Below are 55,580 nucleotides of genomic sequence, written 5' to 3' on the forward strand. Positions count from 1 at the left end.
TCGGCCATGGCTTGCGCCTGTTGCTGCAGCAGCGCCTGTACCGCCTCGGGATCGAACGGTTCCGCGCGCAAGGCTGCCTCAAGCGCGGCAAAGTCCTGCGACCGCATCTTCGCCCCCTTGGTATGCCGCTCAGACAACTCACCGCGCAACGCTTTCCGTTCTTCTTTGGGCAGCGCCCGGTACAACGTTGGGGCAAATCCGGGCGGACCCTTGCCGTGATGCCCGCCTTTGACCCTGTAAACAGTGCCCAAAGCGACCCCGACAACCAAAAGGTTCAGCGCCAGCGATACGGTCAAAAGAACCGTCACCCACCGTCTTTTGGGTTTGGCATTATCGCTCATTCGGCGTCCTCCAGAAAAGTTGTGTCCAGGCCAAGGTCAGCGACCACAAAGCTGGTGTCCTGCGGAAAAATAATCGTTGCCGGGTCAGGTAAAAAGTCGGGCGCGGCAAATCCGATCCAAACCCCTGCGGCACTGGCCGCGACCAAACCACCCATGCTCTGCCAGCCTCCGATCCCGTCCAGCAGCCGCGCCCAGACAGAACGCGGTGGATCTGCAGGTTTCATCCGGTCAAGACGCACCGTTTCGGCGTCCGTCAGAATGCGAACCGCCAGATCATCGGGCAGTTCCGGCCGGGCTTGCCGTGCCTGAGCAAACAACTGGTCCAATTTCATGTCATCTTCAGCCATCTTCGTACCCCAGTTCATCTTGCCGTCCTGCCAGTATTGCCGCCAAGGCACGCTTTCCACGCGCGGTCAGGCTTTCTACCGCTTCAGTCGAAATGCCCATGATCCCGGCGATTTCAGGGTTGGGCAGTTCTTCGATATGCCGCAAAATCACCGCTTGCCGTTGGCGGTCTGGCAATTGCGACAACGCTGATTGCAGCGCATCCTTACGCGCCGCTTCTTGTAGCCGCTCGGTAGCGCTCAGGTCTTCATCCTCGGGCTCGGGCACATCGTCCAGACGGTCCGGCCTTTTCTTGCGCTGCACATCCACACACAGGTTCAGCGTAACGCGATAGAGCCAGGTGGACACCTTGGCCTGCCCCGGCACCCATTTGGGGGCCATCTGCCACAGCCGCATCATGGCGTCCTGCGTTACGTCTTCGGCCTCGGCGCGGTTGCCCAGCATTCGCATCGCGACTGAAAAACAACGCGGCCCCAACCGGTCAGTCAACTGACGGGCAGCCGCCGCGTCGCCGCCCGCGAACTGCCGCAGCAACGCATCATCTGTCGTATCCGCGGCACATTCTGCGCCGCGGACATCTTGAAATGGAGAGGTCAGATCCTCCATCCTTCATCAGCTGTCGTCAGAGTCCGCCTTGCCGTGTTTCTTGTGCTTGCGACCCATCCGCTCTTTCGCATCGGCGTATTCCTGTTCCGAGATCGTTCCGCTGTTATCCGCGTCGATACGGTCAAACATCTTGCCAGCGCGGCGCGGTTTGGGCAACTCGTCTTCACTCAGAAAGCCGTCCTGATTGGCGTCGTGTTTTTCGAACATCTTGGTCACGCGGTCATTGGCGCGTTTTTGGCCAGCGGCCTGCATTTCTTCGACGCTCAGTTTGCCGTCGCCGTCAGCGTCAGCGTTCGAGAATCGCTGCGTGCGGTGGGCCTCCAATTCTTCCTGCGTCAGTTGACCGTCACCATTGGCATCCAGTTCTTGAAAGCTTGCAGGTTCACGATCCTTTGGTCCGGCCGCCAATACGGACGTGCCTGTGATTGCAATAGCCGAGATAAGGATGGCCGGAATGAATTTGGCGCTTTTCATGTCGTTTTCCCTTTGTTTGGCGGCCCCATCGCCGCTGCTCACATAAGTTCAAACGCAGGGCTGGATGCTTTCCGTCGCAAAAATCCAAAAAACTTTGCAGGCCTTTACCAAAACCCCACGCCACAAAGCGACGCACCCCTCTTTTTTTCAGGGCAAAACAAGCGCATTATCCGGCTCAAACGAACGCGCGAGTTTTACAATGACAGATCAAACGATCGACACCACGACTGAGAATGACCGCCCCACTTGGCCTGCTTTGGTCAAAGGCTTCCGCTGCCGCTGCCCCAAATGCGGCGAGGGCAAGGTTCTGAAAGGCTATCTGAAGGTCAAGGACAGCTGCGACTCTTGTGGGCAAGAGCTGTTTCACCATCGGGCAGATGACGGTCCGGCGTACCTGACCATTCTGCTGGTCGGACACCTGATGGCACCGGCCCTTCACGTGTCTTATGTAGAGTTTCGCCCGGAACCGATGACCATGTTCCTGATCTTTGCCATCGGTTGTACGGCCCTGTCCTTGTTCCTGCTGCCTCGGCTGAAGGGTGCGGTTGTCGCGTACCAATGGGCACGTCGCATGCACGGATTCGAAAAAGCGCAATGACCTCGCTCATCGGCTCGCACAGAACATGACAGTCGACAAATCAGCGATACGGGACGCGGCAACGGTCATCGTTCTTCGAGATCGTATGATCGAGCCGTCCATCCTGATGGGGCAACGCGGTGCAAAGGCCGTATTCATGCCCAATAAGTTCGTGTTTCCCGGCGGTGCCGTCGATGCCGAGGACAGCTCGGTACCTTTGGCCACGCCCCTGCCCGCGTTGTGCAGCGATAGGCTGGACGAAAAGTCCGAACCGGGATTGCAAAACGCACTGGCCGCAGCCGCAATTCGTGAATTGTGGGAAGAAACCGGGCTGATCCTGGGGGATCCCGGCGGGTGGAGCGGCACAGTTCCGGAGGATTGGCAGGGCTTTGCCGACTTGGGTTACCGCCCATCGGCCAGCGCGCTGCAATTTGTGTTCCGTGCTGTGACCCCTCCGGGGCGCCCACGCCGTTTCGACGCACGGTTCTTTCTGGTCGATGCCAACGCCGTTCAGGGGGATCTGGATGATTTCAGCCGCGCGTCGGATGAGCTGTCCCATTTGCAATGGGTCCCGCTGGACCGCGCGCGCGAACTGGACCTGCCCTTCATTACCGAGGTCGTTCTTGCGGAAATAGCGGCCCGGGCTACAAATCCCGAACCACCCGCCACCGTGCCGCTATATCTGCATACCGAAGAGCAAAGCCTGTTCTTGCAGCTCAAGGGTTATCCCATGCCCGACGCGGACTAGGCGTCACCTCATCCGGCTGATAACCGTCGTCACCTCGGGCTTTTTACCGATTTCTGACTTGGCGGTCTGGCGCACGATGCGGCGCAAAGCTTCCTCCAGCTTGTCATCGTCGCGCAACGTCTTGGCATCGGCCCGCATCAGGAATTGGTTCAGGTCCTCTTCCAACACTTCAATCAGCGCCGCCCGCGACGTCCCGATTTCAGGCAAGCCCATCGTGTCGCACCACGGCTCACCCAGCGGCTCGTCCTCTTCGTCCAAAATGACCGTCACGGTCACGTGCCCGTTCAAAGCCATGCGAATACGGTCACGCACGATCCCGTCCAGAGCCCCGACCTTGACGGTGCCGTCCAGATAGGTGCGGCCGGTTTCAATATAATCCACCACCTGCGGCGCATTGCCTGTCAGGTCAACCATCGTTCCGTTGACGGCCAGAATGCCCGTACGCCCACCGGCCTCGGCCAGTTTAGTGTGTTCACGCAAATGCCGATGCTCGCCGTGCATCGGGATCACCATCTGCGGGTCGATCAGGGCGTGAACTCTTTCAAGATCCGGTCGGTTGGCATGGCCGGACACGTGGTACAGACCTGAACTGTCATCCACCACATCCACACCCTTTTCGCTGAGCTGGTTCATGATGAAAATCACGCCGCGCTCATTTCCGGGGATGGTTTTGGATGAGAACAGGAACAGATCACCCTCTTTCAGCTCCAGCCCGCGGTATTTGCCCCGCGCCAGTTGGGCACTGGCGGCGCGGCGTTCGCCCTGGCTGCCGGTCACGATCAGCATCAGGTTCTGGCGCGGCATGTCCACGGCCTCTTCGGCACTGACAACCTTGGGAAAATCCGTGAGGATTCCAGTTTCAGTCGCGGCTTCGATCATCCGTCGCATGGCACGACCCAGCAACACAACCGAACGCCCGGCGCGCTGGCCCGCTTCGGCCAGTGTTTTCACCCGTGCAACGTTCGATGCAAAGGTGGTCGCAACCACCATACCTTCGGCGCTTTCAACCAGTTTGGTGATCTCGGGGCCGACCTCGGATTCCGAACGACCTGCATGTCCAGAAAAAACATTGGTGCTGTCACAGACCAGCGCCTTAACACCGGATTTCGCGACCTCGGCCCACAGATCGGGATCAAAGGGCTCACCCACCACGGGGTTTTCATCCAGCTTGAAGTCACCAGTATGCACAATCCGCCCCTTGGGCGTGTCGATCACCAGCGCAGCACTTTCGGGGATCGAATGCGACACAGGCAGGAAGCCAATCGTGAAGGGACCGACCGAGACCTGCTCGGGCCAGGCCGATACCGTGCGGACCGCGTCCTCGGGGTGGCCATGTTCCTCCATCTTGCGACGGGCAATGTTGGCGGTGAATGCGCGTGCATAGACAGGTGCGCCCAGTGCCTCATAGCAATGGGCCACGGCGCCGACGTGGTCTTCGTGCGCGTGGGTGACGAATACGGCCTCAAGCCGGTCCGCCCTTTCGCGCAGCCACGAGATATCGGCATGGATCAGATCAACGCCCGGCGTCGTGTCCATATCCGGAAAGGTCACGCCAAGATCCACCAGGATCAGACGCTCTTTCCCGGGCTTTCCATAGCCATAGACATACGCATTCATGCCAATTTCGCCGGCACCACCCAGCGGCAAATAGATCAGTCGTTCACTGCTCATGTCGAGCCATTATCCTTGTTATAGCGATGGATCACGGTCAGCCCGTGCATCGTCAGATCTTCTTCGATCGCATCAAACCCGACATCCGCCTGATCGAACAAAGGCGCAAGCCCACCGGTGCCGACCACTTTCATCGGCATGCCGTATTCTGCCTTGATCCGGGCAATCAGCCCCTCGATCAAGCCGGAATAGCCCCAATACACGCCGGACTGGATACATCCAACCGTATTCGTACCAATCACCTTTTCCGGGCGGGTAATGTCGATATGCGGCAATGCAGCCGCGCCTTGGTGGAGTGCCTCAAGGCTGAGGTTCACACCCGGTGCAATGATGCCGCCAACATAGGCACCGTCGTGGGCCACTACATCGAAATTCGTGGCCGTCCCGAAATCGACCACAACAACATCGCCGCCATGGCGGTCAAACGCGCCCACGGCATTGGCCAACCGGTCCGGGCCGGGGATTGTTCCTTCGTCAATGCGCGGTGCCACGGGCAACAGGCATTCAGGCTTGCCCACAACCAGCGGCCGACACCCAAAGAAGCGATCAGCAAAAATACGCAGGTTAAAGACCACACGCGGCACGGTCGAGGCGATCACCACGTCAGTGATCTCCGCTTCGATCCCGTAATGTTTCACCAGCGTCGAATACCAAGTGAAATAGGCATCCGCCGTACGCGAATGATGGGTCGAGGTGCGCAGGGTACACAGGAACTTTTCGCCGTCCCAGATCGAGAAAACGGTATTGGTGTTGCCGCAGTCGATAGCCAGAAGCATCTGAGCCCCCTTTAGAAGTACACGTCCGCCGCAGGAATGCTGACACGGCCTTTTGCGGTCTTTAGGACAAGGTTGCCGCCCGAGTCCACGGTTTCAAAGGTTCCAACCGTTTCAGATGTCGAGGTTCGCGCTGTGATCACTTCACCCAAGCGAGCGGCACGAGACAGCCAGGCAGTGCGGATCGGCTCGAACCCGTAGGTCACGAACTGAGTTTCATATTGTGCATAAGCCGCGGCCAATTCGGTCAGAAAATCCTCGGGCAGCACTGCGGCACCGGTTTCCGACAACAGAGAGACTGGCCGCACCGCGCTTTGTTCCACCGCATAGGCTGGGGGCGCCTGGGAAAGATTTACACCGATGCCAATCGACAGATACGACACGCCCCCGCCCTTTCCGGTGCTTTCCAGCAAGATGCCCGCCAGCTTGCCCCCGTTCAGCAGCACGTCGTTGGGCCACTTCAATGACAGCCCGTCGGCGCGACCGGTGACCGCGACACAGGCGTCGAACAGCGCCAAGGCCGCCACAAAGCTGCGCAAGGCCGCTTGTTCCGGATTACCCTGCGGTCGCATTAACAAGGTCGCCGCCAGGTTGCCCTTGGGGTTGGCCCACGCCCTACCCCGTCGTCCCCGCGCCGCCGTCTGGTGATGCGCCATGATCCACACAGGGCCCGGCGCCGTAGGGGCAAGCCGGGCAGCCTCATTCAATGTACTGTCGACTTCCTGCACGATGTGCAGTCCGTATCCTTGCGGCCAATCAGTCACGTCAAAAAGGCCCGGCCTTTTGACCGAGCCCCCTGAAATTGGATGTTAAACACGTCAGTTGACAAGCGTCGCTGCCGCAGCTGCAGCCGCGCCTTCGATGCCGAACTGATAGAAAACGCCCACCAGCATCAGCGCCGCCGACCCCATCAGCGCGACCCACAGAACCGGGGTCGAGTGGGTTTCGATCGGATCCTCGTTCTCGGCCCCGAAATACATGTAGAACACGATCCGCAGGTAATAGAACGCACCGATCACAGAAGCGATGGCCGACACGATCACCAACCCGGTCAGACCCGCGCTGATACCAGCCTGCCAGACGCCGAACTTGGCGAAAAAGCCCAACATTGGCGGAACGCCAGCAAGGCTGAACATTAGGATCAGAACAGCCAGGGCCTTACCCGGATCGCGTTTGGAAAACTGGCGAAGCGCATCGATATCAGTGACGGGTTTGCCATCGCGCTCCATCATCAGGATGAAGGCAAAGGTGCCGATATTCATGGTCACGTAAATTGCCAGATACATCAGCATCGCTTTGATGCCCATTTCCGTACCCGCTGCCAGACCGATCAGCGCATAACCCATATGGGCAATCGATGAAAACGCCATCAGCCGCTTGATATTGCGCTGACCAATCGCGGCAACCGCACCCAGCAGCATCGACAGAACCGAAAGCAGTACGATCACCTGCTGCCAGTCTTTCACTACGCCACCAAAGGCGTCATGCATCAAGCGGGCAAACAGCGCCATCGCCGCCACTTTTGGTGCGGTAGCAAAGAAGGCGGTGATCGGCGTGGGCGATCCTTCGTACACGTCCGGCGTCCACATATGGAAGGGCACAGCCGAAACCTTGAAGGCAAGGCCCGAGATCAGGAAGATCAGGCCGAACAGCAGACCAACCGAGATGTCGTCATGGTGGACCGTTTGGATGATGCCCGAAAACAGCGTCGTGCCAGTAAAGCCATAAACAAGCGATGCACCATACAGCAGCAGCCCCGAACTGAGCGCACCCAGTACGAAGTACTTCAGACCGGCCTCAGTTGATTTGGCGCTGTCACGACGCAACGCAGCCACGACGTACAGCGACAGGGATTGCAGCTCCAGCCCCATATACAAGGACATCAGATCGCCTGCGCTGACCATCATCATCATACCGACAGCAGCCAGTGCCACCAGCAACGGGTATTCGAACCGCAACAGATCGCGGCGGGTCATATATTCCTGGCTCATCACCAGAACAGCCGCAGCCGACAGCAGGATCGCGACCTTGGCAAACCGCGAGAACCCGTCATCGACGAACATCCCGTTGAACGCCACGTTGGTGCCATCGCCATTGGTTGCAATCCAGAAGGACAGCAGCGCCATTAGCCCCGCCGTCGTCCACACCAGAATTGGCGCCAGCGCGTCTTTCGTCGTGTAAACTGCCCCGATCAGGGCGACCATCGCATACACGGCCAGAACGATTTCCGGCAGGATTATTGTCAGATCAGCCTGGATCATGTCTCCAAAGCTCCCTTAATGCGAGGCGGCCGTCTGGGTCGCGGCCTCAGCCGCGGCCAGAGCCGAGTCATAGTTCGAAATCAGCGCGGCGGTCGAATTGCCGATCACATCGGTTACCAGCGACGGGTAAACGCCCAACAGGATGGTCATCACAATCAGCGGTGCAAAGATCAGCCGCTCGCGCGAGCTCATGTCCGTCATTGCCTTGAGGCTTTCCTTGATCAGATCGCCAAACACGACCCGGCGATACAGCCACAGCGCATAGGCAGCCGAGAAGATCACGCCAGATGCAGCCACAGCCGTCACCCAGGTATTGACCTGGAACGCGCCCATCAGCGTCAGGAATTCACCGATGAACCCGGATGTACCCGGCAGGCCGACATTGGCCATTGTGAACAGCATGAAGACCAGCGCGTATGCGGGCATGCGGATCACCAGACCGCCATAAGCGTCGATGTCACGCGTGTGCATCCGGTCATAGATGACACCGACACACAGGAAGAGCGCGGCCGAGATAAACCCGTGGCTGAGCATCTGGAAGATCGCGCCGTCAATACCCTGCTGGTTCGCAGCAAAGATACCCATAGTCACAAAGCCCATATGAGCAACCGAGGAATAAGCGATCAGCTTTTTCATATCCTCCTGCACCAGCGCCACCAGCGAGGTGTAGACTACTGCGATGGCCGACATCCACAGGACCAGATCGGTCATCACCGCTGACCCGACTGGGAACATCGGCAGACTGAACCGCAGGAAGCCATAGCCGCCCATCTTCAGCAGGATCGCCGCCAGCACAACCGAGCCTGCAGTCGGCGCCTGAACGTGTGCGTCAGGTAGCCAGGTATGAACCGGCCACATCGGCATTTTCACCGCAAACGAGGCAAAGAAGGCCAGGAACATCAACGTCTGCATACCGCCGACGATATAAACGCCCAGCACGCTGAACCCTTCGGACGAGAAATGGTGGCTCATCAAGGCTTCGATATCGGTGGTGCCTGCATCGGAATACATCGCAACCATCGCCACCAGCATCAGCACCGAGCCGAGGAAGGTATAGAGGAAGAACTTGAAGCTTGCGTAAATCCGGTTCGCCCCACCCCAGATGCCGATGATCAGGAACATCGGGATCAGGCCGGCCTCGAAGAACAGATAGAACAGGACCAGATCCAGCGCCATGAATACGCCCAGCATCAGCGTTTCCAGCAGCAGGAAGGCGATCATGTATTCTTTGACGCGGTCGGTGACCTGCCAGCTGGCCAGAATGGTCAGCGGCATGATGAAAGTGGTCAGCAGTACGAACAGAACGCTGATACCGTCTACACCCATCTTGTATTTCAGACCCAGCAGCCACTCGGCCTCTTCCACCATCTGAAAGCCGGTATTGGACGGATCAAACCCTGTGTAGATACCGATCGAGACAAGGAAGGTCACCGTGGTCGCCACCAGTGCAACCCATTTCGCGTTGCGCTGCGCAGCCGCGTCCTCACCATGCAGGAACAGGGCCAGGATGCCTGCCGCCACTGCCGGAATAAAAGTGACGATCGAGAGGATATTATCCATTAGTGTGCGCCTCCGCCGATCGACATCCAGGTGACCAGGGCAGCGATACCCAGAACCATCCAGAAGGCATAAGTAAAGATGTAGCCCGTCTGTGCCTTGCCTGCGAGGCGGGTAAAGAAGGGAATAACGCCCATCGAAACTCCGTTCAGGAAGCCGTCGATGGTATTGCCATCACCGCGTTTCCACAGGAACCGACCAAGCGCAACGGTGGGTTTGACAAAGATCGCATCGTAGATCTCGTCAAAGTACCACTTGTTCAGCAGGAACAGGTAAAGAGGACGCTGGTTCTGTGCCAGACGCCCCGGCAGGGACGGGTTCACGATATAGAACCAATAGGCCATGACAAAACCCAGCGCCATCGCGACAAAGGGTGAGACCTTGACCCATTTCGGGGCGGCATGCGCATCGTCCAGAATATGGTTGTCCGGCGCGATATAGATCGCGCCCTCGCCCGGCTCACCCGCGAAGACATAGTGGTGATCACCGCCATGCGCATCCTTCTCGCCGTGCCCATCATCGGCATGAGTATCTTCTGCGTGCCCCTCATCAGCGTGTGCATCATCCGCATGTGAATCCGCAGTGCCATGATCGCCCGCCTCGGCATGCTCCGACGCCTCGGCCACCGGAATGCCATAGAACTTGCCGACCTTGTCCGCATGACCAAAGAAGTTGCCATACCAGATCATCCCGGCAAAGACCGCGCCCAAGGACAGCACGCCCAAAGGAATCAACATGGTCATCGGGCTTTCATGCGCATGCTCATGCGTATGCTGATCACCACGCGGCTCGCCATAGAAAGTCAGGAAGATCAGGCGCCAGCTATAGAACGAAGTGAACGCAGCCGCGATCACAAGCAGCCAGAAGCCATAGGCCGACCCACCAGCATAGGCACTCTCGATGATGGCATCCTTGGACAGGAACCCGGCGAACCCGATGGTGGTCAGCGGAATACCAACGCCGGTAATAGCCAGTGTCCCGATCATCATCGCCCAGAAGGTATAAGGGATTTTCTTACGCAGACCGCCGTATTCGGTCATTTCCTGCTCGTGATGCATCGCGTTGATCACCGACCCTGCACCAAGGAACAGCAGCGCCTTGAAGAACGCGTGCGTAAACAGGTGGAACATCGCCGCCGAATACATGCCCACACCAGCGGCCACGAACATGTAGCCCAGCTGCGAACATGTCGAATAGGCGATGACGCGCTTGATATCGGTCTGAACCAGACCCACGGTCGCCGCAAAGAACGCGGTCGAGGCGCCCAGTACGGTGATGAACCCGGTCGCACCCGGTGCGAACTCCATAAGCGGCGACATGCGGCAGACAAGGAAGACACCTGCAGTCACCATGGTCGCAGCGTGGATCAGTGCCGACACCGGTGTCGGGCCTTCCATCGCATCCGGCAACCAGGTGTGCAGGATCAGCTGCGCCGATTTACCCATCGCACCGATGAACAGCAGCACACAGATCACCTCGATGGCGTTCCACTCACCCCACAGGAAGTGCAGTTGCGTTTCCGCTAGTTCAGGGGCCGACGCGAAAATGTCGGAAAAATTGATGCTGTCCGTCAGGAAGAACAGCGCAAAAATTCCCAGCGCAAAGCCAAAGTCGCCCACCCGGTTGACAATGAACGCTTTCATCGCCGCCGCGTTGGCCGATGGCTTGCGGTAGTAGAATCCGATCAGCAGGTAAGACGCGACACCCACACCTTCCCAGCCAAAGAACATCTGAACCAGATTATCCGCTGTCACTAGCATCAGCATGGCAAAGGTGAAGAAGGACAAATAGGCAAAGAAGCGCGGCTTATAACTCTCGCCTTCGCGCCATTGCGGATCATGGGCCATATAGCCAAAGGAATACAGGTGCACGAGCGCCGATACGGTCGTCACCACGATCAGCATGATCGCGGTCAGCCGGTCCAAACGCACGGCCCAGCTTGTCGAGAGCGAGCCGCTCTCGATCCAGCGCATGATCTCGACCTGCTGGGTCACCCCGTCAAAGGTGAAAAACACGATCCACGACAGCAAACAGGCCAGAAACAGCAGGCCGGTGGCGGTCCACATCGCGGCCTTTTCGCCAATGAATCGCCAGCCGAACCCGCAAAGCAGCGCGCCCACCAGCGGGGCAAAGAGGATGGTAGTTTCCATGTTCTCTTACCCCTTCATCATATTGACGTCTTCAACCGCGATGGTGCCGCGGTTGCGGAAGAAGCAGACCAGAATGGCCAGACCAATCGCCGCCTCGGCCGCTGCAACGGTCAGCACGAACAGCGTAAACACCTGCCCGACCAGATCGCCGAGGAAACTGGAAAACGCCACAAGGTTGATATTCACTGCCAGCAGCATCAGTTCGATGCTCATCAGCAGGATGATGACGTTCTTGCGGTTCAGGAAGAGACCGAAGATGCCGATGACGAACAGTGTCGCCGCGACCGTAAGATAGTGTTCAAGTCCGATCATCGTCTCAAAGTCCCTGCCCCGGTTTCACGTCCTTCAACTCCATCGCCTTGGCCGGGTCGCGCATCATCTGGCCGATGATGTCCTGACGCTTGATGTCCTGACGGTGGCGCAGCGTCAGAACAATGGCGCCGATCATGGCCACCAGCAGGATCAGGCCCGCCAGCTGGAACAGAAGGAAGTATTGATCATAAAGGATGACACCCAGCGCCTCGGTGTTATGGCGATCCACAGGCACCGGCTGAGCCAGATTGGCCGCCGCACCCTGCGCGCTGTCCCATGCGCCAAAGGCCATGACAAACTGCATCAGGATGACCAGACCGATCAGCAGGGCCAGCGGCATATAGCGCGCCATCTCGGCCTTCAGCTCGGCAAAGTCCACGTCCAGCATCATCACCACGAACAGAAACAGCACCGCGACCGCGCCGACATAGACGATGATCAGCAGCATTGCCACGAACTCGGCCCCCAGCAGCACGAACAACCCGGCCGAGGAGAGGAAGGAGAGGATCAGCCACAGCACCGAATGCACTGGCTGGCGGCTGATCACCGTGAACAGCCCGCCGGTGATGGCACTGATGGCAAACAGGTAGAAGGCAAAGACGGTCATTGATCCTCATCCTCGTTGTCGCCCATGACCTCTTGCGCCAGATCCAGCGCGCGGGTCATGGCCGGGATGCCGGCAAAGACCGACATCTGGCCGATCGTTTCCACGATCTCTTGTTTCTTTGCGCCCGCTTCCAGCGCGTGACGCACGGTCTGACGCACCGCTGAATCCGCCTGCGCGCCCTGACAGGTCAGCCCGGCCAGCGTCAGCAGCAGGCGGGTCTTGGCGTCCAATCCGTCCTTGTTGACGGTGTTGCCGAACATCATCTCCATGACCTCTTTGGGCATGGTCGGCCACAGCGCTTCGAACCCCTTGGGCGAGAAATTCTCGAGCCCCGGGTTCATCGCCTTGGCCATGTCCTGTGCCTGTTTGAGCATTTGCTCGAATGGGTTTGTGGGCTTGTCACTCATCTGTACGGCGCATCCATTTCCAGGTTGCGGGCAATCTCGGCTTCCCAGCGTTCGCCGTTATCCAGCAGTTTTTGCTTGTCGTAGAACAGCTCTTCGCGGGTTTCGGTGGCGAACTCGAAATTCGGGCCTTCGACGATTGCATCGACCGGGCAGGCCTCCTGACAGAAGCCGCAATAGATGCACTTGGTCATGTCGATGTCATAGCGCGTGGTTCGACGGCTGCCGTCCTCGCGCGGTTCGGCGTCGATGGTGATGGCCTGCGCTGGGCAAATCGCCTCGCAGAGTTTGCAGGCGATGCAACGTTCCTCGCCGTTCGGGTAACGGCGCAAGGCGTGCTCGCCCCGGAACCGCGGGGAAAGCGGACCCTTCTCGTGCGGGTAGTTGATGGTAGCCTTGGGAGAGAAGAAATACTTCAACCCCAGCTTCATACCGACCCAGAAGTCCTGCAGCAAAAAGTACTTGGCAGCGCGAGTGTAGTCGATTTGGGTCATATCAGCCTCCTACGCTCCAACGGGCAAACGCGCCCCAGAACCAGTCGAATTTTGCCGCAAAGGCGACGAATACTACCCAAGCCAAAGAGAATGGCAGGAACACTTTCCAGCCCAGCCGCATCAATTGGTCATAGCGGTAGCGCGGCGTGATCGCTTTGACCATTGCGAAGAGGAAGAAGAAGAACGCCATCTTGGCGACCATCCACAGTACGCCGTCCGGCAAGCCCGGGATCGGTGATAGCCAGCCGCCAAAGAACAGCAGCGTGGTCAGGGCGCACATCAGGAAGATGGCGATGTATTCACCAGCCATAAAAAGCAAGAAGGGCGTGGCCGAGTATTCGACCTGATATCCGGCGACCAGTTCCGATTCCGCCTCGGGCAGATCGAACGGCGGGCGGTTGGTTTCCGCCAGTGCCGAGATGAAAAACAGGAAGACCATCGGGAAGTGCGGCAACCAGTACCAGCTGAAGAAGCCGAAGCGGCCATCCTGAGCGTGTACAATTTCGCCGAAATTCATTGAACCGGTCGAGATAATGACGCCAATGATGATCAGACCGATGGAAACTTCGTACGAAATCATCTGCGCCGCAGATCGCAGTGAACCAAGGAAAGGGTACTTTGAGTTCGACGCCCAACCGCCCATAATCACGCCATAAACTTCCAACGAGGATACGGCGAAGACATACAGGATGGCGACATTGATATCCGACAGAACCCAGCCATCGTTGAACGGGATTACCGCCCAGGCGATCATCGCCAGAACAAAGCTGGTCAGCGGTGCCAGAATGAAAACCGTGCGGTCGGCCCCGGCGGGGATGACCACCTCTTTCACCACATATTTCAGCGCATCTGCCACCGATTGCAGCAGGCCATAGACGCCCACCACGTTGGGACCGCGGCGCATCTGTACCGCCGCCCAAATCTTGCGGTCGCCATAAACGAGGAACAACAGCGAGATCATCACAAAGGCGACAACGGCAAGCACTTGCGCCAGAATGATGATGGCTATTCCGCCTGGGGTGTTAAAGAAATCAGCCATTGGTCCTCACACCGTGGGTATTCCGTTTTCCGCGTAAATTGCGAAGGCCATTTGCCTGCGCAAACTGCGGCTGGGTCGGCGCGTTGGTGTAAACAGCATCCGCCGCACTTACGCCACCCTTATTGTTGCGTCTCACGCGCATTTTCACAGCCACCGTATTGCAGGCGCCCAAAAGCGATATGAAACAGGTCTGTTTCATTCCGCCGCGATCTTCCCGGTCTTGCGTGCCTGTGCCTGCGCCGACAACTCAGCCATCAGTTGCGAGGCGCGGGCGATTGGATTGGTCAGGTAAAAGTCCTTGATCGCATTGCGGAAAGTGGCTGTACCTAGGGGGCCAGCCTCCATCAATTGCACTTCGTTTTCGATCACCTCGTCGATGCGCGTCAGATGCGGCACTGCTTCGATCAGCGCACTGCGCAATTGCGCCAGCGAGTCGTAAGGCAGCGTCGCGCCCAATTCGGCCGACAAGGCCCGCAGGATCGCCCAGTTTTCCTTGGCCTCACCCGGCGCAAAGCCTGCGCGCATGGCCAGCTGAGGACGGCCTTCGGTGTTAACGAACAGGCCGTTTTCCTCAGTATAGGCGGCACCTGGCAGGATCACATCGGCGCGGTGTGCGCCCCGGTCGCCATGGCTGCCCTGATAGATGACGAACGCGCCCTCACCGATCTCAACCTCGTCCGCGCCAAGGTTGTAGATTACGTCCGCCGCGCTGATCGCGTCCATACCACCTTCGTTTGTCGCATCCACGTCCATCGCGCCCACGCGCGACGCTGCTGTATGCAGAACGATCAGACCGCTTTCTGTATTTGCAGCAATGGCTTGCGCAGTGGCCAAAACAGCGGCACCGTCAGCCTCTTGCAGCGCACCCTGCCCCACAACAACCAGAGAGGCCTTGCCTTTGATCACATCATCGCCGCCCATATCAACGACTTTTTGCAGTGCTGCGCGGTCATCACCCATGTGGTGATACTTATAGGTCAGATCGACAGCCGGACCGACCAGAGCAACCTCGGCCCCGTGCGCCCATGCCTTGCGGATACGCGCGTTCAAAACCGGAGCTTCCTCACGCGGGTTGGTGCCGATCAGCAGAATACGCTCGGCTCTGTCGATATCCTCGATCGCAGCAGTCCCGGCATAAGCCCCACGGTTGCCCGCAGGCAGTCGGGCACCGTCGGTGCGACACTCGACGACACCGCCCAGGCTTTCGATCATCTGTTTGAGCGCAAAGGCCGCTTCGACTGGCGCCAGATCACCCACGATACCCGCCGGTTTCTCGGCACCTTTCAGCGCCTCAGACGCTTTGGTCAGCGCCTCGGGCCACGAGGCCGGGCGCAGCTTGCCGTTTTCGCGAATATATGGGCGGTCCAAACGCTGACGCCGCAGACCGTCCCACACAAAGCGGGTTTTGTCGCTGATCCACTCTTCGTTCACACCGTCATGGTTGCGCGGCAGGAAGCGCATGACCTCACGCCCCTTGGTATCCACCCGGACGTTCGAGCCCAAAGCATCCATCACGTCGATGCTCTCGGTCTTGGTCAATTCCCACGGACGAGCCGTAAAGGCGTAAGGTTTCGAGGTCAGCGCCCCCACCGGACACAGGTCGATGATGTTGCCCTGCAGGTTCGAATCCAGCGTCTGGTTCAGATACGAGGTGATCTCGGCATCTTCTCCGCGCCCCGTCTGACCCATCTGAGTGATCCCGGCAACCTCGGTCGTGAACCGCACACAACGGGTGCAGCTGATGCAGCGCGTCATCGCTGTGCCAACCAGCGGTCCCAGATCCAGATCGTCCACCGCGCGCTTGGCTTCCTTGAAGCGGCTGCCCGACAGACCATAAGCCATCGCCTGATCCTGCAAGTCACACTCGCCGCCCTGATCACAGATCGGGCAGTCCAGCGGGTGGTTGATGAGCAGAAACTCCATCACCCCTTCGCGGGCCTTTTTGACCATGGGTGAGTTCGTTTTGACCTCCGGCGCTTGCCCTTCGGGGCCGGGGCGCAAATCGCGCACCTGCATCGCGCAGGACGCTGCAGGTTTGGGCGGGCCGCCCACAACCTCAACCAGGCACATCCGGCAGTTCCCTGCGATCGACAAACGTTCGTGATAACAGAAGCGCGGCACCTCGACCCCGGCTTGCTCACAAGCCTGGATCAGGGTCATCGCACCATCGACTTCGATTTCCTGCCCGTCGATATTGATCTTACGGAGGTCAGACATCGTCTAGTTCGCCCTCAAATACACGCCAATGGCGCTGTTTCTTTCAATCTCTGCCCGCCCCAGCGTGCAGAAGGAATTGGGGTTTTCGTAGGTGACACCGTGTTGGGCCAGATACGCCTCGCCCTTGGCGCGCATCCGGTCCTTTTCGGCATCCGAATCCACATACGCCCGGATTTCATTGTCCGAGTATCCCAGTTTGTTCGCTTGCGACTTCAATCCCCACAGCACACCGATCGCTTTCAGACGCCGCCCGCTGATCGAGGGGCAATACTCTGAAATCTCATTTGCAATGGCGATGTAATAGAGTTCGTTGTCGATCTCTTTGACTTCGCGCAAGGGCGGTTTCGCTTCAACGATGGTGGGCAAAGCCAGCACAGACAGCAGCGTCAGCATTTTTACACTGGACATGACAATTCCTTTCGTCTTGGGAAACCCAAGACGACCGGCAGTCGGGGTGCTATGCAATAACATCCCCCGTGTCATCGAGTGATATGCGAACACGCGCGTCATGGTCGCTGGCAAGCTCCTGCAAAGGTCAACTTGTCGTCGCTGACACGCAAGTTCTGGGGTTCAGTATCCGGGCCGACCTTCCACGCGATGCTGGAAGAACCGAAGTTCTTGATGCAGAATTTCGTCCCCTCGTACCGTCCCGCTTCGCGCGCACCGTCCAACGAGGCAGAAACCCCATTCACAACCACGGTAAATTCGGTCGGCATCTTCTTTTTATCGACGGGCTTTGCTTTGGCCCGAAAATACTTACCGTCAAAAAGGACACGATCACTGGACGACGTGATGCCGCCGCACGCCGAAACAAGTGACAACGTAAGGACGCCGGCCAACATGGACACGCGACCGGCAACACTTTTACGTCCTAGCATCTGATTTTTTCCCCAAGTCTTCATCAAAACGCCGCCACTATTGCCATAATCCCCATCACGACCATGCAGGCCCAGGCGATGACATACAGAACCGAGCGCAAACCAGCAGACGGTTTACCGATACCTCGAATATGCACCACCATCATTATCAGGCGCGCCAGCAACGCGACCGAAGCCAGCAAATTGACCCAAAATGGGCTGACCCCCATGAGAATGGCCGCAACAATAACCGTCAGATAGGCGGGCAGCGTCTCGGTCCCATTCAGGTAGGCGCGATTCAGGCGATAGGCCTTGTCAGCATAGTCTTGTTCGGGTGTGGCCCCCGGCGCCAACCCTTTGCTTTGTTTCGCCAAAGCCGTGAATGGCGACATGAACAGAAGCACGAGCGTGAAGATCACTATCGAAGTAACTGCGTGGGAGTAGTCGGTTAGAAATTCCATCTAGGTCACTCCTTTACCAGAAATCGCCCGATAGCATCTTCGGTTCCTGCCACGCCTCGTCCAAACGCACAAAGAGATTTTTTGTTTGAAATTTCTACATTTCTGTCGTCGAGAACCTTCCTTACTTGCCCCTTAAGCCAATCGGATCTCCCATAGAATAAGAACTTGCGCATTTTTTGCCGACGCAATCCCTGAACCGCAGTCAGTTCTGTCGCAGTCAGCACGTAACTCTGGTAATCAGAACCGCCAACAGTGGCCAGACCGCTACATCTGTCTTTTATGAAATGAGCCGCAAGAACCTCACCGACAGCCTGATCGTATGCCGCACGTTTCGCAGCTGCGGCTGGGGCTGCTACAGCCCCGATAAGCAAGAGTGCGACACAAGTTGTTCGAAAGCTCCGCATCTCGATCACTCCGCCGCCATCGCACCCATCCGACCCGTTTTCTGGGCCTTGATGCGATCTTCAATCTCTTCGCGGAAGTTACGGATCAGGCCCTGGATCGGCCAGGCAGCCGCATCGCCGAGGGCGCAGATCGTGTGACCTTCAACCTGTTTGGTCAAATCGAACAACATGTCAATCTCTTCCAGCTCGGCCTCGCCGCGCACCAGACGGTCCATCACGCGCATCATCCAGCCGGTGCCTTCACGGCAGGGCGTACACTGACCGCAACTTTCATGTTTGTAGAATTTCGACAGCCGCCAGATCGCCTTGATAATGTCTGTGGACTTGTCCATCACGATCACCGCCGCCGTTCCCAGGCCCGAGCCCAGATCGTTGCGCAGATGATCAAAATCCATGATCGCATCGCGCATGTTCTCACCGCGCACACAGGGTACCGAAGAACCACCCGGAATAACCGCCAGAAGATTGTCCCAACCGCCGCGAATGCCGCCGCAATGGGTTTCGATCAGCTCCTCAAAGGGAATAGACATTGCCTCTTCGACCACGCAGGGGTTGTTCACGTGACCCGAAATGGCAAACAGCTTGGTTCCCGCGTTGTTCTGTCGACCGAATCCCGCAAACCAGTCCGCACCACGGCGCAGGATGGTCGGCACAACCGCGATGGATTCTACGTTGTTCACCGTGGTCGGGCAGCCATACAACCCCGCGCCCGCCGGGAACGGAGGCTTCATCCGCGGCATACCTTTCTTGCCCTCAAGGCTTTCGATCAGGGCGGTCTCTTCTCCGCAGATATAGGCACCGGCGCCGTGATGCAGGAACAGATCGAAATCCCAACCCGAACCGGCGGCGTTCTTGCCTAGCAGACCCGCGTCATACGCTTCGTCAATCGCGGCCTGCAGCGCCTCGCGCTCGCGGATGTATTCGCCGCGCAGGTAGATATAGCAGGTGTGTGCGTTCATCGCGAAAGACGCGATCAGGCAGCCTTCGATCAACGTGTGCGGATCATGGCGCATGATCTCGCGGTCTTTGCAGGTGCCGGGCTCGGATTCATCCGCATTCACCACCAGATAGGCCGGACGACCATCACTTTCCTTGGGCATGAACGACCATTTCAGACCGGTTGGGAAACCCGCGCCACCGCGCCCACGAAGGCCCGAGTCCTTCATCGTCTGAATGATCCAGTCGCGCCCATTGCCAATCAGGCCAGCTGTGCCGTCCCAATGCCCGCGGGCCTGCGCACCTTTCAGCGTGCGCTCGTGCATCCCGTAGATGTTGGTAAAGATCCGGTCCTGATCCTTCAGCATCGCGTGTTACCTTCAGCTATCCTGACGCATGCGCCAGAGTTGAAATATGTTGACGCCCGCATAGACGAACGCCGCCAGAGCGGCGAGATCAAACAACAACGCATGGCGCGTCGTCAGTTCCAGTGCGGGGCCAATGAACAGGTTCATGGCAAGCCAAATGGTCATCGTCACTGCAATGACGATACCTATGTGACGACCCTTGCGGGCTATGGCCTGTTCTTTGTCCTTGTCCATCTCATCCTTCATGCCCCGGATGGGCATGCGTCCTAGTCTTCGTAAGTGCCGTCTTCCTTGGCACGTTTGGCGAACTCGGTTTCCTCGCCCGCCGCCAGCTTACCGGCCTGTTCGATCCAGCCGTCCCGCTCGATCCGACCTTTGAACTTCAGCCGCGCATCAACCCAAGCCACCTGTTCCGATGTCCAGGCCGCAATCTGGTCGTAGTGGTAAAAGCCCAACTCGTTCAGCGTTTCTTCCAACTTGGGTCCGACACCTTTGAGCATCTTCAGGTCATCAGCTTTTCCATCGCGCGGCGCGGTCAGGGTTTCCGGCTGGTCTTCTTTCGCCTTCGCCTCTTCGGCCTGTTTCACCGCAGGCTTGCCCGGTGCCGGCGCTTTCGGAGGTTTCGGTGCTGCCTTGGTCGCTGCAGCCTTACCGTCCTTACCCAGCCAAGGGGTCAGGATGGGCACTTCGGTCCCATCAATCCGCTTGACTGTATCGCCCAGATCATTCGCCAGTTCGACACTGGCGTTAAACTGGGTTCGACCACTGTCATATTCCGTCAGACTGGTCAGACCCTTGAGAGGTTCTGCCGCATAACGCCCATTCTGCGGGCCCGGTGTCGGAACTTTGCCCGCAACCAGATCGTCGAGGATTTTGCCAAAGCTCTCGGTGGTCAGGTCCTCATAATAGTCCTTACCAATCTGCGCCATCGGCGCGTTGGTACAGGACCCGAGGCATTCCACCTCTTCCCAGCTCAGCTTGCCATTGGCAGATAGTTCATGCGGCCTGGCAGCGATCTTGTCCTTGCAGACCGCAATCAGATCCTCGGCTCCGCAGATCATGCAGGACGTCGTGCCGCAAACCTGAATATGCGCAACAGAACCAACCGGCTGCAACTGGAACATGAAGTAGAAAGACGCGACCTCAAGCACGCGGATGTAGGCCATGCCCAGCATGTCGGCGACGGATTCAATCGCCGGACGACTCAGCCAGCCTTCCTGCTCCTGCGCGCGCCACAGCAGCGGGATAACCGCGCTGGCCTGGCGCCCTTCGGGGTACTTGGTGATCTGCGCTTCGGCCCATTGCTGGTTGGCAGCGGAGAAGGCAAAGCTTTCGGGTTGTTCGGGGTGGAGGCGGCGGAGCATTAGCGGTCAATCTCTCCAAATACGACGTCCATGGTGCCGATGATGGCGGCAACATCGGCCAATTGGTGGCCTCCGGCGACGTGGTCCATGGCTTGCAGGTGCAGGAACCCCGGTGCGCGCAGTTTGGCGCGGTAGGGTTTGTTGGTGCCGTCGGCGACAAGATAGACGCCGAACTCGCCCTTTGGGGCCTCAACGGCGGCGTAGACCTCACCGGCGGGAACGTGGAAACCTTCGGTGTAAAGTTTGAAATGGTGGATCAAGCTTTCCATCGAGGTTTTCATGTCCGACCGCTTCGGCGGGGTGATCTTACCGCGCGCCAGAACATCACCCGGGCATTCGCGGATTTTGGCGATGGCCTGCTGGATGATCGACAGTGACTGGCGCATCTCTTCCATGCGGACGAGGTAGCGGTCATAGCAGTCGCCATTCTTACCGACAGGGATTTGGAACTCGAACTCGTCATAGCATTCATAGGGCTGCGCGCGGCGCAGGTCCCATGCCAGACCAGACCCGCGCACCATCACGCCCGAGAAGCCGTATTTCTGGATGTCATCCTCGGTCACGACGCCAATATCGGCGTTGCGCTGTTTGAAGATGCGGTTTTCGGTCAGCAGACCGTCAATATCATCGAGAACTGCGGGGAATTCGTGGCTCCATGTCTCGATATCGTCCAGCAATTCCGGCGGCAGGTCCTGATGCACACCACCCGGGCGGAAATAGGCCGCGTGCAGGCGGGCACCACAGGCACGCTCATAGAACACCATCAGCTTTTCGCGTTCCTCGAACCCCCACAGAGGCGGGGTCAGCGCGCCCACATCCATCGCCTGCGTGGTCACATTCAGCAGATGGTTCAGGATGCGCCCGATCTCGGAATAGAGAACACGGATGAGCGAGCCGCGACGCGGCACTTCAACCCCTGTCAGCTTTTCGATGGCCAAACACCAGGCGTGCTCCTGGTTCATCGGTGCCACGTAATCCAGACGGTCGAAATACGGCAGGTTCTGCAGATACGTCCGGCTTTCCATCAGCTTTTCGGTGCCACGGTGCAGCAGACCGATATGCGGGTCACAGCGTTCGACGATCTCACCGTCTAGCTCAAGCACCAGACGCAAAACCCCGTGTGCCGCAGGGTGTTGCGGGCCAAAGTTAATGTTGAAGTTGCGGATCTTCTGTTCTCCGCTCAGCGCGTCCGTGCTGCCGTCATCGTATCTTGAGCCGTCCATCAACGCCCCCGTTTTTTCTTTTTCGCTTCGGCCCGAACCAGAACCTTTTCAGCTTCGGCCGCTTTGGCAGCGGCTCCTGCCAGCAGCACCCCCAGCGCACCCAGAATGATAAGTTCACCCATCATCTCAGCGGCGCTCCAACTCTTGCAGTTTCAGCCCAACCCACCACAGCAACGCAATTGTGCCAAATGGAACCAGACAAAGAAGGCACCAGAACTTGTTGATCCCGAAAAACGGCAAAATCTTCACCATCGGAATGATGGTCAGTGCAGAAAGGATCAGCCACCAGATGCCACCCATTATTCAGTCTCCTGTTTTTCATCCCCCGGAAGAATGTAGTTCGCGCCTTCCCACGGGGACATGAAATCAAACTGACGGTATTCCTGCACCAACGACACGGGCTCATAGACAACGCGCTTTTGCGCTTCGTCATAGCGCACCTCGGTATAGCCGGTGGTCGGGAAATCCTTGCGCAGCGGGTGGCCGCGGAACCCATAGTCGGTCAGGATGCGGCGCAGGTCCGGGTGGCCCGAGAACAGGATGCCGAACATGTCGAACACCTCACGCTCGAACCAGTTCGCCGAGGGGTGAACGTCAACGATCGAGGGCACCATGTCTTCTTCTCGAATTGAAACCCGCAGGCGGATGCGCTGGTTCTGGTACATCGACAGGAAGTGATACACCACATCGAACCGCTTGGCCCGTTCGGGGTAATCCACGCCAGTGATGTCAACCAGCGACGAAAACTGGCAATTCCGGTCGGATTTCAGGAACTCAACGAATTCCACAAGGTTCGACGGCGCCACATCCACGTTCAGCTCGCCATGGGTCACATCCCAGGACAGAACGCAATCGGCCCGTTTCAGTTCAAGCTGCGCGCCGAGTTCTTTGAGTGCTTCGCTCATCAGCTCTCTCCTCAGCGTACGATGGTGCCGGTGCGGCGGATTTTGCGTTGCAACTGCATCAGGCCATACAGCAACGCCTCGGCGGTTGGCGGGCATCCGGGGACGTAAATATCCACTGGAACCACGCGGTCACAGCCGCGCACGACCGAATAGGAATAGTGGTAATACCCACCGCCATTTGCGCAGGACCCCATCGAGATCACATAGCGCGGCTCGGGCATCTGGTCGTAAACCTTGCGCAGCGCCGGAGCCATCTTGTTGGTCAGCGTTCCCGCCACGATCATTACATCGGACTGACGCGGGGACGCCCGCGGGGCGATACCGAACCGTTCGGCATCATAACGCGGCATCGAGGTGTGCATCATCTCAACCGCGCAGCAGGCCAGACCGAAGGTCATCCAGTGCAGCGATCCGGTGCGGGCCCAGTTGATGATGTCTTCGGTCGAGGTCAGCAGGAACCCTTTGTCCTGCAACTCGGCATTCAGGGCCTGGGTTGCAACTTCTTTGTCGACACCGGCAGTGTTTGCACCCGTCATCACTCCCATTCCAAGGCCCCCTTCTTCCATTCATAGGCAAAGCCGATGGTCAGAACACCCAGGAACACCATCATCGACCAGAACCCTACATCGCTGATGTCCTTGAAGCCGACGGCCCACGGAAACAGAAAGGCGATTTCCAGATCGAAGATGATGAACAGAATCGAGACCAGATAGAATCGGACGTCGAATTTCATCCGCGCATCGTCGAAGGCGTTGAAGCCACATTCATATGCGCTGACCTTTTCAGGGTCGGGGTTGCGGACTGCCAGAACCACAGCCGCCAGAATCAGGACGATTCCAAGGCCGACAGCAACGGCCAGAAACACCAGAATCGGGAGATACTCCCGTAGCAGGTCTTCCACGAATAGCTCCTTTCCTGCGCAACCCGGTCGGGGGGCGCCGTCAATTGGCGTGTTGACTGGACATTCTCTATCCGCGCGGGGTCAGAGGGTCAACCGAACACAGTCGCAGACAGGAGTAATAATCCACTTGTCATGCCCTGTGATCCGGGAAAGGTGATTCCTACTGCAACTGCAATGAAATTAAGGCCTAAACCTAACTTTTCCATACAGGTTTTCGCTTTTCAAAGAACGCACCGATTCCCTCAATCGCCTCGTCGGTTTCCCACCGATCCACCAAGGCTCCGATCGTCTGGTCAATCACAGCATCGTCAATATTGGGTCCCAGCTTGCTGACCAAGTCCTTGGCCGAGGCAACCGCGCCTGGCGCACAGGAAAGATAGGGCAGAACTTCGGCTTCGACCGCATCAGCTAAATCGGTTGCCGGAACGGTTTTGGCCAGCAGCCCAAGCTCGACCGCCTCGACAGCATCGAACAACCGGGCCGACATGAACACGCGCCGCGCCCGCGCCTCACCCATCCGGGCAATCACATATGGGCCAATCGTGGCGGGGATCAGGCCCAGCCGCGTTTCGGTCAGGGCCATCTTTACGCTGTCCACACCAATGGCCACGTCGCAAACGGCAGTCAGCCCAACACCACCGCCAAACGCATTGCCCTGAATCGCACCGATCAGCGGGCGGGGCATGGTGTTCAGCGCCTGCAGCATCTCGGCCAGCTTGCGCGCCTCGGCAAACCGCGTTTCGGGGTCGGCGGCCATCTGGTCCTGCATCCAGCCCAGGTCACCGCCCGCACAGAAACTCTTGCCCGCCCCGGTCAGCACCACCACGCGCACTGTGTCATCTGCACCCAATTGCGCGGCCGCTTGTGTCAGTTCGGCAATCATCTGCGCCGACATCGCGTTGTGTTTTTCCGCCCGGTCGAGCGTCAAAGTCGCAACTCCACGCGCGTCTGTGATCACCGAGATCGTTTCAAACATGCCCGCCCCTCACTCTGGCCGCATGGCCCGCGCCATTTGCGCGGCCTGTTCTACGATTTCCAGATCAAGTCCGGTTTCATAGCCCAACCGCTCCAGATGGGCGGCCACGGCCTCGGTCGCAACATTCCCCGCAGCTCCGGGCGCATAAGGGCAGCCGCCCAATCCACCAACTGCCGTATCAAAGGTCCGCACGCCCAGCGCCAGGGCAGCATCAATATTGTCGAGCGCCCGGCCATTGGTGTCGTGGAAATGCCCAGCCAGACGGGTTACCGGCACGCGTTCTCGTACGGCTAAGAGCATATGCGCGATGGTATCTGGCGTCCCCTGCCCGATTGTATCGCCCAATGAGATCTCATAGCAGCCCAAGCCAAACAGCTGATCTGCGACCTCGGCCACCTTCTCGGGCGGTGTTGGGCCATCATAGGGGCAGTCGGTCACGCAAGAGACATAGCCACGCACCGGCAGATCAATGTGGCGCGCGGCCTCGAGGATCGGTGTAAACCTCTCGATGGATTCGGCAATCGTGGCGTTGATATTGGCTTTCGAAAATCCCTCGGAGGCCGAGGCGAATACTGCAATTTCATCCGTTTTGGCCGTCAGGGCATCCTCATATCCACGCATGTTGGGCGTCAGCGCGGCATAGCGCACCCCATCTGTCCTTTTTATTCCGGCCAAAACTTCCGCACTGCCGGCCATCTGCGGCACCCATTTGGGCGATACAAAACTGGCCACTTCGATCCGGTTGAACCCGGCGCGGCTGAGGCAGTCGACCAGCGCCACTTTCTCGGCCACCGGGATCTCACACTGTTCATTTTGCAGGCCGTCACGTGGACCTACTTCGAAAATCTCGACCCGCTCACCCATGGCTGCGCTCCTCCCGGTTTTGTTTCGTGTCCTGTTCGGATGGCCTGACTGTGCCACGCGATGCGGTGCGCGAACAGGTCACTCTTCTTTCAATCTGATCAGGGCCGCTCCGGCTTCGACCTGCGCGCCGTCCTCAGTCAGCACCTCGGCAATGACACCGTCGCGGGCGGCCAGAAGGGAATGTTCCATTTTCATCGCCTCCAAAATGGCAAGCCTGTCTCCCTCACTTACCTTTTGACCCACGGTGGCAAACACCGCCTTGACCAACCCGGGCATGGGGGCTTCGATCACGTTAGTATCGCCTGCAGCGCTGGCATCGCGGTCCAGCGGATCAACAATGTCAAACGCCTGCCCGTAGGTGTCAAAGACCGTGATCCGCGCGCCCGAAACCGACACCTGCGGCATTGGGTTGCCGTCAATGGACCAGATACCGTTGCTGCGCTCGGCAATGACAGTATCTTCCCCGACCTGCCAAACCTGACGATTTGAACCTTCAACCTGAACATCAAGATCAAGGGTGTCATCTGCCTTTAGCTGAACTGCTCGGTGCAACGGAGCCCACAGGGAAAACCCAGTCTCTTCCTTCGTATCGACCAAGTCCAACGCCATCATCGCAGCCGCCACGCATGTCGCTGCCGAAATCGGAGCTACCAGTGTCAGCGCATCAATATCCCGCCCGATCAGCCCGGTATCTACATCACCTGTGGCGAAACCGTCATGCCGGGTCAGCGCGCCCAGAAAGGCGAGGTTGGTCACGGTGCCTGCGACCTCGGTCTGCTGCAGGGCACGATGAAGCTGTTCCAATGCAACCGCGCGCGTGGGGCCATGGACAATGACTTTAGCGATCATCGGGTCATACCAAGGGCTGATCGTATCACCCGCACGCACTCCGCTATCGGCACGGCAGGCCGTAGGGAATTGCAGATGCGTCAGGGTGCCCGTTGCAGGCAGGAAGCCCTTGGGCACGTCCTCGGCATAAAGACGGGCCTCAAATGCGTGGCCAGTGATGGATAGATCGTCCTGACGTTTCGGCAACGCCTCGCCAGCGGCGACCCGCAATTGCCATTCGACCAGATCGACCCCGGTGATCGCTTCGGTCACGGGATGCTCGACCTGCAGGCGCGTGTTCATCTCCATGAACCAGAACCTGTCCGGACGCAGCCCGTCCGAAGCATCAACGATGAATTCAACCGTCCCTGCGCCCTTGTACCCGATCGCCTCGGCGGCCCGCACGCCCGCCTGCCCCATCGCCTCGCGCATCTCAGCCGTCATACCCGGGGCCGGAGCCTCCTCGATCACCTTCTGGTGTCGGCGTTGAAGCGAGCAGTCTCGTTCAAACAGATGCACCGCATGGGTGCCGTCGCCAAACACCTGCACTTCGATATGGCGGGGTTTGGCGACAAATTTCTCGACCAGAACGGCGTCATTGCCAAAGGCTGTTTTGGCCTCACCCCGTGCGCTGTCCAATGCTGAGGCGAAATCCTCGGGACGTTCAACCAGCCGCATGCCCTTGCCGCCGCCACCTGCCACGGCCTTGATCAACACGGGATAGCCGATGGTTTCAGCAGCGCCCGCCAGATGTTCGGGGTCCTGATTGTCACCATGATATCCCGGCACAACCGGCACGCCTGCCTGCTCCATAAGAACCTTGGCCGCATCCTTGAGACCCATCTTGCGGATCGCATCCGCCGAAGGGCCGATGAACGTCAAACCAGCCGCATCGACCGCATCCACGAATTCGGGGTTTTCCGAGAGAAAGCCATACCCCGGATGGATCGCCTGAGCTCCGGTATCCAGCGCAGCCTGAATGATCACGTCGCCCTTCAGGTAGCTTTCAGCGGGAGCCGCGCCGCCGATACGGACAGCCTCATCGGCCATCTGCACATGTTTTGCCGAGGCATCCGCGTCGGAATAGACCGCAACACAGAAGACGCCCATTTTCTGAGCCGTTTCCATGACGCGACATGCGATCTCGCCCCGGTTGGCAATCAGGATTTTGTTGAACATGTCTTACCCCTCAACAGCCAGATCTTCGACAAGACGGAAACGTTCGCACAATAACTCCATCTCGGGATCGAAACCGCCATTGCGCTCGAAGTAACAACGGTGATCCTCGCGCCATCCTTCAAGCGTTTCATTCTCACCCTCGGCCAATGCAAAGTCCTCAGTCACATCGCAAAAACAACAGATCGTGACATCGACCGTTTCGATCACCAAAGCCGGGGTGTCATCCCATTCCAGAGCGATATCGCGTCGCCCGACAACTGGTGTCTCAGGGCTTCCGCCCGGATAGTCGCGCAGCGCCCCACAAGTTGCTTTTTTTTGGCCTGAGCGCACCAATGCCAGCAATTCAGCACTCAAGGCAGCGCTATCGCCGAACTTAAAAGTCTGTGCGTCCGGGTAGCGGGTCATTACTTCTTTCAGGTCCATGCGCATCACATCCTGAACACGCCGAAACGTGTCTCTTCAATCGGGGCATTCAGCGCGGCTCTCAGCGACAGCGCCAGCACATCGCGGCTTTTGCGTGGGTCAATGATGCCATCATCCCACAACCGAGCAGAGGCATAGAGCGGATGCGACTGTTCCTCGAACATCTCCAGTGTGGGGCGTTTGAACTCGGCCTCCTCCTCGGCAGACCAGGTGCCGCCCTGCCGTTCGATCCCGTCGCGTTTGACGGTGGCCAGAACACCCGCCGCCTGTTCGCCTCCCATCACGGAAATCCGCGAGTTCGGCCATGTCCATAGGAAGCGCGGCTGATAGGCCCGTCCCGCCATGCCGTAATTCCCGGCCCCAAAAGAACCGCCGACCAGCATCGTGACCTTCGGCACGTTCGTCGTGGCAACTGCTGTCACCATCTTGGCCCCATGCCGTGCGATGCCTTCGTTTTCGTATTTCCGACCAACCATGAACCCGGTGATATTCTGCAGAAACACCAGAGGGATTTTCCGCTGCGAACACAGCTCGACAAAATGCGCGCCCTTCTGCGCAGCTTCGGAAAACAGCACGCCGTTGTTGGCAATGATCCCGACAGGGCAGCCTTTGACATGGGCAAAGCCAGTCACCAGCGTCTCGCCAAAGCGCGGTTTGAACTCATCGAAACGCGAGCCGTCGACCAACCGCGCGATCACCTCGCGGATGTCATACGGCGTGCGCAGATCGGCGGGCACTACACCCAGAATTTCCTCGGGGTCATAGGCCGGGTCCTCGGGGGTGGCCCAGTCCACTGTCTGCGGCTTGCGCAGGTTCAGCGATCCGACCGCGCGGCGCGCCAAGGCCAGCGCGTGGGCGTCATCCTCGGCCAGATAGTCGGCTACACCAGACAAGCGAGTATGAACGTCGCCGCCACCCAAATCTTCGGCGCTGACGATCTCTCCGGTCGCGGCCTTGACCAGAGGCGGCCCGGCCAGAAAGATCGTGCCTTGGTCACGCACAATGATCGTCACATCCGACATCGCAGGCACATAGGCCCCACCCGCCGTACACGAGCCCATTACCACGGCGATCTGTGCAATCCCTTTGGCGCTCATCCTTGCCTGATTGTAGAAGATGCGGCCAAAGTGGTCGCGGTCGGGGAAGACCTCATCCTGATTGGGCAGGTTCGCGCCGCCGCTATCGACCAGATATATGCAGGGGAGGTTGTTTTCCTCAGCAATCTCCTGCGCCCGCAGATGTTTCTTGACCGACATCGGGTAATAAGTGCCGCCCTTCACGGTGGCGTCGTTGCACACCACCATGACCTCGCGCCCCTGCACCCGGCCAATACCCGCGACAACCCCAGCACAGGGCGCAGCATCGCCATACATCGCATGCGCCGCCGTCGCCCCGATCTCAAGGAACGGAGACCCCGGGTCCAGCAAGTTCGCCACCCGACGACGTGGCAGCATCTTTCCCCGGGATTCATGCCGCGCGCGGGATTTCTCACCACCGCCCATGCGGGCTGCTTCGGCGGCGGCAGCGATTTGTGCCAGCGCATCGAGATGAGCGGTGCGGTTTGTCTTGAAGCCCTCAGAGGCGGGCGTGGCTTTGGATGTGAGTTTCATTCTTTGCTTTCCTGGTCCATCAGAAAACCCGCCGAAATAAGAAGCATCATCTTTCCTCCAACAACGTCTTTAACCAAACCACTCTTTGGCTCGTTCGCTCCAAGCGACACCCGGCCCCAAGGAGTTTCGCACCTGTTCCCCCTCTCCACTGAAGATACTCCACCAAGCAGTCCGCCTCCCGCATTTCTTCCCAACGTTCTTGTGCTTCGGTTAAACTCGGCACTCTAAAAGGTAGAGAGGAAGCTTTCTCAGCGTCTCCTTCATCAAGCATGCTGTAATGAACCAGCAGGTCTGCGGCACTCTCGTCCACCAGCGTGTCCCAGACCGCTGTTTCAGCTTCGACGCAAAAGTAAATTCCCAGAGTGCTTTGCCCCCAAGAAATATCTTCATTCATGCAATCGCCCGAAAAAGCACCAATACAGTCGGAAAGGTCTGTTGGTGCTCCAGCACTTTCGACACACCCACGGACTTGAGCATCCATGTAGGCTTGGTCCACGGTAGTTTGTCCGTGCTCATCTTGAACTTGATAGTTCTGTGCCCAAAGGTCTTGGGGCAGCACAAAGGTGAGAACTGAAACAGTGCCTAGAGTAAGCAAATCAAAGCTGTGCAACTTATTCAGCATTGTTTGTCCTCCGCCGCCGCTCGCACTTTCAATTCCTTCCGGATCACCTTCCCCGTCACCGTCATCGGCAACTCCTCCAGAAATGCGACCTCACGCGGATAGGAATACTGAGCCAGACGCGCCTTGACCCAGTCCTGCAACTCCGACCCCGAAGCCTCAGCCCCCGGTTTCAGCACCACATAGGCCTTCACGATCTCGGTCCGTAGTGGGTCGGGCTTGCCGACCACGCCCACGGTCGCCACCGCCGGGTGGGTTAGCAGGCAATCCTCGATCTCGGCCGGGCCGATGCGGTATCCGGCTGAGGTAATCACGTCATCATCGCGACCGACAAAGCGTAGATACTCGCCCTCCCACACGCCGCGATCTCCGGTGATCAGCCAGTCGCCCCGGAACTTCTCAGCCGTCGCCTCGGGCCGGTTCCAGTATTCCAGCAACATCGAGGCCGAACCGCGCCGGATGGCCACGTCACCTTCTTCATCGGTCGGATTGGCGTCCTCATCGATTACCGCTACCTCGTGCCCGGGCACTGGTTTACCGATGCAGCCGGGTTGCACCGGGAAATCCTCGGCGCAGGAGGATACGACCATGTTGCATTCGGTCTGGCCGTAGAATTCGTTGATCGTCAGGCCAAACGCCTGTTGCCCCCATGCCAGCATCTCGGCCCCTAGCGGCTCACCGCCCGAAGCGACCGAGCGCAGGTCGGGGATACTTTGATCCGCAGCCTTCAGCATCCGCAGCGCCGTCGGGGGGAAGAACACGTTCCGCACCCCGCCGCGGGCGATCACGTCGGCGCAGGCTTCCGGCGTAAACTTTTCCAACCGCGCCGCGACCACAGGAATACCCAGCGCAAGCCCGGGCATCAATACGTCGAACAGACCTCCGATCCAGGCCCAATCCGCAGGTGTCCATAGGCAATCGCCTTCGCGCAGGTAATTGTGGCTGATCGAGACACCCGGCAGGTGGCCGGTCAGAACCCGGTGCCCATGCAGTGCGCCCTTGGGGCTGCCCGTGGTGCCCGAGGTATAGATTAGCACCGCCGGATTATCGGGGCCTGTATCTGAGCAGGGGAACGGATCATCCGATGGTGCAATATGTTCGACCAGAACCGGGTGGGCCAGATCGCCCAGCACCGCGGCTCCTTCGGCATCGGTCAGCACCAGACGCGCACCCGCATCCCCCACGCGCGAGGCCAACGCATCCCGCTTGAACAGCTTGAACAGCGGCACCGAAACCGCCCCAAGCTTCCAGATCGCCAGATGCGCCGCCGCACACCAGGGCGACTGGCTCAGCAACACACCCACGCGGTCGCCGGGCTGCACCTGCTGCTGCAGTTCACGTGCAATCCCGTCCGTCATGCGCGTGAGTTGACCAAAGGTAACGGCTTCGCGGTACCCGTCTGTCAGATCAACGATGGCCACATTGTCACGAGGATGCGCCAGGCATTGTCGCGCCATATTGAGTTGATCCGGAATATCCCAGACGCCCGACTTCCGTATACCGGGTATGCACCTATCGGGATGCATGCGCAAAACCCCTTGTTTTTCTTACCCTTGGCGGGCGCGGACGCCCCCTTGTTTTCACAGGAACTTGATGCAGATCAGAGTTCGCAACGGTCCGGTCCTGCACAAGCGACTCATCAACAAATTCAAAGGCCATAAAATGACCAAAACACTCGCCGCTTTGACGCTCTCGACTGCGCTTGTCGCACTTGCCGCCCCTGCAATGGCCCAGAACCAAGGTGACTGGACCGTGGGTGTCGGTGTTGGTTATCTGGACCCGAAATCCGACAACGGAACCCTGGCTGGTCTCGATACCGACATTGACGCAGACACCAGCGCGATCTTCACAGTAGAGTATTTTGTCCAGGACAATCTTGGCATCGAACTGCTGGCCGCGACCCCGTTCAGCCACAGCATCGCGCTGGGGGGCACCGATCTGGCCAGCACCAAACACCTGCCGCCCACCCTGTCGCTGAACTATCACTTCGCGACCAACAGTGCCTGGAAGCCCTATGTTGGCGCCGGTCTGAACTACACCATCTTCTTTGACGAAAAATCCGCGCTTGGGGATCTGGACATCGACAACTCCTTCGGTGTGTCGCTGCAAGCCGGTTTGGACTACATGGTCACCGAAAAAGGAGCCGTGCGTCTGAACGTGCGCTGGTTCGACATCGACTCGGACGTCAAACTGAACGGCACCGATATCGGCACTGCAGAAATCGATCCCTGGCTGGTCGGCGTATCCTACGTCCATCGCTTCTGATCCTTGTCTTTAACGCCCCGCCACCCTTTGGCGGGGCGTTTTTCTCAGCGCATTTCGCTCATCAACTCGCGCCCGATCAGCATTCGGCGAATTTCGCTGGTGCCCGCGCCGATCTCCATCAGCTTGGCGTCTCGGAATATCCGGCTGACCGCTGAATCCGACAGGAACCCGGCCCCGCCCATCGCCTGCACAGCCTGATGCGCCTGCGTCATCGCCTGTTCCGAGGCGTAAAGGCAGCACGCCGCTGCATCCTGACGGGTCACGTCACCCCGGTCACAAGCCTTGGCAACTTCATAGACATAAGCCCGCGCGGAATTCATCGCGGTATACATGTCGGCAATCTTGCCCTGCATTAGTTGGAAGCTTCCGATCGGTTTGCCGAACTGCTTACGCTCGGCCAGATAGGGCATGATCTCGTCCAGACAGGCAGCCATGATGCCGGTGCCGATCCCAGCCAGCACGACGCGTTCATAATCCAGACCTGACATCAGAACCGCAACGCCCTTGCCCTCTTCGCCCAGAACGTTCTCGAACGGCACTTCGACATCTTCAAAGATCAGTTCGGCTGTGTTCGACCCCCGCATCCCCAGCTTGTCGAAATGCGTAGAGGTCGAGAATCCCCTCATCTCTTTCTCGATCAAAAAGGCCGTGATCCCTTTTGAACCCGCCTCGGGGTCAGTCTTGGCATACACGACTAGCGTGTCCGCGTCCGGCCCATTGGTGATCCAATATTTGTTGCCGTTAAGACGGTAGTGATCGTTACGCTTTTCCGCGCGCAGCTTCATCGACACAACGTCTGATCCGGCCGAGGCTTCGGACATTGCAAGCGCGCCAACATGGTCACCCGAGATCAGGCGCGGCAGGTATTTCGCCTTCTGCTCGTCATTGCCGTTCAGCTTGATCTGATTGACGCACAGGTTCGAATGCGCCCCGTAAGACAGCGAGACCGAAGCCGAGGCCCGCGCCACCTCCTCCACCGCTACGGTGTGGGCCAGATAGGACATCCCCGCCCCGCCATACTCTTCGGGCACGGTGATGCCCAACAGCCCGAGGTCGCCCATCTCTTTCCACAGTTCATTGGGAAAGGCGTTCGATTGATCGACCTCGGCCGCCATCGGTTTGACCCGATCCTGCGCCCAGCGATGCACCATCTCGCGCAGAGCGTTCACATCCTCACCCAGATCAAATTGCATTGTGGCCGTGAACATGTTGCGACCTCCTCATCGAATTAATGAACACTTGTTCAATAATTAGGTAACAGCGAATCCTCCACGGGTCAATGAGAAGGCTAGCACTAAAGAAAATGCCACCCCGAACAGGGTGGCATTTTTCAAGATTAAAGCGTGCGCCAAAGGCGCACTCAATTGGATCACGATTGAAACACAGCCCCAACTTCGGCCCGGATGATGCGCGCGATCAGGCGGCAGTCGTCCAGCGAAAAAGTCAACGGCACGCGCATATCCATCACCCCGGCAAGGATACGATCACTTGCGGGCAATGGCGTGCTTTCGGCATAGCGCCAACTGTCATAGCGCGAGGTGAATCCCGTCGGCTCCGCCCCACCAAACCACTTAATCTCAACCCCCCGTGCACCGCAACGACGGATTACCTCGGCAATGCGTTCGGGCGTCCAGTCGAGCAGCAAGAACTGGATCGACGAACCGACATAGGTCTCTTGCTCGGGACGCTCGACGATGGTCAGGCCGGGGGTGTCCCGCAGGCCGGTCGCGATCTCGTCATAGCGTTCGTTCCAGCGCTGCACCTGCCGGTCAAGATCACGCAGTTGCGGGCGCAGGATCGCAGCGCGCAGATTGTCCATGCGGCCGGACACATTGGGCGTGGTGTATTTGATCTTTTCAAACACCTCGGGCCCCGGTGCGGCAAGGTGGCGTTCATACAGCATGTACGAACCCGACAGCATCGTGGCCTTGGCCGCAAGCACTTCGTCATCGGTGATCAGCAGACCGCCTTCACCGGAATTGACGTGTTTGTACGTCTGGCAGGAATAGCACCCAATCGCCCCCTGACGCCCCGACAATTGCCCGCGCCATGCGGCACCCATTGTGTGGGCGCAGTCCTCGATCACCGCAACGCCCGCCGTATCACACATCTGCATTAGCCGGTCCATATCGCACAGATGTCCGCGCATGTGGCTGAGCATCAGCACCCGCGCCTGATCCAGCTTGGCCTCAAGATCATCCAGATCAATCGTCAGATTCTCAGTCACGCCCACAAAAACCGGCCTTGCCCCGACCGAGGCAATCGACCCCGGCACCGGCGCAAGCGTGAAGGCGTTGGTCAAAACCGGATCACCCGGCTGCACCCCCACGGCCCGCAATGCGGTGGCCAGTGCATAACCCCCAGAAGACACAGCCAGACAGTATTTCGCCCCCATTTGCGCCGCGAACTCCTGCTCCAGCAGCGCGGTTTCGCCCAACTCTCCGGGGACGACGTTATAGCGATGCAGACGCCCATGGCGCAGAACGGCCATGGCGGCGTCGATCGCCTCTTCTGGAATAGGTTCCTGCTGGGTGAAGCTGCCAGTGAATATTTCGGTCATGGGCTAGTTCTGATCCTGCAAAGGGTTGGGGTCAAGAATTTGTGCCGCCGCACCAATCAGTCCGGTGACCAGCTCTGGCAGATCATCAAAGTGATGCAGCAGTGCTTCGGGTTCCAATGCGGCCATATCTTCCCCGGACGGGCCAAACGTCACCAGCACCGAGGGCACGCCCGCTGCCCGCGCCGTATTTCGGTCGGTGTCGGAATCGCCGATCAGCACACACAAATCGGGGTGTCCCCCGGCCCGGCGCGCGGCTTCGCGCAGTGGTTCGGGGTCCGGTTTGCGCACGGGCAACGTATCTGCGCCCACCAAAGACGCAAACTGATCCCGAACGCCCATCTGGGTCAGCAGCTGATGGGCCAGAGCCTCGGGTTTATTGGTGCAGATACCTACGCCATAACCTTGGGATTTCAGCATTTCGACAGCCTCAAGCGCACCGGGATAGAACCGAGTGTGGGTGTCGATGTCCTTCGCGTAAGCCTCAAGCAGGGTGGGATAATAGGACAGAACAGTATCCTCATCATAAGCACCGACCCGCTTCAGCCCATGGGTCAGCATCATCCGTCCACCCCGCAAGGCAACGGCTGCGTCATCATCGTGAACCAAGACATCCCCATGCCCCATCTGGCGAAAACAGTGGTTGGCCGCCGCGAGCAAATCGCCCGACGTATCGGCCAAAGTTCCGTCCAGATCGAAGATTACTGTGCGCATTGTGCCTCCTGCCTCGGCGGTTTATTGCCGTCTCGTGTTGCAAACGGCAATCTTGTTTGATCCGTGAACCGCTTGCGCCTTTGCCCTCAGCGGATAAAACGGAGCGCAACAAAACACAAAGAGAAATCGATTTCATGAGCACTGCCCTTGTCATCCTTGCCGCTGGAAAAGGCACCAGGATGCATTCGGATATTCCCAAAGTTCTTCATCCCATCGCGCAGGTCCCGATGCTGGTGCACGCCATGCGCGCCGGGGCCATATTGTCGCCCGAGCGGACCGTTATCGTCACCGGGCACGGGGCTGAAGCCGTAGCCAAAGTTGCAACTGCCGAGGATGAAGCGGCGCAAATCGCTGTTCAGGACGAGCAGTTGGGCACTGCCCATGCCGTCGCGCAGGCACGCAGGGCTTTGGACGGATTCACCGGCGACGTCGTGGTTTTGTATGGCGACACGCCGTTTCTGCAGCCCGATACGCTGGAACGCATGATCGCGGCGCGGGCAGAAAACGATCTTGTCATTCTGGGGTTTGAGGCCGGCGATCCTGCGCGTTATGGTCGCCTGGTGATGAACGGTGACAGTCTTGAGCGGATCGTCGAATTCAAAGACGCATCGGATGAAGAGCGCGCGATAACCTTCTGCAACTCTGGTCTTTTGGCCTGTGATGCGCAGGCGTTGTTTTCCCTGATCGACACGGTAAGAAATGACAACGCGGCAGGTGAGTATTATTTGACGGACGTCGTGGAAATCGCGCGCGCGCGCGGTCTGAAAGTCACCGCAGTCGCCTGTGACGAAGCACAGACATTAGGTGTGAACTCCCGCACCGATTTGGCTGCGGCAGATGCTGTGTTTCAGGCCAGTGCCCGTGCCGAGCTGTTGGATCTTGGCGTCACCCTGATGGCACCCGATACTGTTTATCTGGCCGCTGACACCGTCATCGGGCGCGACACTGTGATTGAACCCAACGTGGTTTTTGGCCCCGGCGTCACAGTCGAAAGTGGTGCTACAATCCGGTCGTTTTCGCATTTGGAGGGCTGCCACGTCAGCCGCGGTTCTATTGTTGGGCCCTATGCCCGCCTGCGCCCAGGTGCCGAGTTGGCCGAAAACGCCCGCATCGGCAATTTTGTCGAGATAAAGAACGCCGAGATCGCCGAAGGGGCCAAGGTTAACCACCTCAGCTATATCGGTGACGCGTCGGTAGGTGCGGCGTCGAATATCGGCGCTGGAACAATCACCTGCAACTATGACGGTGTGATGAAGCATCGCACGACAATTGGTGAGAATGTTTTTGTCGGCTCAAACACAATGCTGGTGGCCCCGGTGACGGTGGGCGACGGGGCGATGACCGCGACAGGAACGGTTGTAACGCGAGACGTCGAGCCCGACGCGCTGGCCGTGGCCCGCGCCAAGCAGGACAACAAGCCGGGTTATGCACGTAAATTGTTTGATATGTTGAAGGCGAAGAAGGCTCGCCGCGACAAAGGAGCCTGATCTATGTGTGGAATTGTAGGTGTACTGGGGCAACACGAAGCCGCCCCTATTTTGGTTGAGGCGCTGAAACGGCTGGAATATCGCGGCTATGACAGCGCCGGTATCGCGACGATCAATGACGGTGAACTTGGGCGGCGTCGGGCTGTGGGCAAGTTGGTCAACCTCAGCGATTTGCTGGTGCACAATCCTTTGCGCGGAAAATCGGGCATCGGGCATACCCGTTGGGCCACACATGGCGCACCATCAGTCACCAACGCGCACCCGCACAAGGCAGGCCCCGTGGCCGTGGTGCATAACGGCATCGTCGAAAACTATCGCGATTTGCGGGCTGAGTTAGCCGAACATGGCGTCGATTTCGTCACCGAGACCGATACCGAAACCGTGGCTCTGATGGCCGAGTATTATCTCAATATCGGCCTATCGCCCGTTGATGCGGCGTTCAAAACCATCGACCGGCTTCAAGGGGCGTTTGCACTTGCATTTCTGTTTGACGGGCAAGACGACCTGATCGTCGCGGCGCGTAAGGGCTCACCTTTGGCCATTGGGCATGGGGAAGGCGAAATGTATGTCGGTTCGGACGCCATTGCGCTGGCCCCGCTGACGGATCGTATCACCTATCTTGAAGAAGGCGACCGGGCGGTCCTGACCCGCACTTCGCTTGAAATCCGCAACGAAGCCGGAGAACTGGCCAACCGCGAAACCCGCCAGATCAAACTGGATCAAACACGGGCCGACAAGGCGGGTCACAAGCATTTCATGGCAAAGGAAATCGCCGAGCAACCCGTGGTGGTTGCCGAGGCAATCCAATCCTACCTACCCACTGGCGGCAACGAGATAACTCTGCCGTGTGAGCTGGATTTCAGCAAGCTGGACCGCCTGACCATGGTCGCCTGCGGAACTGCCTTTTATGCCTGTCTGACAGCAAAGTACTGGTTCGAACAGTTGGCCAGAATGCCCGTCGAGGTCGATATCGCCAGCGAGTTTCGCTATCGCGAACCTCCGATCCCCGATCGCACGGCGGCCTTGTTTGTCAGCCAGTCGGGTGAGACCGCCGACACGCTGGCCGCGCTGCGCTATTGCGAGGGCAAGGCCGATAAGATCGTTTCGGTGATCAATGTCCCCGAAAGCTCGATCGCGCGCGAAAGCGACATCGCCCTGCCGATCCATGCTGGGGTTGAGATCGGTGTGGCCTCGACCAAAGCTTTCACTTGTCAGCTAAGCGTATTGCTGATGCTGGCGCTCAAGGCGGCTGCGGATCGGGGCACCCTAAGCGATGAGGAACTGGCTGATCATGCCGCCGCATTGCGTGGATTGCCGACCGCACTAAATGCCGCGCTGGATCAGAACCAGTCCATCAAGGCCTCGGCCCAGCGCTTGTCCGAGGCGCGCGATGTGCTGTTCCTAGGCCGCGGCCTGATGTATCCACTGGCTATGGAAGGTGCGCTGAAACTAAAAGAAATCAGCTATATACACGCCGAAGGTTATGCGTCGGGTGAACTGAAGCACGGCCCCATCGCCCTGATCGACAAGCACATGCCAGTAGTGGTCATGGCCCCGCGCGACACAGTGTTCGACAAGACCGTGTCGAACATGCAAGAGGTCATGGCGCGCAAAGGCAAGGTCATACTGGTCTCGGATGATGACGGCGTTACCGAGGCCGAGGATGGGGTGTGGAGCACTATTCGCATGCCCCATATTCATCCCAGCCTTGCCCCGATCCTGTATTCGGTTCCGGCGCAGCTGCTGGCCTATCATACGGCTGTCGCCAAAGGTACCGATGTGGACCAGCCCCGCAATCTGGCGAAATCCGTCACCGTCGAATAAGCCAAGATCGGGCTGCACCCACGGCCCGTTTCACCAGCAGGGCGACAAACATTGAATTTCTATCTGGATCAGATCAAAGCTCATGCCGACCCCGTACGCGCGAGCCAAATGGCGGCCTATCACAAGGTTGACCGCCCCTATCTGGGTGTCGCGAACCCCGTTCTGAACGACCTGACGAAAGATTGGCGTCAAGACCTGGATGTATCTGAGCGCGTGGAGTTGGCGGATGCCTTGTGGCAGACCAATATACACGAGGGCCGTCTGGCCGCGGCCAAACTACTGACCCAGGCCCGCATTCGGCCTGATGGGGCGGTCTGGGATTTACTGCACAGCTGGTTGCCCGATTTCGACGCCTGGGCTGCGGCCGATCACGCCTGCATGGCGATGCAAAAACGTCTGTCAGCCGACCCAACCCGGTTGGATCAGGTGGAAATCTGGACGACTTCCGATCATATGTGGACACGGCGCGCAGCGCTGGTGGCCACCCTTCCCTGGACCAAGCAGAATCACCCCAAACCCGACGATCTGGCACGGCGCGACCGCATTCTTGGCTGGGCGGCAAGCTATGTGCCGGACCGGGACTGGTTCATTCAGAAAGCCATTGCTTGGTGGCTGCGTGACCTGTCCAAACACGACGCTGAACGCGTCATCGCCTTTCTGAAAACCCATGGTGACGCGATGAAGCCTTTCGCCCGCCGCGAAGCCGGAAAATACCTGAAAGATCAGTTGGAATAGACCTCAAGTTCAACCAATTCGTCGAATGGCAACAACAAGGCCCGCATCGCATCCAGAGACAACCGACTGCCGCCGCTTTCGGGCCCTGGCGCTGGAACCAGCGTAATATAAGCCTGCGAGCCGGTTCTGGGAACGACCACGCGACCGGTGAATTCGACGTCGACCAGCGGAGTTTCCAACCAACGACCCGGCGTGGTCGGATCGCCCAATCCGGCTATGGTCGTCTTTGCGCCCACCCAGCCGGCAGCAGTGGCCGCAACGGGTTCTGGTTCAACTGCTTCCTCTGCCACAACCTCTTCGACCACGGCGTCTTCAGGTTCAGAAGGCGTCTTTTTGCCCCCAAAGACCCGATCTGTCGTGGACCGTACGGTGTCGCATCCGGCCACCAGAATACACAAAGCGAATAGCATATATCTCATGCCATCAACCTATCGCCCTGTGCGCATCTGTACCAGCGCAAAGGAAACTTCGCCCTTGTCGCAGGCAGGTCGCGGCTTTACCTATGTCGCATGACTGCTCCGCTTATCGACCCATTCGCACGTGCGATCACCTATCTCCGCGTCTCTGTTACAGACCGCTGCGATTTCCGCTGTGTTTACTGCATGTCCGAAGACATGAAGTTTCTGCCAAAGAAAGACCTGCTGACGCTGGAAGAGCTGGACCGCATGTGCTCGACCTTCGTGAAGTTGGGGGTTGAAAAGCTGCGCATTACCGGTGGTGAGCCGCTTGTGCGCAGAAATATCATGACGTTTTTCAACAGCATGACCCGCCATCTGGACAGCGGCGCGTTGAAAGAGCTGACGTTGACCACCAATGGCTCGCAGCTGCACCGTTTTGCCGATGACCTTTACGCAGCCGGTGTGCGCCGGGTAAATATCTCGCTGGATACGCTGGACGAAGATAAATTCGCCGCGATCACCCGCTGGGGCCGTCTTAAACAAGTGTTGAACGGCATCGACGCGGCGCAGAAAGCCGGGCTGAGGATAAAGATCAACGCGGTGGCCCTGAAGGGCTTTAACGAAGAAGAGTTGCCAACGATCACGAAATGGTGTGCGGAACGCGATATGGACCTAACCTGGATCGAGGTCATGCCCATGGGCGATATCGGCAATGAGGATCGTCTGGATCAATATTGGTCGCTCAAGGATGTTCGTAAGGAATACGAGAACCACTATTCCGTGACCGATCTGGCAGAACGCAGCGGCGGGCCAGCGCGTTATGTTCGCCTAGAGGAAACAGGCCAAAAGATCGGCTTCATCACCCCTCTGTCGCATAATTTCTGCGAAAGCTGCAACCGCGTGCGCCTGACCTGCACTGGTGAGCTGTTTATGTGTCTGGGCCAAGAGGACATGGCTGACCTGCGTGGTCCACTACGCGATCACCCCGATACAGAGCAACCGCTCGAAGACGCAATCCGCGCGGCGATCAACCTCAAGCCCAAGGGACATGATTTCGACTATTCCCGCCAGGCGGTCGACGGCAAGATGAGCCGTCACATGAGCCACACAGGCGGCTGACGTGCCGGACCAGATGGGCCGACCGACGCTGCTGTATCATCTGTATTGCGGCCTGACCTCTGTTGCGGAGCCGTTTGTCTGGCGCACCGTACGGAACAAGCTGCAAGCCGCGGATGTTTCCGTAACCCGACAACAGGAACGCCAAGGCCGTGCCAGCCTGCCCCGCCCCGACGGCCAGATGATCTGGTTCCACGCCGCCAGCGTTGGTGAAACCCTTTCGGTCATCAGCCTGATCAAACGGTTGGGGGAACGTCTACCGGATGCCGAGTTTCTGATCACCTCTGGCACGCCAACCTCGGCTGCGCTGATCGAAAAACGCATGCCACCACGAACGCGGCACCAGTACCCTCCACTAGACACCGCAAGCCCCGTGCGGCGCTTTCTGGACCACTGGCACCCAAATGCCGGTATTTTCGTCGAAAGCGAAATCTGGCCCCGTCTGATTGTCGAAGGTGCCAAGCGTGGCATGCCCTTGGCTCTACTCAACGCACGCCTGTCGGACAAATCCGTCGAAGGCTGGAAGAAACGCCCGGACACAGCCCGGTTCATTCTGGATCGTTTTCGCCTGTTCCTGACCCAGAACAACAAGACCGCGCAAAACCTGATCGTGATGGGCGCGCCCGCTGATCGTGTACAGCCGGGCACGAACCTGAAGGCCATGTCTGACCCCTTGCCGATTGATCAGGCCACGTTGTCCGAAATCCGCGCACAGATCGGCGCCCGCCCCGTCTGGATCGCCAGTTCGACACATGCCGGTGAAGAGGAAACCGTTCTTGCCGCCCACGCAGAGCTGCTCAAACGCTGGCCCGACCTGCTGCTGTTGCTGATCCCGCGCCACCCTGAACGCCGCGCCGAGGTCGCCAGTCTGGCAATCCAAGCGAGGCAAACTGTGGCCATTCGATCGAATGACGACAAGATCACCGACAAAACGCAGGTCTACATGGCAGATACGCTGGGTGAAACCGGCACATGGTACGCGCTGTGCCCTATTGTGTTCCTTGGCGGATCACTGAAAGAGATCGGCGGCCACAATCCGTTCGAACCGGCACAGGCGGGTGCCGCTGTAATCACCGGCCCCGGCTATTTCAACTTTGCCGAAACATTCGCCCCGCTGATCGAATCCGGCGGGGCGCTACAAGTTCAATCTGCTTCCGAACTGACCGAGGCCGTGGAAAACTGGCTATCGGACCAAACCACGCTGGACACAGCCCGTACGGCTGCGAAATCCTGCGTAAACACCCAACAATCGGCACTAGATGCAATCGTCGAGACGCTATGCACCGAACTAAGCTTATCTGGGTCGGGTTCAACGTCATCTGACTAAGTACGTACCGGGTAGCGCGAGGGGCTGGCCCCTCGCCACCCAACGCCAAGATCAGGCCGCCGGCATCCGCTGTTCGACAATCTCAGCCCACCAGCTGCACCCTACCGGAATGGCCTCGTCGTTAAAGTTGTACTCAGGGTGATGCACCGCCGCCGTGTCGCCATTGCCAACCAGAATATACGCCCCCGGCCGTTCTTCGAGCATAAAGGCGAAATCCTCGCCGCCCATGATCAACGGCGCTTCGTCGCAATTGCCCGCCACTGAACGCGCGACATCCGCTGCAAAGTCGGTCTGCTCGTCGCTGTTCACCATCACCGGATAGCCCAAGTAATAGGTGACATTGGCCGTTCCGCCAAATGTCGCCGCGATACCGTTGCAAATCTCTTTGATGCGCTTTTCCGCCATTTCCCGCATTTTTGAACTCATCGTTCGGACGGTACCTTTGATCTGTACCGTTTGGGGGATGACGTTAAAGGCGGTGGTCGAGGTTTCAAACGACGTAACTGAAACCACGACCTGATCCACCGGATCTGCATTGCGCGACGCCACCGTCTGCAATGCCAGAACCGCCTGCGCCGCCATCACGGTTGTATCGACTGTCTCATGCGGTTTGGCCGCGTGACCGCCCTTGCCCTCAAAGGTGATATCAAATTGATCTGTGGCCGCAAAGAACGCACCGGGACGAATGGCAAAACTGCCTACCGGGCGACCCGGCCAGTTGTGCATGCCATAGACCTCTTGGATGCCCCAACGGTCCATCATGCCGTCCTCGCACATCTCGCGGCCTCCGCCGCCACCCTCTTCGGCGGGTTGAAAGATCACCACGACGGTGCCGTCGAAATTCCGCGTTTCCGAGAGGTATTTCGCCGCTCCCAGCAACATCGCCGTATGCCCGTCATGACCACAGGCATGCATCGCCCCATCGGTCTTGGAGGCATACTCCAGACCCGTCGCCTCATGTATCGGCAGTGCATCCATATCGGCCCGCAGACCGATCACCTTGCCCCCCGTGTCGACCTTACCTTTGATCACCCCAACGACCCCGGTGCGACCAATTCCGGTGACAACCTCATCACAGCCGAATTCCTTCAGCTTCTCAGCAACCAGTGCGCTGGTGCGGTGCGTTTCGAATAGAATCTCGGGGTTTTCATGAATATCGCGCCGCCACCCAGTGATTTCACTCTGCAATTCGGCAAAACGGTTTTTGATCGGCATAGTCTTCTCCCATCTTTTTTCTTTGCCCCGGCTTTATCCCGGCGCGGAATTCTCAAGTCAGTCCAAAGACGCAGGCCGCAGCGCGCCGGACAACAGGACAATCAGGATGGCCAAGGGCAACAAAACCATGAATGCCAATCGTAATGTAAGCATCTCGGCCAAAATCCCAATAAGCGGTGGGCCGATCAGTAACCCTCCGTACCCCAGCGTCGCCACACTGGCGATGGCCTGCCCCGGCGGCACATGCGGATCATTGGCTGCCCGGCTGAAGGCCAGCGGCATGATCACAGCATAACCAACCCCCATCAGGGCAAAACCCGCCAAGGCCAATCCCGCCTCTGATGCCGAGACCACTCCGAACACGCCAAGTGCCGCGCAAATGCCTCCAAAACGGGCCGTTGCGACAGGACCAAACCGCGCGATTGCAAATCCGCCAGCCAGCCGAAACGCCACCATCGTCACCGAAAACAAGGCATATCCCAACGCAGCGACGCTTTCGGCGGCACCGGTCACATCGCGCAGGAATATTGCACTCCAATCCGCTACGGCACCTTCCCCCAAAGCGCCGCACAGCGCAGTGAACCCAACCAGGATCAACGCACCGGACGGCAGGGCAAAGACACTGCCGTCATGTGAGACAGCTCTTCGCGACGTCCACTTAACCCAGGACAGGGCCAGCGCCAGCGCCACGACAACTCCGCCAGCCAGTAAAAAGTGCTGCATCACTGTCAGTCCCAGCTGCACCGCCCCGTATCCGCTAAGCGCCCCCAACCCGGCGCCCAAACTCCACATCGCGTGGAACGAGGACATGACGGGCTTGTCATAGGATTGCTCGACCTCGGCGGCCCAGGCGTTCATGGCCACATCCATTGAACCGTGAAAGGCACCGAATACGAACAGGAACCCCGCCAGCGCCCAGAACCCATCGGCCACGGCCAACAGGATCAGAGACAACGTGTACAGCACCGCAATAACCCGCGTGATGGCTACGGCCCCGAACCGATCAGACAACCGCCCCGTCACCGGAAAGGAACACACAGCCCCCGCTGCCATGAACAGCAGACCATAGCCCAATGCCTCATGCGTCAATTCCAGCCTGTCCCGCACGGCTGGAATGCGAGATGCCCAAATGCCAAACAGCGCACCGTTCAGGATGAACATGGCAGCCACCGCCCGCCATGCAGACATAATTCCGATCACAGAAAACTCCCACGCGCAGTTTGCTGTTCCTAAAGCGCCCTAGGTAATTCGCAATTGCGGGCTATTGCAAACGCTTTCGAATCTGACGGATGGCAACCCAGACGCACAGAATGACAGGGATCGTCACAACCGAAGTCAACCGTCCCTGACTGATCCCATCCTCGGTCAGCGGGTAAAGAAAGTCACTGACCAGCGTCACCGCGTAGAAACTGATAGCTACCACAGACAGCCCTTCGACGGTGTGCTGTAGCCGCAGCGCAATCTGGGCACGCCGATCCATGCTTTCCAGCAGCGCCTGGTTTTGCGCACTGCGTTCCACATCGACCCGTGTACGTAACAATTCTCCAGCACGGATCGCCCGATCGGACAAAGCCTGCAGGCGGCGCTCGGTGGATTTGACGGTTCGAATGGCCGGATCGTACCGGCGCATCATGAAATCGGCGAAACTCTGACGGCTCTCAAACCGCTCTTCTCGCAGCACTTCGATCCGCTGGTTCACGATAGCCTCATAGGCCCCCGTCGCCCCAAACCGAAAGGAACACTGGGCGGACAGCGTTTCCAGCTCGGTCGAGGTGGACAATAGATCGGGCAGCAGTTCATCTGGGTGGGCCGTGTTGTCGGTCATTTGCCCCATCAACTCGGTCAGCCTACCGTCCAATTCACCGATACGTGGGGTCAGCTGTTTGACGCGGGCAAACCCAAGCATTGACATTGCTTTATAGGTCTCGATCTCACACAAACGCTGAATGATCCGCCCCGTCCTGCGTCGCCCTGTGCCCTTGCTGACAAACAGCGCAAAGCGCATGTGCCCGGCCGGATCGATACGGAAATCACTGGCACAAATGGCGGTATCGTCCAGCACCCGGGCCACGGCAAGGCTTTCAGGCTCGAACCAGTTCCCCAGAGAGGACCGGACCGCTTCGTCGTCCTGGCGTTCAACCACGCGGAGCATGGCCGACGTCACCCTTTGCCCTGGGCTGGCCATCAACCAATCAGGGGGAAAGACTTCGAAATCTGCCGGGTTAAAGGGGCGATCGCTGACATTTTGTGTAATCGCAGTGTAAGTGACGAATTCGGTATGCTGTTCCCATTTCAACCAATGACGGCCAATCTGACCAGCGTAATGCGTCGCCTCCGGCTGCGGATGTTGTGCGCCGTGGCGATCCAGCAGATTGATCAGATGGGCCAGATCCTCATCCCGGTCCCGTGCCACGGCTGCATCTGGCTTCTTGATCGCCAAGAACACCACCGTGCACGGCGTCGCGGCCACCGGAAAGGGGCGCGCGTGCAGTTCATTGGCCAGCGCATAGCGCAGCGGGTGATCATCAATGGGCGTCATGCAGGGCTCCGTTTTGTCCGGGGCACTATACGCCACCTCAAAAATACATCAATTCTCTTTTTATTTCATATACTTAAGTGGATACGGCTGTATACATTCCCTCTATCTCATTGATTTGGCTGCCACAGCTCGATTGGATTGCCCTCGGGATCGTGAATGCGGGCAAACTTTCCCACCTCACTGTCCCACTCAGCACGTGTTTCTACGGTGATCCCGGCGGCCTCAAGCTGCGCTATCAGTGCCGCCAAATCGTCTACTCGGAAATTGATCATCCATTGCTGATCTGCGCGGCCGAAGTATTCCGTAATTTCGGCAAATGGGGCAAAGACAGTAAACCCTTCGCGCTGCTACCAGGGCAAAGGATCGTAATGATTGACGCCCAAGTGTTTCTCATACCACGCGCTCAACGCGTTTGGGTCGCGGGCACGAAAGAACACACCACCTATGCCGTTTACTTTCTGCAAGGCTACTCTCCTGACACCCACCACGTCAGACCAGTCTATCACAATCCGCCTGCTTCATCTGGCTACAAATATCCCCAAGGTCCGGAGGCAGAGCCTCCTTCACTACAATTAAGAAAAGGGCGCCCGAAGGCGCCCTTTGCAATTTGGTTACACCCCAAGCTCAGTCGATCATGGGCAGCAGTTTGTCGAGGCTGGCCTTTGCGTCGCCATAGAACATGCGGGTGTTTTCCTTGAAGAACAGGGGGTTTTCGATGCCCGAATACCCGGTGCCCTGGCCGCGTTTGGACACGAACACCTGTTTCGCCTTCCAGCATTCCAGAACCGGCATGCCGGCGATGGGGCTGTTGGGGTCTTCCTGTGCCGCAGGGTTCACGATGTCGTTCGAGCCGATGACGATGGCCACATCCGTTTCGGGGAAGTCGTCGTTGATCTCGTCCATCTCCAGCACGATGTCATACGGCACCTTCGCCTCGGCCAGCAGCACGTTCATGTGGCCCGGCAGACGGCCCGCGACCGGGTGGATCGCAAAGCGCACATTTTTGCCCTTGGCGCGCAGCTTGCGAACCAGTTCCGATACAGACTGCTGCGCCTGCGCCACGGCCATGCCATAGCCGGGGATGATGATGACACTGTCAGCATCGTTCAGCGCTGCGGCCACACCATCGGCCTCGATAGCGATCTGTTCGCCCTCAACGGCCATCTGCTCACCCTGTGGGCCGCCAAAGCCGCCCAGGATCACGCTGACAAAGTGACGGTTCATCGCCTTACACATGATGTAGGACAGGATCGCACCGGACGAGCCCACCAGCGCACCAACCACGATCAGCAGGTCGTTGCCCAACGAGAAGCCGATCGCCGCCGCGGCCCAACCCGAATACGAGTTCAGCATCGACACAACCACGGGCATGTCGGCGCCGCCGATGCCCATGATCAGGTGATAGCCGATGAACAGCGCCGCCAGCGTCATCAGGAACAGCGGGAAGAAGCCACCGGTCGAGGTGTACCAGACCAGGCAGATCAGCGAGAGACCCGCAGCCGCCGCGTTCAGCGCATGACCGCCGGGCAGCTTGGTCGCCGCAGACGTCACCTTGCCCGCCAGCTTGCCATAGGCCACGACCGAACCGGTAAAGGTGATCGCACCGATGAAGATGCCCAGGAACAATTCCACATGCAGGATCGCCAGCTCGGCCGCATCCTTCTTGGCGATCAGCTTGGCGAATGCGCCCAGATCGCTCAGATCCGCTTCTTTCGCTGAATCCGCAATGGCCATGACCTGCGCCACGTTGCCAATCTCAAAATGCGCGTTGAAGCCCACGAACACAGCCGCCAGACCGACCAGCGAGTGCATCGCGGCCACAAGCTGCGGCATCTCGGTCATCTGCACGCGCTGCGCCACATATTGACCGATCAGACCACCGCCTGCGATCAGCAGCAGCGACAGCAGCCACAGACCCGAACCCGGACCAACCAGCGTAGCAAAGACCGCCAGCGCCATACCGACAATGCCATACCAGACCGCGCGTTTGGCGCTTTCCTGGTTCGACAGACCACCCAGCGAAAGGATGAACAGAACAGCCGCAACAACATAAGCGGCAGTAGTGAAGCCAATCATCTACCCGGCCTCCTTAAGATTTCTGGAACATGGCGAGCATGCGCCGGGTGACAAGAAAGCCGCCGAAGATGTTAATCCCGGCCATGAAGACAGACAGCGCCGCTAGCAGAATGACCAGGAACGATCCCGACCCGATCTGCATCAGCGCCCCAACGATAATGATCGACGAGATCGCGTTGGTGATCGCCATCAGCGGTGTGTGCAGGCTGTGTGCAACACCCCAGATCACCTGGAAGCCCACAAAAATGGCCAGCACAAAGACGATGAAGTGCTGCATGAAGCTGGCCGGGGCGATCAGCCCCACCAGCAGCATCAGCGCGCCACCAACACCCAACAGGGTGAACTGCTGTTTGGTCTGCGCCTTGAAGGCCGCAATTTCCTGCGCCTTTTTCTCTTCCGGGGTCAGTTCCTTGACCTCGGGTTTTTTCTGTGCCGCAATCGCCTGCACCTTGGGCGGTGGTGGCGGGAAGGTGATCTCACCCTCATGGGTCACGGTCGCGCCGCGGATCACGTCATCTTCCATGTCGTGGTTGATCTGACCATCTTTCTCAGGGGTCAGGTCCGTCATCATGTGGCGGATGTTGGTTGCATAAAGCGACGAGGACTGCGCCGCCATCCGGCTGGGGAAATCGGTATAGCCGATAATGGTCACGCCATTATCGGTGACAATCTTCTCATCCGCGACGGTCAGCTTACAGTTGCCGCCCTTTTCTGCTGCAAGGTCGACAATGACCGAGCCGGGCTTCATCGCCTCGACCATATCCTTGGTCCAAAGCTCGGGCGCTTCGCGGTTGGGGATCAGCGCCGTGGTGATGACGATGTCCATCTCCGGGGCCAGTTCACGGAACTTGGCCAGCTGTGCCTCGCGGAACTCGTCCGACTGGACGCTGGCATAGCCGCCGGTGGCCGCGCCGTCCTGCTGGTCTTCTTCAAAATCCAGATAGACGAACTCGGCGCCCATGGATTCGACCTGCTCGGCCACTTCGGGGCGCACGTCGAACGCGTAAGTGATCGCACCCAGCGAGGTCGAGGTCCCGATCGCCGCCAGACCGGCAACACCGGCCCCTACGATCAGCACCTTCGCAGGCGGCACCTTACCGGCCGCCGTCACCTGACCGGTGAAGAACCGGCCAAAGTTGTTGCCCGCCTCGATCACCGCGCGGTAACCGGCAATATTGGCCATCGACGACAGCGCATCCATTTTTTGTGCGCGGGAAATACGCGGCACCATCTCCATGGCGATGACGTTGGCGCCCTTGGCCTTAGCCGCTTCCATCCCTTCTTCGTTCCCTGCCGGGTTGAAGAACGAAATCAGCGTCTTACCCTTGGTCAGACGCTTCAGCTCGGTTGCGTCGGGTTGACGAACCTTGGCAACAATGTCGGCCTCTTTCCACAGCGCAGCCGCCGTCTTGACGACCTCAACGCCTGCAGCCTCATACGCCGCATCCGAAAAGCCCGCAGCAGCCCCAGCGCCTTTCTCAATCAGGCACTCATAGCCCAGTTTCTGCAACTGCACCGCAGAGTCCGGCGTCATCGCAACCCGGTTCTCGCCCTCATATTTTTCCTTCGGTGTGCCTATCTTCACTGGCAGTCCCCCTAGTTCTCACTCAAGCTGAGCGGGTGGTCGGTATTCTTCGTTAAGCAAACATGTATCTTGCGCAACATTATTTCGCAAGTGCAGCATTCACGATATGATATTATCGGTCTGTCCATCCTAAACCCACCGTCGGGTTTTACGTTCATAACGGGCAAAATCCGCGTGAAAAGTACGGCGCAGGCGGTCTTCTTCGGGCAGAATGAACCGGCGCTCAAGCACCCAGACGAAGATTGGGATAAGGATCAGAGACAGCACAGCATCAAACCGTAAAACCAAACCAGCCAGAATCAGAACATCGCCAACATAGATCGGGTTGCGGCTGCGTTTATAAATGCCTGACTGAACCAGCGCCGAAGGTGTTTCGTGCGGGATAACGGTTGTTTTGTGACGGCGAAACTCCATAATCGCCAATACGGCGAGCAGAATGCCGCCCCCGATCAGCAACCCGCTTAACAAGTCAGTCAGTCCACCGTCCAGCGACAAGCCCAGGGGGAAATGACGCGCCTGCAGCCAGGCCAGAAAAGCGAACCCAACAAGCCAGACGGGCGGTATGTCGATCCGGTGCATGCGCATCCCCGCAACTGACAACATGCACAGGCATGTCGTTTCTGGCCGATGTCCTACCGCTTTCGAACCGAATTGGCAAAAGCTCAGGTTGTCGCATCAATGGACAGGCCGATACGGATCGGCTAGGCCGAAAGAAAGCAACACAACACAAAGTAGTGAGCCGCCCATGACCGACTTTGCCGCGACCAAAGCCATGTTCGATCTGCCCGAGGATGTCATTTATCTGAACGGAAATTCGCTGGGTCCGTTGCCGCTGGCTGCCAGTGATCGTGTCAGTGACATGATGGTCAAGGAATGGGGCCAGATGCTGATCACCGGCTGGAACAAGGCCGGATGGATGGGTTTGCCGACCGGCCTGGGCGACCGCATTGGCCGTCTGATCGGCGCGGAACCCGGGACGGTTGTGACCGGCGACACCCTGTCGATCAAAGTGTATCAGGCCGTGGCATCTGCGCTGGAACTGTGCCCGGACCGCAAGGTGGTCCTGTCGGATAACGGCAACTTCCCGTCTGATTTGTATATGGTGGACGGGCTACTACGCTCGCTGGGGCCGGGTTATGAACTACGCGTTGTCGCACCCGAGGACGTGGCCGCTAACATAACCGACGACGTCGCCGTGTTGATGCTGACCGAGGTGGACTATCGCAGCGGGCGCATACACGACATGAAGGCGCTGACCGAACTGGCACATGCAAACGGGACGGTCACTGTCTGGGATCTGGCCCATTCCGCCGGAGCTATCCCAGTGGACCTGTCCGGCTGCAACGCCGATTTCGCGGTGGGCTGCACATATAAATACCTTAACGGGGGCCCCGGTGCGCCAGCCTTTATCTATGTCGCGCCACGCTTGACAGATCGCGCCCGTCCGGCCTTGTCAGGTTGGCTGGGGCACGAGGCACCCTTCGCCTTCGACCTGGACTACCGCCCCGGCAGCGGGATCGAGAGGATGCGGGTCGGCACCCCTCCGATCCTTCAAATGACCGCCCTGTCCGCCGCGATGGACATCTGGGACATGGCGGACATGGCTGATGTGCGCGCCAAATCCATCGACTTGACCGAGTTGTTCATAGCCCGTGTCGAAGGCACCTGCCCTGAGTTGGAACTGGCCAGCCCACGTGATCCGCAGCAGCGCGGCAGTCAGGTCTCGTTTCGGTTTACTGAAGGTTACGCCGCCATGCAGGCTCTGATCGCGCGCGGCGTGATCGGAGATTTCCGTGCGCCGGATATCATGCGCTTCGGGTTCACGCCTTTGTATATCGACGCGAGGGACGTCGAGCGCGCTGTCGAAATCTTGGCTGACATTATGCAAAACCGTTTATGGGATGCACCGGAATTCAAAGTGCGGCAGCGGGTTACCTGACCTCAAGCCCCGCACCGATCAACGCCGCGATCTGCGCAACCTGCTGTTCATAGACCTCTGCACCTGCACCGATCAGCTTGAGCCCCTTAAGCGTGGCCGTAATCGTCCGACCAGTCTCGGCCGCACCGGCCAGCAGGCGCACCCGCCCGGCCCGTTCTTGCTGTGTCAGCCAATCCGCGTATAGCCCTGACAGTTTAGCCTCACCCTCCGCGATGATCTCGGCGGATAAGGATTTGGTGTTGTCCAGCATCTCAAGCCCATGAGGCGAGGCCAGTATCGCGGCCATCCCTGCCGTCTGCGCCTGAATCGCACTGGCTAGAACCTCGGACACTGAACCTGACGTTGCCAGCGCCTCGGCAACAGCCGCGCATTTTTCGACATAGTAGATCTCGGTCAGTTTACTGACGATCGCCTCTTTGTTCTTGAAATGCAGATACAGCGCCGGCCGGGACATCCCCGCCCCCTGCGCAATGTCATCCATCGAGGTTTTTCGGTACCCATAAGCGGCAAAAGCCTGAAAAGCCGAGTTCAGGATGGTTTTTTGCCGTAAATCTTCAACTGCTTCCGTCATACCAGAACCTTTGACATTTTTTGTATATTTTGTCAATTGACACACTGACACTTTGCGCTAAATATGTCAGCAACCAGCCACAGCCAGATGAGGTGCGCCATGGCGACCACCCTGAAGATTAACGGTAAGCAACATCGGGTTGACCTGCCCGATGACGTCCCCTTGCTTTGGGTCTTGCGCGATGAGGTCGGCCTGACCGGCACCAAATTCGGCTGCGGCGTGGCGGCCTGTGGTGCCTGCACAGTTCATATTGATGGCGAGGCTGTGCGCTCGTGCCAGGTGAGCCTGTCGGATGTTTGGGGCGATGTCACCACCATTGAAGGTATCGGGACGCCGGGTACGATGGCTACAATCCAGCAAGCCTGGGTCGATCATCAGGTGGCGCAGTGCGGATATTGCCAGTCGGGCCAGATCATGCAGGCCGCTGCGTTGCTGGCTGAAAACCCTGCACCTTCGGACGCCGATATTGATGAGGCGATGCAGGGCAACCTGTGTCGTTGTGGCACCTACCCCCGTATCCGCGCTGCGATCCATGACGCGGCTGGCAAACTGAAGGAGGCGTAACTCATGGCTTCTGTTGGTAAAATCCTTCGCCGCACTTTCCTGATCGGCTCGGCCGCAATTGTCGGCGGCGTAGCATTCGGCGCCTATTATGTCAGCCGCCCCGCCGCGAACCCGCTAAAACCTGGCGAGGGTCAGGCGGCGTTGAACCCGTTTGTCCTGATCGACCAAAACGGCGTAACCCTCTTTGCACCGCGCGCTGAAATGGGTCAGGGCGTCAAGACCACATGGGCCGCGCTGATTGCCGAGGAATTGGACGTGGATCTGAACCAGATCACTGTGCTGCACGGTCCGGCGGCAGCGGCCTACTATAACTCTGCCATGCTGGGGGAAGGGTTGCCCAACAAGGGTTATGACATCTCGGACTTCCAGCACAATCTGGGCGAAGCGCTGGGTGTGCTTGGCAAAGCTCTTCACCTCCAGGTCACGGGTGGTTCGACATCGATGAAGGATGGGTTCGAGCGGATGCGTCAGGCCGGTGCCTCGGCCCGAGACACGCTCAAACGCGCTGCGGCCCTTCGTTTGGGTGTTGACCCGTCGGAACTGGGAACTGCCGCAGGGCATGTCATCGCGCCAAATGGCGACAAGATTGCCTATACGGACTTGGCCGTAGACGCCGCCGGGCTTGAGCCGGTTGAAGTGCCCCTTCGCGATCCGTCCGAATGGCGTTATCTGGGCCAAACCCAGCCGCGTCTGGACATGGTCGAAAAGGCAACTGGTACCGCCGAGTTTGGCGTCGATGTTCGCCTGCCGGGGATGAAATTCGCGGCCGTGCGCATGAACCCCAAGCTGGGCGGCGCGATGAATGGTTTTGACGACAGCGCCGCGCAATCCATGCCGGGGGTCGAGAAAATCGTTGATCTGGGCACAGGTGTCGCCGTGATTGCCAACAACACGTGGCTCGCCAATCAAGCAGTCGAGGCCATCGACGTGGATTGGGGTGACGCCCCCTACCCGCCCGAGACGGATGGCATTTTCACCAAGATCGCCGAGGCGTTTGATGACTCGGCGAATTCGACAATGCGCGACGATGGCGATGTCAGCGTCACACCCGAAGGCGCAACCGAGATTACCGCAGAGTACCAAGTGCCCTATCTGGCCCATGCCACGATGGAGCCGATGAACGCCACCGCGCTGTATACCGGCGATGCGTTGGAGCTGTGGTGCGGCAATCAGGCCCCAACCCTGATCCGGTTTCGCGCGGCCAACACCGCTAATCTGGACACCGAAGCGGTACAAATCCACACCACATATCTGGGTGGTGGGTTTGGTCGCCGGGGTGAACTGGATTTCGGCGAGATTGCCACCAAGGTTGCCATGGCCATGCCCGGCACCCCGGTTCAGACGACCTGGAGCCGCGAAGAAGATATGCGCCACGACTATTACCGCCCCGGCGCCATTGCCCGGATGCGCGGGGCAGTGCAGGACGGCAAGGCAGTTCTGATTGACGGCAAAGTTTCGGCGCAATCCTGCACGCAGCAGGCCGTGACGCGATACACTGGCATGCCTGGTGCCGGCCCGGACAAGGTTCTGGTCGAAGGTTTTTTCAACCAGCCCTACGCGGTGCCGAACTACCGCATGAGCGGCCACATCCCCAAACTTGACGTCCCCGTCGGGTTCTGGCGGTCGGTCGGCAACAGCCATAACGGCTTCTTCCACGAAACCTTCATGGATGAGATGGCTTATGCCGCGGGCCGCGACCCGCTGGAATTCCGGTTGGAACTGATGAAGGGTGAACACGCCCCCTCGGCCGGTTGCCTCGAAGCAGTGCGCGAGATGTCCGGATGGTCCGGGCAGACACCGGACGGCGTGGGGCGCGGCGTGGCGTTCACCTACAGTTTCGGTACTCCGGTCGCACAAGTGATCGAGGTGGTAGACGAAGACGGCACCTTCCGCATCAACAAGGCGTGGATTGCCTGTGATATGGGGCTGGCTCTGGACCCCGAGAACGTCAAAGCGCAGATGTTCGGCGGAATGATGTATGGTCTGTCAGCAGCCTGCTACGGCGAGATCACCTTTGCCGAAGGTGAGGTCGAGCAATACAACTTCCCCGACTACGATGCGATCCGAATGCATACTGCTCCGCAGGTTGAGGTGCGTGTGCTGGAAACCAACCGCCACATGGGTGGCGCGGGCGAACCCGGAACGCCGCCGTCAATGCCGGCGCTTGGCAATGC

General features: G+C 58.7%; 58 protein-coding genes (2 of these 58 running past the window's edge). 11 read left to right on the top strand and 47 right to left on the bottom strand.

Translation table 11 applies throughout. The annotated features are described in order from the left end of the window. The 4 genes in view from ACR0AL_RS05915 to ACR0AL_RS05930 are tightly spaced (at most 6 nt apart) and all read right to left on the bottom strand, a layout consistent with a single transcriptional unit that may run on beyond the window. Positions 1–341, bottom strand: the 5' portion of a protein-coding gene (locus ACR0AL_RS05915) for a periplasmic heavy metal sensor (protein ID WP_170348178.1). Its footprint begins 133 nt before the window's first position; 341 of the gene's 474 nt are visible here — the first part of the coding sequence; the start codon lies at positions 339–341; the stop codon falls past the left edge of the window. Beyond that, complete coding sequence (locus tag ACR0AL_RS05920; protein WP_254428647.1) at positions 338–706, bottom strand: hypothetical protein; 369 nt, start codon at positions 704–706, stop codon at positions 338–340. The genes ACR0AL_RS05915 and ACR0AL_RS05920 overlap by 4 nt, the downstream gene beginning before the upstream one ends. Further along, positions 681–1,292 (bottom strand): RNA polymerase sigma factor, encoded by a 612-nt coding sequence (locus ACR0AL_RS05925; RefSeq protein ID WP_170348177.1) that lies wholly within the window; start codon positions 1,290–1,292, stop codon positions 681–683. The genes ACR0AL_RS05920 and ACR0AL_RS05925 overlap by 26 nt, the downstream gene beginning before the upstream one ends. Positions 1,293–1,298: 6 nt before the next feature. Beyond that, entirely contained in the window at positions 1,299–1,766 is a 468-nt protein-coding gene (locus tag ACR0AL_RS05930) for an EF-hand domain-containing protein (RefSeq protein WP_170348176.1), read from the bottom strand. A 199-nt stretch (positions 1,767–1,965) separates the two neighbouring features. Between ACR0AL_RS05930 and ACR0AL_RS05935 the strand changes: the two genes are divergently transcribed. After that, positions 1,966–2,364, top strand: coding sequence for a DUF983 domain-containing protein (locus ACR0AL_RS05935; RefSeq protein WP_170360144.1), 399 nt, complete (start codon positions 1,966–1,968; stop codon positions 2,362–2,364). A gap of 25 nt (positions 2,365–2,389) precedes the next feature. Beyond that, positions 2,390–3,091 carry an NUDIX hydrolase gene (locus ACR0AL_RS05940; RefSeq protein WP_170348174.1) on the top strand — a complete coding sequence of 234 codons (702 nt, stop codon included), beginning with the start codon at positions 2,390–2,392 and terminating at the stop codon, positions 3,089–3,091. Positions 3,092–3,094: 3 nt separating this feature from the next. Here ACR0AL_RS05940 and ACR0AL_RS05945 read toward each other — a convergent pair whose 3' ends face one another. From ACR0AL_RS05945 to ACR0AL_RS06095, 31 genes are all read right to left on the bottom strand, one after another. Continuing rightward, a complete protein-coding gene (locus ACR0AL_RS05945; protein WP_170348172.1) occupies positions 3,095–4,762 on the bottom strand; it encodes a ribonuclease J in 1,668 nt (555 codons plus the stop codon). After that, complete coding sequence (locus ACR0AL_RS05950; protein WP_170360150.1) at positions 4,759–5,538, bottom strand: type III pantothenate kinase; 780 nt, start codon at positions 5,536–5,538, stop codon at positions 4,759–4,761. Before ACR0AL_RS05950 ends, ACR0AL_RS05945 begins: the two co-directional genes overlap by 4 nt. Before the next feature lie 11 nt (positions 5,539–5,549). Further along, the gene (locus ACR0AL_RS05955; RefSeq protein WP_170348169.1) at positions 5,550–6,299 is read right to left on the bottom strand and encodes a biotin--[acetyl-CoA-carboxylase] ligase; all 750 of its coding nucleotides are present in this window, start codon (positions 6,297–6,299) and stop codon (positions 5,550–5,552) included. 54 nt (positions 6,300–6,353) lie between these two features. Next, positions 6,354–7,796 carry an NADH-quinone oxidoreductase subunit NuoN gene (gene nuoN / locus ACR0AL_RS05960; RefSeq protein WP_170360154.1) on the bottom strand — a complete coding sequence of 481 codons (1,443 nt, stop codon included), beginning with the start codon at positions 7,794–7,796 and terminating at the stop codon, positions 6,354–6,356. Between the two features lie 15 nt (positions 7,797–7,811). Then, a complete protein-coding gene (locus tag ACR0AL_RS05965; RefSeq protein ID WP_170348165.1) occupies positions 7,812–9,356 on the bottom strand; it encodes an NADH-quinone oxidoreductase subunit M in 1,545 nt (514 codons plus the stop codon). Beyond that, a complete protein-coding gene (gene nuoL / locus ACR0AL_RS05970) occupies positions 9,356–11,503 on the bottom strand; it encodes an NADH-quinone oxidoreductase subunit L (protein WP_170395755.1) in 2,148 nt (715 codons plus the stop codon). Before nuoL ends, ACR0AL_RS05965 begins: the two co-directional genes overlap by 1 nt. A 6-nt stretch (positions 11,504–11,509) precedes the next feature. Further along, on the bottom strand, positions 11,510–11,815 hold the full coding sequence (nuoK, locus tag ACR0AL_RS05975) for an NADH-quinone oxidoreductase subunit NuoK (RefSeq protein ID WP_005984024.1): 306 nt from the start codon (positions 11,813–11,815) through the stop codon (positions 11,510–11,512). A gap of 4 nt (positions 11,816–11,819) precedes the next feature. After that, positions 11,820–12,422 carry an NADH-quinone oxidoreductase subunit J gene (locus ACR0AL_RS05980; RefSeq protein WP_170348161.1) on the bottom strand — a complete coding sequence of 201 codons (603 nt, stop codon included), beginning with the start codon at positions 12,420–12,422 and terminating at the stop codon, positions 11,820–11,822. Beyond that, on the bottom strand, positions 12,419–12,829 hold the full coding sequence (locus ACR0AL_RS05985) for a carboxymuconolactone decarboxylase family protein (RefSeq protein ID WP_170348159.1): 411 nt from the start codon (positions 12,827–12,829) through the stop codon (positions 12,419–12,421). The genes ACR0AL_RS05980 and ACR0AL_RS05985 overlap by 4 nt, the downstream gene beginning before the upstream one ends. After that, positions 12,826–13,320 (bottom strand): NADH-quinone oxidoreductase subunit NuoI, encoded by a 495-nt coding sequence (gene nuoI / locus ACR0AL_RS05990; RefSeq protein ID WP_366551596.1) that lies wholly within the window; start codon positions 13,318–13,320, stop codon positions 12,826–12,828. The genes ACR0AL_RS05985 and nuoI overlap by 4 nt, the downstream gene beginning before the upstream one ends. Position 13,321: 1 nt before the next feature. Next, positions 13,322–14,359: an NADH-quinone oxidoreductase subunit NuoH gene (gene nuoH, locus ACR0AL_RS05995; protein ID WP_480662297.1), complete on the bottom strand. Its 1,038-nt coding sequence runs from the start codon at positions 14,357–14,359 to the stop codon at positions 13,322–13,324. Between the two features lie 195 nt (positions 14,360–14,554). Next, on the bottom strand, positions 14,555–16,576 hold the full coding sequence (nuoG, locus tag ACR0AL_RS06000) for an NADH-quinone oxidoreductase subunit NuoG (protein WP_480662299.1): 2,022 nt from the start codon (positions 16,574–16,576) through the stop codon (positions 14,555–14,557). Between the two features lie 3 nt (positions 16,577–16,579). Then, the gene (locus ACR0AL_RS06005; protein ID WP_254428648.1) at positions 16,580–16,984 is read right to left on the bottom strand and encodes a DUF5333 domain-containing protein; all 405 of its coding nucleotides are present in this window, start codon (positions 16,982–16,984) and stop codon (positions 16,580–16,582) included. Between the two features lie 98 nt (positions 16,985–17,082). Continuing rightward, a complete protein-coding gene (locus ACR0AL_RS06010) occupies positions 17,083–17,478 on the bottom strand; it encodes a hypothetical protein (RefSeq protein ID WP_425080960.1) in 396 nt (131 codons plus the stop codon). Continuing rightward, on the bottom strand, positions 17,478–17,894 hold the full coding sequence (locus tag ACR0AL_RS06015) for an MAPEG family protein (protein WP_480662301.1): 417 nt from the start codon (positions 17,892–17,894) through the stop codon (positions 17,478–17,480). The genes ACR0AL_RS06010 and ACR0AL_RS06015 overlap by 1 nt, the downstream gene beginning before the upstream one ends. A 409-nt stretch (positions 17,895–18,303) precedes the next feature. Next, positions 18,304–19,602, bottom strand: coding sequence for an NADH-quinone oxidoreductase subunit NuoF (gene nuoF / locus ACR0AL_RS06020; protein ID WP_480662303.1), 1,299 nt, complete (start codon positions 19,600–19,602; stop codon positions 18,304–18,306). 12 nt (positions 19,603–19,614) lie between these two features. After that, positions 19,615–19,836 carry a DUF5337 domain-containing protein gene (locus tag ACR0AL_RS06025; protein WP_170349358.1) on the bottom strand — a complete coding sequence of 74 codons (222 nt, stop codon included), beginning with the start codon at positions 19,834–19,836 and terminating at the stop codon, positions 19,615–19,617. Positions 19,837–19,868: 32 nt separating this feature from the next. After that, entirely contained in the window at positions 19,869–20,966 is a 1,098-nt protein-coding gene (gene nuoE, locus ACR0AL_RS06030) for an NADH-quinone oxidoreductase subunit NuoE (RefSeq protein WP_480662305.1), read from the bottom strand. Beyond that, the gene (locus ACR0AL_RS06035) at positions 20,966–22,189 is read right to left on the bottom strand and encodes an NADH-quinone oxidoreductase subunit D (protein WP_480662307.1); all 1,224 of its coding nucleotides are present in this window, start codon (positions 22,187–22,189) and stop codon (positions 20,966–20,968) included. Before ACR0AL_RS06035 ends, nuoE begins: the two co-directional genes overlap by 1 nt. Further along, positions 22,189–22,314, bottom strand: coding sequence for a hypothetical protein (locus ACR0AL_RS06040; protein WP_480662309.1), 126 nt, complete (start codon positions 22,312–22,314; stop codon positions 22,189–22,191). Before ACR0AL_RS06040 ends, ACR0AL_RS06035 begins: the two co-directional genes overlap by 1 nt. 1 nt (position 22,315) lies before the next feature. Continuing rightward, positions 22,316–22,489: a hypothetical protein gene (locus ACR0AL_RS06045; protein ID WP_058274391.1), complete on the bottom strand. Its 174-nt coding sequence runs from the start codon at positions 22,487–22,489 to the stop codon at positions 22,316–22,318. Next, positions 22,489–23,094, bottom strand: coding sequence for an NADH-quinone oxidoreductase subunit C (locus ACR0AL_RS06050; protein WP_170348140.1), 606 nt, complete (start codon positions 23,092–23,094; stop codon positions 22,489–22,491). The genes ACR0AL_RS06045 and ACR0AL_RS06050 overlap by 1 nt, the downstream gene beginning before the upstream one ends. 11 nt (positions 23,095–23,105) lie before the next feature. Further along, positions 23,106–23,639, bottom strand: a complete 534-nt coding sequence (locus tag ACR0AL_RS06055) for a NuoB/complex I 20 kDa subunit family protein (protein ID WP_010442777.1) — start codon at positions 23,637–23,639, stop codon at positions 23,106–23,108. Then, positions 23,630–23,995, bottom strand: coding sequence for an NADH-quinone oxidoreductase subunit A (locus tag ACR0AL_RS06060; RefSeq protein ID WP_050602775.1), 366 nt, complete (start codon positions 23,993–23,995; stop codon positions 23,630–23,632). Before ACR0AL_RS06060 ends, ACR0AL_RS06055 begins: the two co-directional genes overlap by 10 nt. Positions 23,996–24,188: 193 nt before the next feature. Beyond that, positions 24,189–24,971, bottom strand: coding sequence for a crotonase/enoyl-CoA hydratase family protein (locus ACR0AL_RS06065; RefSeq protein WP_480662311.1), 783 nt, complete (start codon positions 24,969–24,971; stop codon positions 24,189–24,191). A 9-nt stretch (positions 24,972–24,980) separates the two neighbouring features. Further along, positions 24,981–25,835 carry a hydroxymethylglutaryl-CoA lyase gene (locus ACR0AL_RS06070; protein ID WP_480662313.1) on the bottom strand — a complete coding sequence of 285 codons (855 nt, stop codon included), beginning with the start codon at positions 25,833–25,835 and terminating at the stop codon, positions 24,981–24,983. A gap of 78 nt (positions 25,836–25,913) precedes the next feature. Then, complete coding sequence (locus tag ACR0AL_RS06075) at positions 25,914–27,842, bottom strand: acetyl/propionyl/methylcrotonyl-CoA carboxylase subunit alpha (protein WP_170348134.1); 1,929 nt, start codon at positions 27,840–27,842, stop codon at positions 25,914–25,916. Between the two features lie 3 nt (positions 27,843–27,845). Continuing rightward, on the bottom strand, positions 27,846–28,271 hold the full coding sequence (locus tag ACR0AL_RS06080; protein ID WP_170348133.1) for an ASCH domain-containing protein: 426 nt from the start codon (positions 28,269–28,271) through the stop codon (positions 27,846–27,848). Further along, positions 28,271–29,875 (bottom strand): carboxyl transferase domain-containing protein, encoded by a 1,605-nt coding sequence (locus ACR0AL_RS06085; RefSeq protein WP_480662315.1) that lies wholly within the window; start codon positions 29,873–29,875, stop codon positions 28,271–28,273. The genes ACR0AL_RS06080 and ACR0AL_RS06085 overlap by 1 nt, the downstream gene beginning before the upstream one ends. Before the next feature lie 46 nt (positions 29,876–29,921). Beyond that, positions 29,922–30,497, bottom strand: coding sequence for a lysozyme inhibitor LprI family protein (locus ACR0AL_RS06090; RefSeq protein ID WP_170374593.1), 576 nt, complete (start codon positions 30,495–30,497; stop codon positions 29,922–29,924). Further along, positions 30,491–32,020 (bottom strand): AMP-binding protein, encoded by a 1,530-nt coding sequence (locus tag ACR0AL_RS06095; RefSeq protein WP_480662317.1) that lies wholly within the window; start codon positions 32,018–32,020, stop codon positions 30,491–30,493. The genes ACR0AL_RS06090 and ACR0AL_RS06095 overlap by 7 nt, the downstream gene beginning before the upstream one ends. 136 nt (positions 32,021–32,156) lie before the next feature. Here ACR0AL_RS06095 and ACR0AL_RS06100 point away from each other — a divergent pair, with 136 nt between their 5' ends. Further along, on the top strand, positions 32,157–32,759 hold the full coding sequence (locus tag ACR0AL_RS06100; protein ID WP_170348125.1) for an OmpW/AlkL family protein: 603 nt from the start codon (positions 32,157–32,159) through the stop codon (positions 32,757–32,759). Positions 32,760–32,803: 44 nt separating this feature from the next. Here the strand turns inward: ACR0AL_RS06100 and ACR0AL_RS06105 are convergent, their stop codons facing one another. The 3 genes from ACR0AL_RS06105 to ACR0AL_RS06115 all read right to left on the bottom strand — a co-directional run bounded on the left by ACR0AL_RS06105 (position 32,804) and on the right by ACR0AL_RS06115 (position 36,030). Further along, the gene (locus ACR0AL_RS06105; RefSeq protein ID WP_480662319.1) at positions 32,804–33,967 is read right to left on the bottom strand and encodes an isovaleryl-CoA dehydrogenase; all 1,164 of its coding nucleotides are present in this window, start codon (positions 33,965–33,967) and stop codon (positions 32,804–32,806) included. 161 nt (positions 33,968–34,128) lie between these two features. Then, on the bottom strand, positions 34,129–35,319 hold the full coding sequence (locus ACR0AL_RS06110; RefSeq protein ID WP_170348121.1) for a DegT/DnrJ/EryC1/StrS family aminotransferase: 1,191 nt from the start codon (positions 35,317–35,319) through the stop codon (positions 34,129–34,131). 3 nt (positions 35,320–35,322) lie between these two features. After that, positions 35,323–36,030: an HAD-IA family hydrolase gene (locus tag ACR0AL_RS06115; protein WP_170348119.1), complete on the bottom strand. Its 708-nt coding sequence runs from the start codon at positions 36,028–36,030 to the stop codon at positions 35,323–35,325. A 134-nt stretch (positions 36,031–36,164) separates the two neighbouring features. Between ACR0AL_RS06115 and glmU the strand changes: the two genes are divergently transcribed. The 3 genes from glmU to ACR0AL_RS06130 are packed head-to-tail and all read left to right on the top strand — an operon-like array spanning position 36,165 to position 40,076. Beyond that, positions 36,165–37,517 carry a bifunctional UDP-N-acetylglucosamine diphosphorylase/glucosamine-1-phosphate N-acetyltransferase GlmU gene (glmU, locus tag ACR0AL_RS06120; protein ID WP_480662321.1) on the top strand — a complete coding sequence of 451 codons (1,353 nt, stop codon included), beginning with the start codon at positions 36,165–36,167 and terminating at the stop codon, positions 37,515–37,517. 3 nt (positions 37,518–37,520) lie between these two features. Then, positions 37,521–39,341 (top strand): glutamine--fructose-6-phosphate transaminase (isomerizing), encoded by a 1,821-nt coding sequence (glmS, locus tag ACR0AL_RS06125; protein WP_170348115.1) that lies wholly within the window; start codon positions 37,521–37,523, stop codon positions 39,339–39,341. Positions 39,342–39,392: 51 nt separating this feature from the next. Beyond that, complete coding sequence (locus tag ACR0AL_RS06130; protein ID WP_480644102.1) at positions 39,393–40,076, top strand: DNA alkylation repair protein; 684 nt, start codon at positions 39,393–39,395, stop codon at positions 40,074–40,076. Here ACR0AL_RS06130 and ACR0AL_RS06135 read toward each other — a convergent pair. Beyond that, the gene (locus ACR0AL_RS06135) at positions 40,064–40,495 is read right to left on the bottom strand and encodes a hypothetical protein (RefSeq protein WP_480662323.1); all 432 of its coding nucleotides are present in this window, start codon (positions 40,493–40,495) and stop codon (positions 40,064–40,066) included. The two genes, ACR0AL_RS06130 and ACR0AL_RS06135, sit on opposite strands and share 13 nt — an antisense overlap. Positions 40,496–40,585: 90 nt before the next feature. Between ACR0AL_RS06135 and moaA the strand changes: the two genes are divergently transcribed. Continuing rightward, positions 40,586–41,593 carry a GTP 3',8-cyclase MoaA gene (gene moaA, locus ACR0AL_RS06140; protein ID WP_170348111.1) on the top strand — a complete coding sequence of 336 codons (1,008 nt, stop codon included), beginning with the start codon at positions 40,586–40,588 and terminating at the stop codon, positions 41,591–41,593. 13 nt (positions 41,594–41,606) lie between these two features. Continuing rightward, positions 41,607–42,917, top strand: coding sequence for a 3-deoxy-D-manno-octulosonic acid transferase (locus ACR0AL_RS06145; protein WP_480662546.1), 1,311 nt, complete (start codon positions 41,607–41,609; stop codon positions 42,915–42,917). 51 nt (positions 42,918–42,968) lie between these two features. On the opposite strand, the gene ACR0AL_RS06150 is transcribed toward ACR0AL_RS06145, so the two are convergent. From ACR0AL_RS06150 to ACR0AL_RS06180, 7 genes are all read right to left on the bottom strand, one after another. Continuing rightward, entirely contained in the window at positions 42,969–44,132 is a 1,164-nt protein-coding gene (locus ACR0AL_RS06150) for a M20 aminoacylase family protein (RefSeq protein ID WP_480662325.1), read from the bottom strand. A 57-nt stretch (positions 44,133–44,189) separates the two neighbouring features. Then, entirely contained in the window at positions 44,190–45,332 is a 1,143-nt protein-coding gene (locus tag ACR0AL_RS06155) for an MFS transporter (protein ID WP_480662327.1), read from the bottom strand. A 61-nt stretch (positions 45,333–45,393) separates the two neighbouring features. After that, positions 45,394–46,671: a DUF3422 family protein gene (locus ACR0AL_RS06160; protein ID WP_170348106.1), complete on the bottom strand. Its 1,278-nt coding sequence runs from the start codon at positions 46,669–46,671 to the stop codon at positions 45,394–45,396. Between the two features lie 107 nt (positions 46,672–46,778). After that, complete coding sequence (locus ACR0AL_RS06165) at positions 46,779–46,979, bottom strand: VOC family protein (RefSeq protein ID WP_368040136.1); 201 nt, start codon at positions 46,977–46,979, stop codon at positions 46,779–46,781. 316 nt (positions 46,980–47,295) lie between these two features. Further along, complete coding sequence (locus ACR0AL_RS06170) at positions 47,296–48,747, bottom strand: NAD(P)(+) transhydrogenase (Re/Si-specific) subunit beta (RefSeq protein ID WP_170348104.1); 1,452 nt, start codon at positions 48,745–48,747, stop codon at positions 47,296–47,298. 13 nt (positions 48,748–48,760) lie between these two features. After that, a complete protein-coding gene (locus ACR0AL_RS06175) occupies positions 48,761–50,332 on the bottom strand; it encodes a Re/Si-specific NAD(P)(+) transhydrogenase subunit alpha (protein WP_170348102.1) in 1,572 nt (523 codons plus the stop codon). Positions 50,333–50,461: 129 nt separating this feature from the next. Continuing rightward, positions 50,462–50,911, bottom strand: coding sequence for a methyltransferase family protein (locus tag ACR0AL_RS06180; protein ID WP_170348100.1), 450 nt, complete (start codon positions 50,909–50,911; stop codon positions 50,462–50,464). 166 nt (positions 50,912–51,077) lie between these two features. Between ACR0AL_RS06180 and kynU the strand changes: the two genes are divergently transcribed. Next, a complete protein-coding gene (kynU, locus tag ACR0AL_RS06185; RefSeq protein ID WP_480662329.1) occupies positions 51,078–52,271 on the top strand; it encodes a kynureninase in 1,194 nt (397 codons plus the stop codon). Here the strand turns inward: kynU and ACR0AL_RS06190 are convergent. Further along, positions 52,264–52,842 carry a TetR/AcrR family transcriptional regulator gene (locus ACR0AL_RS06190; RefSeq protein WP_480662331.1) on the bottom strand — a complete coding sequence of 193 codons (579 nt, stop codon included), beginning with the start codon at positions 52,840–52,842 and terminating at the stop codon, positions 52,264–52,266. The two genes, kynU and ACR0AL_RS06190, sit on opposite strands and share 8 nt — an antisense overlap. A gap of 99 nt (positions 52,843–52,941) precedes the next feature. On the opposite strand from ACR0AL_RS06190, the gene ACR0AL_RS06195 reads away from it, so the two are divergent. Both ACR0AL_RS06195 and ACR0AL_RS06200 read left to right on the top strand, forming a co-directional pair. Beyond that, positions 52,942–53,406, top strand: a complete 465-nt coding sequence (locus tag ACR0AL_RS06195) for a (2Fe-2S)-binding protein (RefSeq protein ID WP_480636024.1) — start codon at positions 52,942–52,944, stop codon at positions 53,404–53,406. 3 nt (positions 53,407–53,409) lie between these two features. Next, positions 53,410–55,580, top strand: the 5' portion of a protein-coding gene (locus ACR0AL_RS06200; RefSeq protein ID WP_480662333.1) for a xanthine dehydrogenase family protein molybdopterin-binding subunit. Its footprint extends 70 nt past the window's final position; only the first 2,171 of its 2,241 coding nucleotides appear in the window; the start codon lies at positions 53,410–53,412; its stop codon lies beyond the right edge, outside the window.

This window comes from Ruegeria sp. BB1, from assembly GCF_056539465.1.

Bases quoted from the DNA above. Each gene is read 5' to 3' on its own strand.
- nuoL (WP_170395755.1), bottom strand. From the start codon at position 11,503: ATGGAAACTACCATCCTCTTTGCCCCGCTGGTGGGCGCGCTGCTTTGC.
- ACR0AL_RS06035 (WP_480662307.1), bottom strand. From the start codon at position 22,189: ATGGACGGCTCAAGATACGATGACGGCAGCACGGACGCGCTGAGCGGA.
- ACR0AL_RS05980 (WP_170348161.1), bottom strand. From the start codon at position 12,422: ATGACCGTCTTTGCCTTCTACCTGTTTGCCATCAGTGCCATCACCGGC.
- nuoG (WP_480662299.1), bottom strand. From the start codon at position 16,576: ATGTCTGACCTCCGTAAGATCAATATCGACGGGCAGGAAATCGAAGTC.
- ACR0AL_RS05935 (WP_170360144.1), top strand. From the start codon at position 1,966: ATGACAGATCAAACGATCGACACCACGACTGAGAATGACCGCCCCACT.
- ACR0AL_RS06040 (WP_480662309.1), bottom strand. From the start codon at position 22,314: ATGATGGGTGAACTTATCATTCTGGGTGCGCTGGGGGTGCTGCTGGCA.
- ACR0AL_RS06110 (WP_170348121.1), bottom strand. From the start codon at position 35,319: ATGACCGAAATATTCACTGGCAGCTTCACCCAGCAGGAACCTATTCCA.
- ACR0AL_RS06145 (WP_480662546.1), top strand. From the start codon at position 41,607: ATGGGCCGACCGACGCTGCTGTATCATCTGTATTGCGGCCTGACCTCT.
- nuoH (WP_480662297.1), bottom strand. From the start codon at position 14,359: ATGGCTGATTTCTTTAACACCCCAGGCGGAATAGCCATCATCATTCTG.
- nuoF (WP_480662303.1), bottom strand. From the start codon at position 19,602: ATGCTGAAGGATCAGGACCGGATCTTTACCAACATCTACGGGATGCAC.
- ACR0AL_RS05965 (WP_170348165.1), bottom strand. From the start codon at position 9,356: ATGGATAATATCCTCTCGATCGTCACTTTTATTCCGGCAGTGGCGGCA.
- nuoK (WP_005984024.1), bottom strand. From the start codon at position 11,815: ATGATCGGACTTGAACACTATCTTACGGTCGCGGCGACACTGTTCGTC.
- ACR0AL_RS06050 (WP_170348140.1), bottom strand. From the start codon at position 23,094: ATGAGCGAAGCACTCAAAGAACTCGGCGCGCAGCTTGAACTGAAACGG.
- ACR0AL_RS06015 (WP_480662301.1), bottom strand. From the start codon at position 17,894: ATGGAATTTCTAACCGACTACTCCCACGCAGTTACTTCGATAGTGATC.
- glmS (WP_170348115.1), top strand. From the start codon at position 37,521: ATGTGTGGAATTGTAGGTGTACTGGGGCAACACGAAGCCGCCCCTATT.
- glmU (WP_480662321.1), top strand. From the start codon at position 36,165: ATGAGCACTGCCCTTGTCATCCTTGCCGCTGGAAAAGGCACCAGGATG.
- ACR0AL_RS06160 (WP_170348106.1), bottom strand. From the start codon at position 46,671: ATGACGCCCATTGATGATCACCCGCTGCGCTATGCGCTGGCCAATGAA.
- ACR0AL_RS06010 (WP_425080960.1), bottom strand. From the start codon at position 17,478: ATGAAGACTTGGGGAAAAAATCAGATGCTAGGACGTAAAAGTGTTGCC.
- ACR0AL_RS06150 (WP_480662325.1), bottom strand. From the start codon at position 44,132: ATGCCGATCAAAAACCGTTTTGCCGAATTGCAGAGTGAAATCACTGGG.
- ACR0AL_RS06065 (WP_480662311.1), bottom strand. From the start codon at position 24,971: ATGTTTGAAACGATCTCGGTGATCACAGACGCGCGTGGAGTTGCGACT.
- ACR0AL_RS06170 (WP_170348104.1), bottom strand. From the start codon at position 48,747: ATGATTGGCTTCACTACTGCCGCTTATGTTGTTGCGGCTGTTCTGTTC.
- ACR0AL_RS05940 (WP_170348174.1), top strand. From the start codon at position 2,390: ATGACAGTCGACAAATCAGCGATACGGGACGCGGCAACGGTCATCGTT.
- ACR0AL_RS06055 (WP_010442777.1), bottom strand. From the start codon at position 23,639: ATGGGAGTGATGACGGGTGCAAACACTGCCGGTGTCGACAAAGAAGTT.
- nuoI (WP_366551596.1), bottom strand. From the start codon at position 13,320: ATGACCCAAATCGACTACACTCGCGCTGCCAAGTACTTTTTGCTGCAG.
- ACR0AL_RS06005 (WP_254428648.1), bottom strand. From the start codon at position 16,984: ATGTCCAGTGTAAAAATGCTGACGCTGCTGTCTGTGCTGGCTTTGCCC.
- ACR0AL_RS06045 (WP_058274391.1), bottom strand. From the start codon at position 22,489: ATGGGTGGCATCTGGTGGCTGATCCTTTCTGCACTGACCATCATTCCG.
- ACR0AL_RS06095 (WP_480662317.1), bottom strand. From the start codon at position 32,020: ATGCATCCCGATAGGTGCATACCCGGTATACGGAAGTCGGGCGTCTGG.
- ACR0AL_RS05950 (WP_170360150.1), bottom strand. From the start codon at position 5,538: ATGCTTCTGGCTATCGACTGCGGCAACACCAATACCGTTTTCTCGATC.
- ACR0AL_RS06180 (WP_170348100.1), bottom strand. From the start codon at position 50,911: ATGCACCGGATCGACATACCGCCCGTCTGGCTTGTTGGGTTCGCTTTT.
- ACR0AL_RS06195 (WP_480636024.1), top strand. From the start codon at position 52,942: ATGGCGACCACCCTGAAGATTAACGGTAAGCAACATCGGGTTGACCTG.
- moaA (WP_170348111.1), top strand. From the start codon at position 40,586: ATGACTGCTCCGCTTATCGACCCATTCGCACGTGCGATCACCTATCTC.
- ACR0AL_RS06115 (WP_170348119.1), bottom strand. From the start codon at position 36,030: ATGCGCACAGTAATCTTCGATCTGGACGGAACTTTGGCCGATACGTCG.
- ACR0AL_RS05930 (WP_170348176.1), bottom strand. From the start codon at position 1,766: ATGAAAAGCGCCAAATTCATTCCGGCCATCCTTATCTCGGCTATTGCA.
- ACR0AL_RS06025 (WP_170349358.1), bottom strand. From the start codon at position 19,836: ATGGACAAGGACAAAGAACAGGCCATAGCCCGCAAGGGTCGTCACATA.
- ACR0AL_RS06085 (WP_480662315.1), bottom strand. From the start codon at position 29,875: ATGAAACTCACATCCAAAGCCACGCCCGCCTCTGAGGGCTTCAAGACA.
- ACR0AL_RS06080 (WP_170348133.1), bottom strand. From the start codon at position 28,271: ATGCGCATGGACCTGAAAGAAGTAATGACCCGCTACCCGGACGCACAG.
- ACR0AL_RS05925 (WP_170348177.1), bottom strand. From the start codon at position 1,292: ATGGAGGATCTGACCTCTCCATTTCAAGATGTCCGCGGCGCAGAATGT.
- ACR0AL_RS06105 (WP_480662319.1), bottom strand. From the start codon at position 33,967: ATGTTCACGGCCACAATGCAATTTGATCTGGGTGAGGATGTGAACGCT.
- ACR0AL_RS05920 (WP_254428647.1), bottom strand. From the start codon at position 706: ATGAACTGGGGTACGAAGATGGCTGAAGATGACATGAAATTGGACCAG.
- ACR0AL_RS06075 (WP_170348134.1), bottom strand. From the start codon at position 27,842: ATGTTCAACAAAATCCTGATTGCCAACCGGGGCGAGATCGCATGTCGC.
- ACR0AL_RS05985 (WP_170348159.1), bottom strand. From the start codon at position 12,829: ATGAGTGACAAGCCCACAAACCCATTCGAGCAAATGCTCAAACAGGCA.
- ACR0AL_RS05945 (WP_170348172.1), bottom strand. From the start codon at position 4,762: ATGAGCAGTGAACGACTGATCTATTTGCCGCTGGGTGGTGCCGGCGAA.
- ACR0AL_RS06090 (WP_170374593.1), bottom strand. From the start codon at position 30,497: ATGCTGAATAAGTTGCACAGCTTTGATTTGCTTACTCTAGGCACTGTT.
- ACR0AL_RS06100 (WP_170348125.1), top strand. From the start codon at position 32,157: ATGACCAAAACACTCGCCGCTTTGACGCTCTCGACTGCGCTTGTCGCA.
- kynU (WP_480662329.1), top strand. From the start codon at position 51,078: ATGACCGACTTTGCCGCGACCAAAGCCATGTTCGATCTGCCCGAGGAT.
- ACR0AL_RS06070 (WP_480662313.1), bottom strand. From the start codon at position 25,835: ATGGGTGAGCGGGTCGAGATTTTCGAAGTAGGTCCACGTGACGGCCTG.
- ACR0AL_RS06135 (WP_480662323.1), bottom strand. From the start codon at position 40,495: ATGAGATATATGCTATTCGCTTTGTGTATTCTGGTGGCCGGATGCGAC.
- nuoE (WP_480662305.1), bottom strand. From the start codon at position 20,966: ATGCTCCGCCGCCTCCACCCCGAACAACCCGAAAGCTTTGCCTTCTCC.
- ACR0AL_RS06190 (WP_480662331.1), bottom strand. From the start codon at position 52,842: ATGACGGAAGCAGTTGAAGATTTACGGCAAAAAACCATCCTGAACTCG.
- nuoN (WP_170360154.1), bottom strand. From the start codon at position 7,796: ATGATCCAGGCTGATCTGACAATAATCCTGCCGGAAATCGTTCTGGCC.